Annotated in this window: 46 protein-coding genes, 1 pseudogene and 1 riboswitch; of the genes and pseudogenes, 21 read left to right on the top strand and 26 right to left on the bottom strand. The window is 73.5% G+C overall.

Going from position 1 to position 57,099, the window contains the following annotated elements; all coding sequences use genetic code 11:
* Positions 1 to 99: 99 nt before the first annotated feature.
* The gene (locus tag ACFYYR_RS11515) at positions 100 to 696 is read right to left on the bottom strand and encodes a DUF3017 domain-containing protein (protein WP_388850095.1); all 597 of its coding nucleotides are present in this window, start codon (positions 694 to 696) and stop codon (positions 100 to 102) included.
* Positions 697 to 718: 22 nt separating this feature from the next.
* Entirely contained in the window at positions 719 to 1,582 is an 864-nt protein-coding gene (locus ACFYYR_RS11510; protein ID WP_388850092.1) for a bifunctional methylenetetrahydrofolate dehydrogenase/methenyltetrahydrofolate cyclohydrolase, read from the bottom strand.
* Positions 1,583 to 1,803: 221 nt separating this feature from the next.
* On the opposite strand from ACFYYR_RS11510, the gene ACFYYR_RS11505 reads away from it, so the two are divergent.
* The 3 genes from ACFYYR_RS11505 (at position 1,804) to ACFYYR_RS11495 (ending at position 4,869) form a co-directional block, all read left to right on the top strand.
* Entirely contained in the window at positions 1,804 to 2,379 is a 576-nt protein-coding gene (locus tag ACFYYR_RS11505; protein ID WP_388850089.1) for a hypothetical protein, read from the top strand.
* Between the two features lie 133 nt (positions 2,380 to 2,512).
* On the top strand, positions 2,513 to 3,265 hold the full coding sequence (locus tag ACFYYR_RS11500) for an FHA domain-containing protein (RefSeq protein ID WP_388850086.1): 753 nt from the start codon (positions 2,513 to 2,515) through the stop codon (positions 3,263 to 3,265).
* Positions 3,262 to 4,869 carry a serine/threonine protein kinase gene (locus tag ACFYYR_RS11495; protein ID WP_388850083.1) on the top strand — a complete coding sequence of 536 codons (1,608 nt, stop codon included), beginning with the start codon at positions 3,262 to 3,264 and terminating at the stop codon, positions 4,867 to 4,869. The genes ACFYYR_RS11500 and ACFYYR_RS11495 overlap by 4 nt, the downstream gene beginning before the upstream one ends.
* A 309-nt stretch (positions 4,870 to 5,178) precedes the next feature.
* Here the strand turns inward: ACFYYR_RS11495 and purH are convergent, their stop codons facing one another.
* The gene (purH, locus tag ACFYYR_RS11490) at positions 5,179 to 6,771 is read right to left on the bottom strand and encodes a bifunctional phosphoribosylaminoimidazolecarboxamide formyltransferase/IMP cyclohydrolase (RefSeq protein ID WP_388850080.1); all 1,593 of its coding nucleotides are present in this window, start codon (positions 6,769 to 6,771) and stop codon (positions 5,179 to 5,181) included.
* Positions 6,758 to 7,396: a phosphoribosylglycinamide formyltransferase gene (gene purN / locus ACFYYR_RS11485; RefSeq protein ID WP_388850077.1), complete on the bottom strand. Its 639-nt coding sequence runs from the start codon at positions 7,394 to 7,396 to the stop codon at positions 6,758 to 6,760. The genes purH and purN overlap by 14 nt, the downstream gene beginning before the upstream one ends.
* 288 nt (positions 7,397 to 7,684) lie before the next feature.
* Between purN and ACFYYR_RS11480 the strand changes: the two genes are divergently transcribed.
* Entirely contained in the window at positions 7,685 to 8,656 is a 972-nt protein-coding gene (locus ACFYYR_RS11480) for a hypothetical protein (RefSeq protein WP_388850074.1), read from the top strand.
* A 32-nt stretch (positions 8,657 to 8,688) separates the two neighbouring features.
* Positions 8,689 to 9,228: an SMI1/KNR4 family protein gene (locus ACFYYR_RS11475; RefSeq protein ID WP_388850071.1), complete on the top strand. Its 540-nt coding sequence runs from the start codon at positions 8,689 to 8,691 to the stop codon at positions 9,226 to 9,228.
* A 220-nt stretch (positions 9,229 to 9,448) separates the two neighbouring features.
* Here ACFYYR_RS11475 and ACFYYR_RS11470 read toward each other — a convergent pair whose 3' ends face one another.
* Entirely contained in the window at positions 9,449 to 12,046 is a 2,598-nt protein-coding gene (locus tag ACFYYR_RS11470; protein WP_388850067.1) for a DUF6350 family protein, read from the bottom strand.
* A gap of 146 nt (positions 12,047 to 12,192) precedes the next feature.
* Between ACFYYR_RS11470 and ACFYYR_RS11465 the strand changes: the two genes are divergently transcribed.
* On the top strand, positions 12,193 to 13,284 hold the full coding sequence (locus ACFYYR_RS11465; protein WP_388850064.1) for a sigma factor-like helix-turn-helix DNA-binding protein: 1,092 nt from the start codon (positions 12,193 to 12,195) through the stop codon (positions 13,282 to 13,284).
* 331 nt (positions 13,285 to 13,615) lie between these two features.
* Here ACFYYR_RS11465 and sucD read toward each other — a convergent pair whose 3' ends face one another.
* Together sucD and sucC are read right to left on the bottom strand one after the other, a co-directional pair.
* On the bottom strand, positions 13,616 to 14,500 hold the full coding sequence (gene sucD / locus ACFYYR_RS11460) for a succinate--CoA ligase subunit alpha (RefSeq protein WP_351510625.1): 885 nt from the start codon (positions 14,498 to 14,500) through the stop codon (positions 13,616 to 13,618).
* A gap of 19 nt (positions 14,501 to 14,519) precedes the next feature.
* On the bottom strand, positions 14,520 to 15,692 hold the full coding sequence (gene sucC / locus ACFYYR_RS11455; protein ID WP_388850060.1) for an ADP-forming succinate--CoA ligase subunit beta: 1,173 nt from the start codon (positions 15,690 to 15,692) through the stop codon (positions 14,520 to 14,522).
* Positions 15,693 to 17,440: 1,748 nt separating this feature from the next.
* On the opposite strand from sucC, the gene ACFYYR_RS11450 reads away from it, so the two are divergent.
* Entirely contained in the window at positions 17,441 to 18,304 is an 864-nt protein-coding gene (locus ACFYYR_RS11450) for a peptidoglycan-binding protein (RefSeq protein ID WP_388850058.1), read from the top strand.
* A 332-nt stretch (positions 18,305 to 18,636) separates the two neighbouring features.
* Here the strand turns inward: ACFYYR_RS11450 and ACFYYR_RS11445 are convergent, their stop codons facing one another.
* The 3 genes from ACFYYR_RS11445 to ACFYYR_RS11435 are packed head-to-tail and all read right to left on the bottom strand — an operon-like array spanning position 18,637 to position 24,043.
* Positions 18,637 to 19,815: a VWA domain-containing protein gene (locus ACFYYR_RS11445; RefSeq protein ID WP_388850055.1), complete on the bottom strand. Its 1,179-nt coding sequence runs from the start codon at positions 19,813 to 19,815 to the stop codon at positions 18,637 to 18,639.
* On the bottom strand, positions 19,812 to 22,934 hold the full coding sequence (locus ACFYYR_RS11440; RefSeq protein ID WP_388850052.1) for a DUF5682 family protein: 3,123 nt from the start codon (positions 22,932 to 22,934) through the stop codon (positions 19,812 to 19,814). Before ACFYYR_RS11440 ends, ACFYYR_RS11445 begins: the two co-directional genes overlap by 4 nt.
* Entirely contained in the window at positions 22,931 to 24,043 is a 1,113-nt protein-coding gene (locus ACFYYR_RS11435; RefSeq protein ID WP_388850050.1) for an AAA family ATPase, read from the bottom strand. The genes ACFYYR_RS11440 and ACFYYR_RS11435 overlap by 4 nt, the downstream gene beginning before the upstream one ends.
* 328 nt (positions 24,044 to 24,371) lie before the next feature.
* Between ACFYYR_RS11435 and ACFYYR_RS11430 the strand changes: the two genes are divergently transcribed.
* Together ACFYYR_RS11430 and ACFYYR_RS11425 are read left to right on the top strand one after the other, a co-directional pair.
* On the top strand, positions 24,372 to 25,754 hold the full coding sequence (locus tag ACFYYR_RS11430; RefSeq protein WP_388850047.1) for an SWIM zinc finger family protein: 1,383 nt from the start codon (positions 24,372 to 24,374) through the stop codon (positions 25,752 to 25,754).
* A 118-nt stretch (positions 25,755 to 25,872) separates the two neighbouring features.
* Complete coding sequence (locus tag ACFYYR_RS11425) at positions 25,873 to 27,558, top strand: DUF5691 domain-containing protein (RefSeq protein WP_388850044.1); 1,686 nt, start codon at positions 25,873 to 25,875, stop codon at positions 27,556 to 27,558.
* A gap of 163 nt (positions 27,559 to 27,721) precedes the next feature.
* Here the strand turns inward: ACFYYR_RS11425 and ACFYYR_RS11420 are convergent, their stop codons facing one another.
* The gene (locus ACFYYR_RS11420) at positions 27,722 to 28,132 is read right to left on the bottom strand and encodes a cobalamin B12-binding domain-containing protein (RefSeq protein WP_388850041.1); all 411 of its coding nucleotides are present in this window, start codon (positions 28,130 to 28,132) and stop codon (positions 27,722 to 27,724) included.
* Positions 28,133 to 28,455: 323 nt separating this feature from the next.
* Here ACFYYR_RS11420 and ACFYYR_RS11415 point away from each other — a divergent pair, with 323 nt between their 5' ends.
* A complete protein-coding gene (locus ACFYYR_RS11415; protein WP_388850038.1) occupies positions 28,456 to 29,310 on the top strand; it encodes an esterase/lipase family protein in 855 nt (284 codons plus the stop codon).
* A 218-nt stretch (positions 29,311 to 29,528) separates the two neighbouring features.
* Entirely contained in the window at positions 29,529 to 31,367 is a 1,839-nt protein-coding gene (locus tag ACFYYR_RS11410) for a M23 family metallopeptidase (RefSeq protein WP_388850347.1), read from the top strand.
* A 199-nt stretch (positions 31,368 to 31,566) separates the two neighbouring features.
* On the opposite strand, the gene pcrA is transcribed toward ACFYYR_RS11410, so the two are convergent.
* A complete protein-coding gene (gene pcrA / locus ACFYYR_RS11405; RefSeq protein ID WP_388850034.1) occupies positions 31,567 to 34,014 on the bottom strand; it encodes a DNA helicase PcrA in 2,448 nt (815 codons plus the stop codon).
* A 351-nt stretch (positions 34,015 to 34,365) separates the two neighbouring features.
* Positions 34,366 to 34,545, top strand: a riboswitch (cyclic di-AMP (ydaO/yuaA leader).
* An 8-nt stretch (positions 34,546 to 34,553) separates the two neighbouring features.
* On the opposite strand from pcrA, the gene ACFYYR_RS11400 reads away from it, so the two are divergent.
* Complete coding sequence (locus tag ACFYYR_RS11400) at positions 34,554 to 35,696, top strand: NlpC/P60 family protein (RefSeq protein ID WP_388850031.1); 1,143 nt, start codon at positions 34,554 to 34,556, stop codon at positions 35,694 to 35,696.
* A 136-nt stretch (positions 35,697 to 35,832) separates the two neighbouring features.
* On the opposite strand, the gene ACFYYR_RS11395 is transcribed toward ACFYYR_RS11400, so the two are convergent.
* Entirely contained in the window at positions 35,833 to 36,186 is a 354-nt protein-coding gene (locus tag ACFYYR_RS11395) for a hypothetical protein (protein WP_388850028.1), read from the bottom strand.
* A gap of 242 nt (positions 36,187 to 36,428) precedes the next feature.
* On the opposite strand from ACFYYR_RS11395, the gene ACFYYR_RS11390 reads away from it, so the two are divergent.
* The 5 genes from ACFYYR_RS11390 to ACFYYR_RS11370 all read left to right on the top strand — a co-directional run bounded on the left by ACFYYR_RS11390 (position 36,429) and on the right by ACFYYR_RS11370 (position 40,575).
* Complete coding sequence (locus ACFYYR_RS11390) at positions 36,429 to 37,502, top strand: NlpC/P60 family protein (RefSeq protein ID WP_388850025.1); 1,074 nt, start codon at positions 36,429 to 36,431, stop codon at positions 37,500 to 37,502.
* 710 nt (positions 37,503 to 38,212) lie between these two features.
* Complete coding sequence (locus ACFYYR_RS11385; protein ID WP_388850022.1) at positions 38,213 to 38,689, top strand: hypothetical protein; 477 nt, start codon at positions 38,213 to 38,215, stop codon at positions 38,687 to 38,689.
* The gene (locus ACFYYR_RS11380; protein WP_388850019.1) at positions 38,686 to 39,471 is read left to right on the top strand and encodes a transcriptional regulator; all 786 of its coding nucleotides are present in this window, start codon (positions 38,686 to 38,688) and stop codon (positions 39,469 to 39,471) included. The genes ACFYYR_RS11385 and ACFYYR_RS11380 overlap by 4 nt, the downstream gene beginning before the upstream one ends.
* Positions 39,472 to 39,508: 37 nt before the next feature.
* Entirely contained in the window at positions 39,509 to 39,943 is a 435-nt protein-coding gene (locus tag ACFYYR_RS11375) for a roadblock/LC7 domain-containing protein (RefSeq protein ID WP_388850016.1), read from the top strand.
* A gap of 257 nt (positions 39,944 to 40,200) precedes the next feature.
* Entirely contained in the window at positions 40,201 to 40,575 is a 375-nt protein-coding gene (locus ACFYYR_RS11370) for a hypothetical protein (RefSeq protein WP_388850013.1), read from the top strand.
* A 73-nt stretch (positions 40,576 to 40,648) separates the two neighbouring features.
* On the opposite strand, the gene ACFYYR_RS11365 is transcribed toward ACFYYR_RS11370, so the two are convergent.
* Together ACFYYR_RS11365 and ACFYYR_RS11360 are read right to left on the bottom strand one after the other, a co-directional pair.
* On the bottom strand, positions 40,649 to 40,900 hold the full coding sequence (locus tag ACFYYR_RS11365; protein WP_388850010.1) for a DUF397 domain-containing protein: 252 nt from the start codon (positions 40,898 to 40,900) through the stop codon (positions 40,649 to 40,651).
* Complete coding sequence (locus ACFYYR_RS11360) at positions 40,897 to 41,679, bottom strand: helix-turn-helix transcriptional regulator (protein ID WP_351510755.1); 783 nt, start codon at positions 41,677 to 41,679, stop codon at positions 40,897 to 40,899. Before ACFYYR_RS11360 ends, ACFYYR_RS11365 begins: the two co-directional genes overlap by 4 nt.
* A gap of 202 nt (positions 41,680 to 41,881) precedes the next feature.
* Between ACFYYR_RS11360 and ACFYYR_RS11355 the strand changes: the two genes are divergently transcribed.
* Positions 41,882 to 42,379: an ATP-binding protein gene (locus ACFYYR_RS11355; RefSeq protein WP_388850007.1), complete on the top strand. Its 498-nt coding sequence runs from the start codon at positions 41,882 to 41,884 to the stop codon at positions 42,377 to 42,379.
* A gap of 84 nt (positions 42,380 to 42,463) precedes the next feature.
* Here ACFYYR_RS11355 and ACFYYR_RS11350 read toward each other — a convergent pair whose 3' ends face one another.
* From ACFYYR_RS11350 to ACFYYR_RS11330, 5 genes are all read right to left on the bottom strand, one after another.
* Complete coding sequence (locus ACFYYR_RS11350; RefSeq protein WP_388850004.1) at positions 42,464 to 43,039, bottom strand: dihydrofolate reductase family protein; 576 nt, start codon at positions 43,037 to 43,039, stop codon at positions 42,464 to 42,466.
* A 203-nt stretch (positions 43,040 to 43,242) separates the two neighbouring features.
* Positions 43,243 to 43,419, bottom strand: a complete 177-nt coding sequence (locus tag ACFYYR_RS11345) for a hypothetical protein (RefSeq protein WP_388850001.1) — start codon at positions 43,417 to 43,419, stop codon at positions 43,243 to 43,245.
* Positions 43,420 to 43,678: 259 nt separating this feature from the next.
* Complete coding sequence (locus ACFYYR_RS11340) at positions 43,679 to 44,377, bottom strand: LuxR C-terminal-related transcriptional regulator (protein WP_388850344.1); 699 nt, start codon at positions 44,375 to 44,377, stop codon at positions 43,679 to 43,681.
* 134 nt (positions 44,378 to 44,511) lie between these two features.
* The gene (locus tag ACFYYR_RS11335; RefSeq protein ID WP_388849998.1) at positions 44,512 to 45,819 is read right to left on the bottom strand and encodes a PspC domain-containing protein; all 1,308 of its coding nucleotides are present in this window, start codon (positions 45,817 to 45,819) and stop codon (positions 44,512 to 44,514) included.
* Positions 45,820 to 46,076: 257 nt separating this feature from the next.
* A complete protein-coding gene (locus ACFYYR_RS11330; protein ID WP_388850341.1) occupies positions 46,077 to 47,807 on the bottom strand; it encodes a serine/threonine-protein kinase in 1,731 nt (576 codons plus the stop codon).
* Positions 47,808 to 48,027: 220 nt separating this feature from the next.
* Between ACFYYR_RS11330 and ACFYYR_RS11325 the strand changes: the two genes are divergently transcribed.
* Entirely contained in the window at positions 48,028 to 49,317 is a 1,290-nt protein-coding gene (locus ACFYYR_RS11325) for a PspC domain-containing protein (RefSeq protein ID WP_388849995.1), read from the top strand.
* Positions 49,304 to 49,501, top strand: a complete 198-nt coding sequence (locus ACFYYR_RS11320) for a hypothetical protein (protein ID WP_388849992.1) — start codon at positions 49,304 to 49,306, stop codon at positions 49,499 to 49,501. The genes ACFYYR_RS11325 and ACFYYR_RS11320 overlap by 14 nt, the downstream gene beginning before the upstream one ends.
* A 205-nt stretch (positions 49,502 to 49,706) precedes the next feature.
* On the opposite strand, the gene ACFYYR_RS11315 is transcribed toward ACFYYR_RS11320, so the two are convergent.
* From ACFYYR_RS11315 to guaA, 6 genes and pseudogenes are all read right to left on the bottom strand, one after another.
* On the bottom strand, positions 49,707 to 51,029 hold the full coding sequence (locus ACFYYR_RS11315) for a haloacid dehalogenase-like hydrolase (RefSeq protein WP_388849989.1): 1,323 nt from the start codon (positions 51,027 to 51,029) through the stop codon (positions 49,707 to 49,709).
* A gap of 349 nt (positions 51,030 to 51,378) precedes the next feature.
* Positions 51,379 to 51,912 carry a DoxX family protein gene (locus ACFYYR_RS11310; RefSeq protein WP_388849986.1) on the bottom strand — a complete coding sequence of 178 codons (534 nt, stop codon included), beginning with the start codon at positions 51,910 to 51,912 and terminating at the stop codon, positions 51,379 to 51,381.
* A 252-nt stretch (positions 51,913 to 52,164) separates the two neighbouring features.
* Entirely contained in the window at positions 52,165 to 53,271 is a 1,107-nt protein-coding gene (locus ACFYYR_RS11305; protein ID WP_388849983.1) for a hypothetical protein, read from the bottom strand.
* Between the two features lie 92 nt (positions 53,272 to 53,363).
* Entirely contained in the window at positions 53,364 to 54,149 is a 786-nt protein-coding gene (locus ACFYYR_RS11300) for a class II aldolase/adducin family protein (RefSeq protein WP_388849980.1), read from the bottom strand.
* Between the two features lie 208 nt (positions 54,150 to 54,357).
* Positions 54,358 to 54,637: pseudogene (locus tag ACFYYR_RS11295) on the bottom strand (Uma2 family endonuclease); the annotation flags it as partial.
* A 122-nt stretch (positions 54,638 to 54,759) separates the two neighbouring features.
* The gene (guaA, locus tag ACFYYR_RS11290) at positions 54,760 to 56,469 is read right to left on the bottom strand and encodes a glutamine-hydrolyzing GMP synthase (protein ID WP_388850338.1); all 1,710 of its coding nucleotides are present in this window, start codon (positions 56,467 to 56,469) and stop codon (positions 54,760 to 54,762) included.
* 233 nt (positions 56,470 to 56,702) lie between these two features.
* On the opposite strand from guaA, the gene ACFYYR_RS11285 reads away from it, so the two are divergent.
* Positions 56,703 to 57,026: a chorismate mutase gene (locus ACFYYR_RS11285; protein WP_388849977.1), complete on the top strand. Its 324-nt coding sequence runs from the start codon at positions 56,703 to 56,705 to the stop codon at positions 57,024 to 57,026.
* Positions 57,027 to 57,099: the final 73 nt, after the last annotated feature.

Below are 57,099 nucleotides of genomic sequence, written 5' to 3'. Positions count from 1 at the left end.
CGCTCCGGCACCCGGCCGGCGGCTCGCTCGCGGAGGCCCGGCCACGGGAACCCACCGCGGGGACAGGTCACTCCACGGAGCAGTCACTCCACGGAGAAGTCACTCCACGGAGAAGTGCGCCACGTCCTCCAGCCACGGGACGGGCAGCCAGGGATCGGGCTGAATCATCATCGCCAGCAGCGCGATGACCAGGCCCAGTCCGCCATAGGTGGCCATGTCGGTGAACTTCGACCGCACGGCCAGCATGCCCACCGACGGCAGGACGCGCCGCAGCACCGCGGCCGCGATCAGCGAGAGCCCGATGATGAGCGTGCCCGCCCGGCCCGCGTCGGTCGCGACGACCAGCAGGCCGACCGCGGTCCCGCCGATGACGGCGAGCAGCGGCCACTGGCGCGCGGGGGCCGGCGCCCCGCCGGCCGCGGCCCGTCCGCCGCCCTCCGGCCGGGCGGTGTCCCGGGTCAGCCGGGGGAACCGGCGGCTGCGGGCGGGCCGGACCGCGTCGCGGTCCGTTCCTTCGTCGTCCTCCGGCTCCGCACCGGAACCGGTCTCGGAACCGGAACCGGTCTCGGCGCCGGCGTCGGCCTCTGCATCCGGACCGGTGCGCGCGTCGCCGGAACCGGTGCGCGCGTCGGTCCCGGCCGCCGCGCCGTCGGCGGCGGATCCGGACGTCCGGTCCGGGCCGGTCTCCTCAGCCATGGCTGCCACCGCCCCTTCCCGGTCAGCCTGCGGCGAGCGCATGCCGTTCGGCCGCCTCGACGACGTTCTGCACCAGCAGGGCGCGGGTCATCGGGCCGACCCCGCCGGGGTTCGGGGAGATCCAGGAGGCGACGTCCGCCACGCCGGGGTGCACATCGCCGACGATCTTGCCGTCCTCGTCCCGGCTCACGCCCACGTCCAGCACGGCGGCGCCCGGCTTCACGTCCTCCGGCTTCACGATGTGCGCGGCACCGGCGGCGGCGACCACGATGTCCGCCTGGCGCAGCTGGGCGGAGAGGTCACGGGTGCCGGTGTGGCAGAGGGTGACGGTGGCGTTCTCGGACTTGCGGGTGAGCAGCAGACCGATCGAGCGGCCGACGGTCACACCGCGGCCGACGACCACCACATGGGCGCCGTTGATCTCCACACCGTGCCGGCGCAGCAGCGTGATGATGCCGTTGGGCGTGCAGGGCAGCGGCCCCGGCTCGTTCAGCACCAGCCGGCCGAGGTTGGTGGGGTGCAGCCCGTCGGCGTCCTTGGCCGGGTCCATGAGCTCCAGGACCCGGTTGGTGTCGATGCCCTTGGGGAGCGGCAGTTGCACGATGTAGCCGGTGCAGGCCGGGTCCTCGTTGAGCTCCCGGACCACGGCCTCGATCTCGTCCTGGGTGGCCGTGTCGGGCAGCTCCCGCTGGATGGAGGCGATGCCGATCTGCGCGCAGTCGCGGTGCTTGCCGGCGACGTACCACTTGCTGCCCGGGTCGTCCCCGACCAGCAGGGTCCCGAGACCCGGGGTGATGCCACGGGCCCGGAGGGCCTCCACGCGGGCGGCGAGCTCGGACTTGATCGCGGCTGCGGTGGCCTTGCCGTCGAGAATCTGGGCGGTCATGGGTCCATCCTCCCGGATCGGGGTCCCGTCGATCCAATCAGGGCTTCCGTCTCACGAAGGTTACCGATTCGCCACCTTTGAGGATCTTGGCTGGACAATCTGTTGACACGGGCACGACGATGGTGCGGAATCGCGGCGTTACGGGGGCGGGCCGCTGTTGCACTTGGACGGATCCAACCTCCGTGCGCGCTTGTCATCCGTACCAGCGCTCGGAGGAAGTCATGAGCTATCCCGACCCGAACAACCCGTATGCCCAGCCCCAGCAGGGCCAGAACTACGGCTACCCGCAGCAGCCCCCCGGCCAGCCCGGCTACGGCTACCCGCAGGCCCCGCCGGTCGCCCAGGGGTACGGCGGCTACCCGGGCGGCGCTCCGACGACCATGCCGGGCGGCGTGACCGCCTCCCGCATCCTGCTCTTCGTGATCGCCGCGTTCCAGGTGATCGGCGCCGCGCTCTTCATGTTCACCGCCGTCGCGGTGGGCAAGGCCCAGGACGACCCGCTGTACAAGGACGACGTGCAGTTCCAGCAGCTCGCCGACTTCTCGACGGGCGCCATCTACGGTTTTGCCGTGGTGGTCCTGGCCTGGGGCGTGCTCGCCGTCTTCCTCGGCGCGAAGTTCGGCAAGGGCGGCAACGGCATACGCGTCACCGGCATCGTCTTCGCCTCGATCACCGCGGTGCTCGGCATCTACCCGTTCATCCTGGTGGGCCTGGTCCACACGATCCTCAGCATTCTCGTCATCGTGTTCCTGGCCAAGGCCGACGGTGCCGCCTGGTTCAACCGCCCTCGCTACTGAGGGCATCCACCGGCAGCACACGCACTCCCGAGGGGCGCACCGCAGAAACGGTGCGCCCCTCGCGCCGCGTTGCCAGCGTGATCTGCGCCTCAGTAGCCTGAACGCCGCCGATCCTCGACCGGGAGGAACGTAGGTGTTCAGCGTCATCGTCGTGCCCGACGGATCCCGGGGTCCGGACTCCCAGCTGCGGCTGGAACCCGGGGCCACGCTCCGCTTCGGCCGCACGGACATACGGCCCTCCGGCGACGGTCCGTATCTGACGATCGGCCATGCGGGGGTGTCCCGTTCGGCCGGTGAGATCACCGCGACCGCCACCTTCTGGACGCTGACCAACCGCAGCCGCCGGCAGACCTACGTCGTGGAGAACCCCGAGGGCGCCGGGGAGCACATCAAGATCGGCCCGGGGCGCGTCGACGCGCCCGTCCCCTTCGAGTTCTCCCGTGTCGTCCTGCCCGCCGGGAACGACCTGGTCGGCTTCGACGTCTGGGCCCCGCGCCACGACTACCTGGAGAACAGCGAGGGCACCGGCGGCGAACCGACCGCCCTGCCCTTCCCGCTGGACCGCGGCAAGCGCTACTTCCTCGTCCTCGCCGCGCTGTGCGAGCCGCGGCTGCGCGGGGAACCGCACGCCCCGCTGCCGACGGTCGAACAGGTCGTGGAGCGCCTGAAGCCGGTCTGGCCCGCGGTCAACCGGACCACCGTGCAGTGGAACATCGACTATCTCGCGGTGAAGCTGCGCCTCAAGCCGCCGCCGGAGAGCGCCCCTTCGGCCCCGGGCGGCGGCACCCGGCTGAACGGCAAGAAGGAGTCGCTGGTCTCCCTCGCCCTCCGCTTCGACCTGGTGCGGGAGGACCAGCTCGGCGTCGTCGAGGGGAAGCCCCGGTGAGCGGCGGCCCGTTCGCCGTCCAGGTGCCCAAGGGGTACCGGGTCGGCGGCTGGGAGGTGCGCGAGCCGCTGGCCAGCGGGGCGTTCGGCAGCGTGTACGCGGCCCGGCGCCGCGGCCCGGCCGGCGACGGGCCGCCGGACCTGCCGACGACCGCGGCGCTCAAGTTCCTTCCCACCGGCACCCGGACGCCCCGCCAGCTGCGCCACCTCGCGGAGCTCGCCGGGCGCGAACTGGACCTGCACCGCCGGCTGCGCCGCCCGCGGCTGATCCGGATGTACGAGGCGCTGACCGTCGACGATCCGGAGCACCCGGAGCTCGACGGTGCCACCGTGCTCGTCCTGGAGCGCGCCCGGGAGTCGCTGGACGCCGTCGTCGAGCGGGCCGGCGGCGGGCCGGTGGCGGACGGCCCGGCCCTGCTCGCACAGGTCGCCGAGGGGCTGGCGCAGCTGCACCAGGCGGGCTGGGTGCACGGCGACCTCAAGCCCGGCAACGTCCTGCTGCTGGACCGCCCGGACTCCCGGGGCCCCGAGGTGCGGCTCGGCGACTTCAACCTGGCCGCCGAGCTGGAGGGCACCCACGCGTACACCCCGGCGTTCTCCACCCCGGACTACACGCCTCCGGAGCTGCTCTGGTCGGACATCGGCGAGCGCGGCCAGCAGATCCGGCCGACCGCCGACGTCTGGGCGTTCGGCGTGGTCGCGCATCTGGTGCTGACCGGGACGCTGCCGATGCCCGGCGCCTCCGTCCCCGCCCGGCGCGACGCGACCGTCCGGTACGCCCGCGGCGCCGAGGAGCTGCGGCTCTCCCCCGGCCTGCCGCCGGAGTGGCGCCGGCTCATCGCCGACTGTCTCGCCCGCACCCACGAGGAGCGCGCCGCGCACCCGGCCCGCGCGGTGCTGCGCCGGGTGGAGGAGCTGGCCGGGACGGGCCGCTCCCCGCGGCTGCCGAAGCGGCTCGCCCGGCGGCTTCCCGGACCGGCCGCGCGCCGCTCCCGGGCCCTGATCGGGGCGTCCGCCGCCGCGGCCACGGTCGCGGTGGCGGCCCTCGGCTACGGCCTGGGCGTGCTGGGCGGGGGCGACGGCGGGGCCGCGGCGGACGGGAAGGCGGCCCGCGCCACCTACGGCCGGGAGGAGTTACGGACGGACGCGGGCGTACCGGTGGCGTACCGCAGGCTGATCGTGAACGCCGCGCACCGCTGCACCCAGGAGGAGGTGACCCCGGCGCTCATCGCCGCGCTGCTCAAGGCGGAGAGCAACTTCGACCCGGACCTCTCCGACCCGGCCCGCGACGAGTACGGCATCGCCCGGTGGACCCCCCGGGTCCTCAGGTCCTACCTCCCGCCGGACGAGGTGCCCGCGACGGGCGAGCCGGAGCCGCCGTTCCCGCCCGAGGTGTCCATCCCGGCCGTCGGCCGCTATCTGTGCGTGATCGCGCCGCGCCTGGACCCCGGCCTGCGGGGCGACCGCCGGGTGCTGGTGGCCGCCGCGTACCGGACCTCGTTCGCCCGGGTGAACGCGGCGGGCGGGGTACCGGAACGCAACCGCGGCTACGCGGACCGGGTGGCGCGCCACCTCAAGGAGTACACCCCGCGCGGGGACCGGTGACCCTCGCAGGTCCGAGGTTCCGCACCGCCCGGCACGGGGCGAGGATCGGGTCCGACGGGGAGGGGGTCTCCCGGGGGAGCCCCGGTCTCCGCGCCGGGTGCGCGGAGACCGGGGCACGGAGACCGGGGCGGCCCGTCGGACCGGGACAGGAGAAGCCCCGGCCCGACGGGCCGGGGCTCCCCCACGGACTTCCGGAACGGACTTCCGGAACGGACTTCCGCAGACGGCACTCCTGCCCGGTGCCCGGACGGTGTCCTACTTCCGGACGGTGTCCTGCTTCCGGGCGGTGTCCTGCTTCCGGGCGGTGTCCTAGTGGAAGAAGTGGCGCGTCCCGGTGAAGTACATCGTCACGCCCGCCTTCCGCGCGGCCTCGACGACCTGCTCGTCGCGGACCGAACCGCCGGGCTGGACCACGGCCTTGACGCCGGCCGCCGTCAGCACCTCCAGCCCGTCGGGGAACGGGAAGAAGGCGTCGGAGGCGGCGTACGAACCGGCCGTCCGCTCGGCGCCGGCGCGCTCCACGGCGAGCTTCGCCGAGTCGACCCGGTTCACCTGGCCCATGCCGACGCCGACGGTCGCGCCGTCCTTGGCGAGCAGGATGGCGTTGGATTTGACGGCCCGGCAGGCGCGCCAGGCGAAGGCCAGCTCCCGCAGGCCCGCCGCGTCCAGCGGCTCACCGGTGGCGAGCGTCCAGTTGGCCGGGTCGTCGCCCTCGGCCTGGAAGGCGTCGCTCTGCTGGAGCAGCACACCGCCGGAGACCGGCTTGAGGTCGCCCGGCTGGAGCGGCGCGCCCTCGACCCGCAGCACCCGGATGTTCTTCTTGCGGGCGAGCACCTCGACGGCGCCGTCCTCGTAGCCGGGGGCCGCGATCACCTCGGTGAAGATCTCGGCGACCTGCTCGGCCATCGCCACGCTCACCGGACGGTTGACGGCGATGACGCCGCCGAACGCGGAGAGCGGGTCGCACTCGTGGGCCCGGCGGTGCGCCTCGGCCACGTCCCCGGCGATCGCGATGCCGCACGGGTTGGCGTGCTTGATGATCGCGACGCAGGGCTCGTCGTGGTCGAACGCGGCGCGGCGGGCGGCCTCGGTGTCGATGTAGTTGTTGAAGGACATCTCCTTGCCGTGCAGCTGCTCGGCGTTGGCGATGCCCTCGGGGGTGCCGTCGGTGTAGAGGGCGGCGGCCTGGTGCGGGTTCTCGCCGTAGCGGAGGACGTTCTTGCGCTCCCAGGCGCCGGCGACGAACTCCGGCAGGCCCGCGGAGCCCTCCTCGGGGGCGTAGCTGCCGGTGAACCAGGAGGCCACGGCCACGTCGTAGGCCGCCGTGTGCTGGAACGCCTCGGCGGCCAGCCGCTTGCGCGCCGCGAGGCCGAAACCGCCGTCGCGGACCGCGGCCAGCACGTCGGCGTACCGCTCGGGGCTGGTCACCACGGCCACCGAGGGGTGGTTCTTCGCGGCGGCGCGGACCATGGACGGGCCGCCGATGTCGATCTGCTCGACGCACGCGTCGGGGCTCGCGCCGGAGGCGACGGTCTCCCGGAACGGGTAGAGGTTCACCACGACCAGCTCGAACGGGGCGACGCCCAGCTCGTCGAGCTGCGCGCGGTGCGCGTCCAGCCGCAGGTCGGCGAGGATGCCGGCGTGGACGCGCGGGTGCAGGGTCTTCACCCGGCCGTCCAGGCACTCGGGGAATCCGGTGAGCTCCTCGACCTTGGTGACGGGCACCCCGGCGGCGGCGATCCGCCCGGCCGTGGAACCGGTCGAGACCAGCTCGACGCCCGCCGCGTGCAGACCCTGGGCCAGCTCCTCCAGGCCGGTCTTGTCGTAGACGCTGATCAGCGCGCGACGGATGGGCCGCTGCGTTCCCTCGGCGGTCACAGATCCCTCGTTATTCACCGACATGTACCTTTCGTCCATCAATGCGGTAGCCGTGGCGGGCCAGGCGCCCCACGACATCGACGAGCAGCGCTCGCTCGACTTCCTTGATCCGCTCGTGCAGAGCGGCTTCGTCGTCCTCGTCCCGCACCTCGACCACGCCCTGGGCGATGATCGGGCCGGTGTCGACGCCGTCGTCGACGAAGTGGACGGTGCACCCGGTCACCTTCACGCCGGCCGCGAGCGCGTCGCGGACGCCGTGGGCGCCGGGAAAGCTGGGCAGCAGGGCGGGGTGCGTATTGACGAACCGGCCGCCGAACCGGGCGAGGAATTCCTTCCCCACGATCTTCATGAAGCCCGCCGAGACGACCAGGTCGGGCCCGTGCGCGGCGGTGGCCTCGGCCAGCGCCAGGTCCCACGCGGCACGGGTGGGGTGGTCCTTCACCCGGCACACGAAGGTCGGAATCCCCGCGCGCTCGGCACGTTCGAGGCCCGCGATGCCGTCGCGGTCGGCTCCCACCGCGACGATCTCGGCGCCGTACCCCTCCGGGGCGGCCGCGATCGCGTCGAGCAGGGCTTGGAGGTTCGTACCGGAACCGGAGACGAGCACGACCAGCCGGGCCGGTCCGGAGCGGGGACGGTGCGAGGACACAAGGAGCTCTTTCGTGGCAGCCCTCCCGGCAATCGGGGGAGGGACCCTGCGGTTGGCGGGGTTTCCGGGTCGTAGAGTCGTACAAACGAAGGGATTCCCGCGATACGGAAGACCCTACGAAGCCCTCGAACGTCAGCAACGATACCGGCACACCGAACGGCCCCCACGGGACGGGGGCGCGCGCGGAAGGTAGCGTCTGCGTCACGGACCCGTCCCGCCCGGGGCCGGGCCCCGGACGGCCCGGACCCTCCAGGGGAGACGACGACACAAGGGGAAGACTCACTCCAGATGCCGGACCGACGCCGCCGCGCGGCTCTCCGACTCCCGCTCTCCACGGCACCCTCCCTCGACCCGGCGGGGCTGCCGTGGGCACCGGCGGCTGTGCCGGTGCCGCTGCTGCGCGAGCGCCGGCCCTCGGCGTCCCCGTCCCCGGACGGGGAGGACAACCCCTTCGCCGCCCCGCCGGAGGGCCGCCCGGACCAGCCCTGGCGGCCCCGCGCCGGGCAGGGCGGCGACCACGACGGCCGGCCCGACGGGGACGGCGGCAGCGGCGACGGACAGGGGGACGGCGGCCGGGGGAACGGCGGCGACAACGGACAGGACGGCAACGGGCCCGACGACGACCGCCGGAGCCGGCAGCAGCACTGGGGCAGCCAGTGGAGCAGCCGTCAGCCCGGCCGGCAGAGCGGCGGCTTCGGCACCCGCCCCGGCCCGGGACCGCAGCAGAACAACGATGCCGGCGGCCCCCACGGCGAGGGCGGCCCGAAGGGCCCGGGCGGTCCGGCCGGCCTGCGCTGGGACCCGACCGACCCGCTCCAGCGGCGCGCCCGCTACGCCCTGCTCGCGGGCATGTGGGCCTTCTTCTTCGCGCTGTTCAGCATCCCCGAGGTGGCCCTGCTGCTGGGCGCCCTCGCGCTCTACTGGGGCGTCAGCTCCCTGCGCGGGAAGCCGGTCCGCCCGCGGACGGGCGCGGCGGCCGGCGACGTCGTCCGGACGGGTTCCACGGCGGAGCCGGGGACTCCGGGCGAGGGCGCGGGAAGCGGGCCCGTCGGGAACCCCCGGCAGCAGACGACGGCGGCGGTCAGCGGACTGGTCACCGCGAGTCTCGCCCTGGCGATCGTGGCGGCGACCTTCTCCTTCCAGATCGTCTACCGCGACTACTACACCTGCGTGAACGACGCCCTGACGCAGTCGTCCCGGCACTCCTGCGAGGACCTGCTCCCCGAGCAGCTGCGCCCGCTGCTGAGCACCCGCAACTGACCCGCGGGGCGCTGTCGGTGGCGGCGTACAGAATGATCCGCATGACCGACGCGCACGGCGACGACCGCCGCTTCCCGCCCGCCCTGTCCGATGTCGCCGGGGTCGAGTTCGACTACGGCGAGGACGGCGAGGGCGTCGACTTCGAGCCGTACGGCGCCTTCGACTCCCCGGAGAGGACGACCCGGTGGCTGCGCCAGTGGACCGGGAACCACGAGCTGGACGGCGGCGCCTACCGGATCTTCGGCCAGAACGGCGCCGGCGGACTCGCGGCCCTCTGGTGCATACGGGCCGGCCGTCCCCTCGCCGAGCAGCCGGTGATCTTCATGGGCTCCGAGGGCGAGCGCGGTGTGGTGGCCGGCTGCCTCTCCGACTTCCTGTGGGTCCTGGCCGACGGCTACGGCCCGCTGGAGGCCGCGCTCTACGACGCGTGGGAGGCGACCCCCGACGCGGCCCTGGCCGAGCTCGCCGCGCGGCACGCGACCACGCCGCGCCGGCCCGCCCGGGAGATCATCACCGAGGCCCGGGCCGCTTTCCCGTCCTTTTCCGCGGACCTCGACGCCCTCTGCCGCTGACGGGGCGGCTGGACTCCGGCGGCGGGGCGCGGCAGGGGGCCGGGGCGGTGTGTCCGGGCGGTGCGTCCGGGATCGGTCCGCCGGGTGGGGCGGTGTGTCCCAGGCGGTGGGGTCGAGGGCGGTGCGTCCGGGATCGGTCCGCCGGCTGGGGCGGTCTGTCCCAGACGGTGTGTCCGGGACCGGTCCGCCGGGTGGGGCGTCAGGGCCGGCCGTCGATCCGTCAATCCGGCAGCCCGTCGGCCCCATCGGTCGGTTTGTGCATCGGCTCCTCTGCCGGTCCGTGTGCCTGTGCCGGTCCGTGTGCCTGCCCCTGCGCCGGCTCCCCCGGTGTCGCTTCCTCCGAACCGCCGGAGGACGCCCCGCGGGTGCGGCGCAGTCGGGTCCACAGGGAGCGGGGCCGGCCGTTCGGCGTGCGGTCGGCATCGCGGGGCGTGTCCGGGGCGGGCCGGCGGTCGGGGGTCTCGCCCGAGCCCCCGGAGCCGCCGTCCCCGGCCCGCGTCCCCGCACCCCGCCGGGCCGGGGGGAGCTGCGGGCCCGGTGCGGGTGGCCGCAGATCGTCGGCGGCGCGGCGTCTGCGCGGCAGCGGTGGCCAGAGGGACCGGGAAGCCGTACGGCCGACGGGGGGTGACGGTGGATCGGCGGCCGCTCCGGTCCGGGGCAGGGGGAGCCAGGAGCCGCGTCCGTCGTCGCGCTCGTCCGCCGGGGAGGGGCGGCTGCCGGGCAGCGACGGGCGGTCCGGCCTGCGCCGCAGGGGCCGGGCACCGGCGACCGCGGGGTCGGGGGCGCCGTCCGTGCCGTCCCAGTGGCCGTGACCACTCCCGCGGCCGTGGCGGTCCCGCTGCGCCGGCGGCCCCGGCACCCCTTCCTGCTGTTCCGGCCCCGGTGCGTGCTGCTGCGCCCCGGGGGCGGGCTTCTCGGTGTCTGGCGTTTGCTTCTCCGTGTCTGGCGCTTGCTTCTCGGGGCCTGGCGTGTGCTTCTCCGGGCCTGGTGTGTGCGGCCCGTTCGCCGGTCCCGGTTCTCCCGGCTCCGGGGTGGGCGGCCCTTTCGCCGTCATCGGCTTCCCCGACCCCGGTGCATCCGGCCCGTCCACCGCCCCCGGCTGCCCGGGCTCCTGGGCCACCGTCACCCCGTCGGCCGCCACCCCGTCGGCCGCTGTCCCGTCGGCCGGTGTCCCCTCTGCCGTAGCCCCGCCCGTGATCGCCGCGTCAGCGGTCCTCGCGCCCTCCGTTGCGCCACCCGCCCCCGTGGCCGTTCCTGTCCGGCGGCCCGGTCCCGTCGCGCGCAGCAGGCCGTACAGCCGGGATCCCCGCAGGAGCGTGAGCGCCCGGCCCGTCCAGGCCCGCAGTCGGGCCGGGGGGCGCAGCTGGTGCAGGCGCGAGCGGAGCCATCGCTCGGCGCCGGGCGCCCGGCGCCGTTCGCGGATCCACCACCAGCGCAGGATCAGGGCGGTGGGGGTGCCGACCAGCAGGGTCCAGGCCAGGGCGGCCGGGCCGGTCAGCCACCAGCTCGGGCCGAAGGCGGCGAGCTCCCGCCGGCCGAGCGGTCCGTCCGCGAGTCCGGTGAGCAGCACGGTGGCCAGCAGGCAGCCGACGCTCGACAGCGCGGCCGTCAGAGCCGTCTCCCGGACGCTCCGGAAGGGCTGTTCCCGCCCCTCGTCCGGGGCGGCAACCCTGCCGCCCGGGGCGGCCGTCCTCCTGTCCGGGGCTGCGGCCCGGCCGGCGGGTCCCGGGGTGTCCGCGTCCGCCGGTGGCACCGCGGCCCGCGCGGTGCACCAGCCGACGCCCAGCCCGGCCGCGACGGGCACCGCCGCGACCCACCAGGTGCCGGGCCCGCCCGGGCCCTGCTCGGGCAGCGCGGCGAGGAGCGGGAAGGCCGGCAGGGACGGGTACCCGGACGCGCCGAGCGGCCCCACGACGCTGCCCGCGCCCAGCGTGAAGCCCGGGCCGAGCCCGTAGGCGGCTCCCCACACCACGGCGTTCGGGACGAGGACGAGGGCCAGCAGCAGCATTCCGCAGCGGCCGGACCAGGCCTCGGGGAACCGCGGGAACGGCTGCTCCCCCACGAACGCGTGCCCGATCAGGGACAGCAGCAGGAGCAGGGCGCCCCCGGCCAGCAGCAGCGCGGTGCCGGCCGCCGCGCCCCGCAGCGCGGTGTCCCGCCGGGCCGGGGTGAGGAAGATCCGCACCCGTTCCGGAACGCGGTCGGCCGCCTCCCGGACGGCCTCGGGCAGCGGTCCGCGCGGGCGCCCGCTCGCCACCCACACGCCGTACCCCAGCGCGCCCCCGGCCACGAGCGGCAGGTGCAGCAGCGCACTGAGCAGGTCGGGGTGCAGCGGACCGCCCGACGTGTAGACGAGGGCCGCCGCGCCGACGGAGAGGTAGCCGGCGGCCAGCCACCCGATCGTGGGGCCGGCGTACGGCGGTTCCACCTCCTCCGAGTGGTACCGGCCGAGGCGTTCGGCCCGCGCCTCGACGGTGTACCGGGCCGAGCGGTACATCAGCCAGACCGGCACCACCGCGAGCAGCAGGGGCGTCAGCCCGATGGGGGCGCCGGCCCCTGACAGGGTGTCGGGCCGGACGAGGCCGACCCCGTGCGCCGCCAGCCACAGCGCGGCGGCCACATGGAGCGCGTCGCTGGGCCCGTTGTCCGGGTACGGCGCGGCGATCCAGATCAGCAGGACCGGGACCGTCATGGCACCCAGTCCGAGGGCGGCCGCCACCACCCCGCCGAGCGCGGTTTCACCGGCATCCGGCGTGCGCCGGGCGCGCGCCGGGAGACGCGAGGACAACGGGGTGCTGCGGTCGGTCAATTGCGTCACGCGGACATGCTGCCAACAACACACCATTCATCCACGGAGCGGACCAATAGCCGTCGTGTCGCCCAATATATGGGTATGCACCATTTCGCACTTCGGGGCCGCAGGACGTTCGTCCGGCCGGCCCACCGGCACGGGGGACGCGCGGCATGACCCGGGGACGACACCACCGGAAGCCGCGCCCGGCGGCACGGCGCACACCGGACCCGGCCGCCGCCCGCCCCGACACCGCCCACCTCCACAGCGTCGGTCTCGACAGCGGTCGCCTCGGCAGCGCCCGCCTCGGCCGAGACTGCCTCGACCGAGGCTGCCCGGACTCCGCTCGTCCGGCCGCCGAGGAGCTGCCCACCAGGCCGACCCCGACCGCGCCGCCCTCCGGCGCCGCCGCGCGGGCCACGGTGCGGGGCGGGACCGCCCCAGGCGCGCCCGGCTTCCGGCGGACATCACCACCGGGGCGCACTCCGTACGCCGCCGTGAGCGCCCCCGCGCAGGCCTTCGAGACCCTCTGCGCCGCGCACACCGCCGCGCTGGTCCGGCAGGTCACGGTGCTGACCGGGCGCCGGCGGCTGGCGCGCCGCGCCGTGGACCGCGCCTTCCATCAGGCCTGGCAGCACTGGCCCGAGGTGGCCGCGGACCGCGACCCGGCCGGCTGGGTGCGGGCCGCCGCGTACGAGTACGCGCTCTCGCCCTGGCATCAGCCCTGGCTGCGCCGCAGGCCGCCGGCCGGCACCGCGTCCGGACCGGACCGTGCGCTGTTCGCCGCCGTGCTCGCCCTCCCCCGCTGCTACCGCCGGGTGCTGCTGCTCCACGACGGGGTGGGACTGGGGCTTCCGGAGACCGCCGCCGAGGTGGAGGCGACGCTGCCGGCCGCTGCGAGCCGGCTGGCCCGCGCGCGGGCGGCCGTGGTGGCCCGGCTTCCGGAGATCGGCGAGGCACCGCCCGCGCTGTACGGCGGGATCCTGGGGCGGCGGCTCGACGGCCTGACGTCGGCGCAGCCGGTACGGGCCGTCTCGGCGCGCGCCGTGCGCCTCGGCAGTGAGCGGCGCACCCGGCGCTGGACCGCCGCGGCGTACTCCATCAGCGGCGTGTTCGTGGTGACGACGGCCGTCTTCGCGGTGCTCTCCCCGGGCCGGTACGTGGCCGAGTTCCGTGAGCGGCCCGCCGTGACGGCCTCGGATCCGTCGGCGGCGGATCCCTCGGCCCCGGATCCGTCGGCCGCCGATCCCGCCGCGGGCCCGTGAGGCCGGATGGCGGGGCCTCGGCTCCGGCACTTCCGGGCGCCGGGGAGGCATTCGCGGGTCGCTGGGCACGGTCGTAGCGAAGTCCCGGCACTTCCGGGCGCCGGGGAGGCATCCTCCCCCGCCTCTCCGAGCACCGGAGGCGGTGCGGGGAACCGGGGCTCGCGGTCCGGGCCCCGGCGCCGCCCCGCCGCGCGTTCGCCGGACGGGGGCGCACACCGGGGCGGCGCGCACCGTCGCGGCGGGCACCGTCGTGGAAGGGCGGGCACGCGCAAGGGCGGGGCCCGTACGTCGTCCGTACGGGCCCCGCCCCTGGTGCAGCTGGGACCGGAGGTCAGCCGCCGAGCGCGGCGCGCGCCAGGCGGGCCGTCTCGGACGGGGTCTTGCCGACCTTCACGCCCGCGGCCTCGAGGGCCTCCTTCTTCGCCTGCGCGGTGCCGGACGAACCGGACACGATCGCACCGGCGTGACCCATGGTCTTGCCCTCGGGCGCGGTGAAGCCGGCCACGTAGCCGACGACCGGCTTGGTGACGTTGGCCTTGATGAAGTCCGCGGCCCGCTCCTCGGCGTCGCCACCGATCTCACCGATCATGACGATCAGGTCGGTGTCGGGGTCGGCCTCGAAGGCGGCGAGGGCGTCGATGTGGGTGGTCCCGATGATCGGGTCGCCACCGATGCCCACGGCCGACGAGAAGCCGAGGTCACGCAGCTCGTACATCATCTGGTACGTGAGCGTGCCGGACTTCGACACCAGGCCGATGCGGCCGGAGGTGGTGATGTCGGCCGGGATGATGCCGGCGTTCGACTGGCCCGGGGTGATGAGGCCGGGGCAGTTCGGGCCGATGATCCGGGTCTTGTTGCCCTTGGCCTGGGCGTGCGCCCAGAAGGCGGCGGTGTCGTGCACCGCGATGCCCTCGGTGATGACGACCGCGAGGCCGATCTCGGCGTCGATCGCCTCGAGGACCGCGTCCTTGGCGAACTTCGGCGGCACGAAGATGACGGTGACGTCGGCGCCGGTGGCGTCGATGGACTCCTTCACGGAGCCGAACACCGGTACCTCGGTGCCGTCGAAGTCAACGGTCGTGCCGGCCTTGCGCGGGTTCACGCCGCCGACGATGTTGGTGCCGGAGGCGAGCATCCGGCGGGTGTGCTTCTGGCCCTCGGAGCCGGTCATCCCCTGGACGATGACCTTGCTTTCCTTGGTGAGGAAAATAGCCATGGTTTGGTGACCCGTTCCTTTACTTCGCTGCCAGCTCGGCGGCGCGGTCGGCCGCACCGTCCATGGTGTCCACCTGCGTCACGAGCGGGTGGTTCGCGTCGGTCAGGATCTGCCGACCCAGCTCCGCGTTGTTGCCGTCGAGGCGGACGACGAGCGGCTTGGTGACGTCCTCGCCCTTGGACTTGAGGAGGTCCAGGGCCTGGACGATGCCGTTGGCGACCGCGTCACAGGCGGTGATGCCGCCGAAGACGTTGACGAAGACGGACTTGACGTCCGGGTCGCCGAGGATGATCTCGAGACCGTTCGCCATGACCTCGGCGGAGGCGCCGCCGCCGATGTCGAGGAAGTTGGCGGGCTTCACATTGCTGTGCTTCTCACCCGCGTAGGCCACGACGTCGAGGGTGCTCATGACGAGACCCGCGCCGTTGCCGATGATGCCGACCTCGCCGTCGAGCTTGACGTAGTTGAGGCCCTTGGCCTTGGCCGCGGCCTCGAGCGGGTTGGCCGCCGCCTTGTCCTCGAGCTCGGCGTGGTGGGCCTGGCGGAACTCGGCGTTCTCGTCCAGGGAGACCTTGCCGTCGAGCGCGATGATCTTGCCGTCACCGGTCTTGACCAGCGGGTTGACCTCGACGAGGAGCGCGTCCTCGGCGATGAAGGCCTTCCACAGGGTCTGCAGGGTCTCGGCGATCTGGCCGGCGACCTCGGCCGGGAACTTGGCGGCGGCGACGATCTCCGCGGCCTTCTCCGGGGTCACACCCTCGTTGGCGTCGACCGGGATCTTGGCCAGCGCCTCGGGCTTGGTGGCCGCGACCTCCTCGATGTCCATGCCGCCCTCGACGGAGGCCATGGCCAGGAAGGTGCGGTTGGTGCGGTCCAGCAGGAAGGAGACGTAGTACTCCTCCGCGATGTCCGCGGTCGGGGCGAGCATGACCTTGTGGACCGTGTGGCCCTTGATGTCCATGCCCAGGATCTGGTCGGCCTTCGCCACGGCGTCCGCCGCGTCGGAGGCCAGCTTCACGCCGCCGGCCTTGCCGCGGCCGCCGACCTTCACCTGCGCCTTGACGACGGCTCGGCCGCCAAGACGCTCGGTCGCCTCGCGCGCCGCCTCAGGCGTATCGATGACTTCACCGGCCAGCACCGGTACACCGTGCTTGGCGAAGAGGTCCCTCGCCTGGTACTCGAACAGGTCCACGCGCGTCCGTCCCTTTGCGTCTCAATACCGCTGTCGTGGTGTGATCGCGGTTCGTTGTCTGCCTGGGCGTGCCGCGAAGGGCAGCGTGACGACGCGGTCACAAGGGAGGCGCACACGTTGTCCGGGTACGCGGCATGTCCGCCTCGCAGGTTATCCCCGTCGGACCGGGCGCCCTAAATCGCAGGTCACATGTGAGCGGTGATTACAGTCACAGAGCGGCCGCGCCGGGCCGGGGTACCCGGCGCGCGGGCGACGGCGTCCGCGGCTGCCACCGAAGCGCGGCCAATCGGTCATTTCTCGCCTTTCGCTGTGCAATCTCCGCAGCAAGAGCTGCACCCGTTCGGTTTTCTTCCGCGGAGGGCTTGATCGCGATCATGAGCCCTTCTGCGAGAAATCGCTTTCCGTCGGAGCTCCTCTCTTATTCATCATGCTCATGACGATCTCGGGAATTCCGGGACCCGAAGTGACCGGATCGATACCTCGGCTTCTTGTCACGGCCGGCTCCAGGGCCCCAGAGCACCACTCACGCATCAGGAAGAACACGTACTGGTGCCTGGTTCCGCGCAACCCGTTTACCGGGTCCTCGACACGGCGGGTGCGGTCCAGGAGTCCCGCCCGGGCCGTCCCTGCGCGAGGACGACGCCCGTCGCTGTTCGAAGGCCGCGCCCGTCCGCGCGAAGACCACAGCCGAGGTCCGCGAAGAACCACAGCCCTCCGCGCCGGGCCACACCGGCTTCGCCGGGACAGCCGTCAAACGCCTGTCGGCCGCCGGCCCGTGGAGCGGAATTCGTGATCGCCAGGAATCGGGCCGCCGGCCGGCCGGGGGCGCGATTCAGGGATCTCCATGCCCGAATTCGTGGAGGACGCACAGCGATTCGATCCGTGCACGCGGGATGCGGGGCACGGGGCGCGGTTCGAGGCGTGCAGCGCGCGACGTGCGGTGAGGTGCAGTGGAGCCGAATGGCCCCGCGAGAACGGCTCCGTCGTGCTCTGTCGGCCGAACTCGGCGGCACCCGGGCGGAGATCGCCGCCCACGGTCCCGGCGAAAACCTGGATCTGCTGGTCGGAGACGGGGTCGAGCTGGTCGACAGCGGGTATACCGATCGCGGGGAGCCGGCGCCACTGCTGTGTGTGGAGGAGGTCGACCTGCCGGGGCGCCGGGTCCGGCTGTCCGGTGAACCGCTGGACGGAGTCGGACGGCGTGCCGACCCCCACCCCTTTCCGTTTTCCGCGCCGCTGGGACCAGCGGCCGCCCGCCCGGTCCGGAGGACGACAGCCGCCCCACGGCTCGCTCCGCATCCAGGAGGGCGCCTGGACCGATCCGGAGTACGGCGTCCAGGTCCGGTTCGCCCCGGGGGCTCCCACCGCCCCGGAGACCACTGGCTGATCCCGGCCCGTACCGCGAGGGCTCCGTGGAGTGGCCGGTCGACGCCGCCCGCCGGCCGCTGCTCCGGAATCCGGCGGTGTCCTGCTGCACTTCGCTCCGTCGGCCCGGTTCGGGACAGGTGCGGGACAGGTGCGGGACAACGGTGAGAACGACGTAGTGGATCTGCGCAACGCCTTCGCCCCACGGGCCGTCCCGGTCCCCACCGACGGCGGCCGACGTGCCGTAACCCCTGTCCGGACCACCCCCTGACCACGACCGCTCGTCCCCGTCCCCGCTCCCCGCCGCGTCATGGCGCACGCGTTGAGAAACCCGAGGCCCTATCGACGCACCGCTTCCCATCCCCCACTGAAGGAGCATCACGATGGCAACTCCGTTGTCCGCCGACCGGCTGCTCAGGGCCCTCCGTGACGAGGGACTGCATGTCGTCGAGGTCAGGAGCTGGCGCACGCACAACCGGAACCACAAGGGACCCTGGGGTCCGACGCACGGTGTGATGATCCACCACACCGTCACCTCGGGCACCCAGAGCTCGGTGGACCTCTGCTACGACGGGCACTCCAGCCTGCCGGGCCCGCTGTGCCACGGGGTCATCGCCAAGGACGGCACGGTCTACCTGGTCGGCAACGGCCGGGCGAACCACGCCGGCCTCGGCGACGACGACGTGCTCCGCGCCGTGATCAACGAGACGGCGCTGCCCGCCGACAACGAGGCCAACACCGACGGCAACCGGCACTTCTACGGCTTCGAGTGCATCAATCTCGGGAACGGCAACGACCCGTGGCCGGCGGCCCAGCTCACCGCGATCGAGAAGGCGGCGGCCGCGATCTGCCGGGCGCACGGCTGGACGCAGAGATCCGTGATCGGGCATCTGGAGTGGCAGCCCGGGAAGGTCGATCCCAAGGGCTTCACCATGAACAGCATGCGCACCCGGATCCAGAACCGGCTCAGGTCGGCGCCCGAAGGGCCCGTCGAGCCCACGTACGAGCCGTACCCGGGCGCCTCCTTCTTCCGCTCCGGCCGCAGCAGCAAGGTCATCACCGCGATGGGCAGGCGCCTGGTGGCCGAGGGCTGCGGTCGCTACGAGGTCGGCCCCGGCCCCGAGTGGACCGAGGCGGACCGCAAGTCCTACGCGGCCTGGCAGCGCAAGCTGGGCTACTCCGGAAGCGACGCGGACGGCATTCCCGGCAAGGCGAGTTGGGACCGGCTGCACGTGCCCAACGTGTAGCGACTGCGGCTGCGGCTGCGGCTGTGGCCGTGTCGGGTCCGGGGCGGGGCCCTCCTGCTGAGTGGTCCCGTCCGGCCCGGCCCGCACGGTCCGTCGCGCACGGTCCGCCCCGGCCGATCCATCTCGCACGGACCGTCCCGCACGGCCCGTCCGGCACAGTCGGTGCGGCACGGTCAGTGCGGCACGGTCCGTCCAACAGTCCGTCCAACAGTCCGTCCGGCACCGCCTGTCCGGCCAATCCCTGCCCGACAGGCGGTGCCGTACGGGCTCGGCCGGACGGGCTCGGCCGGGACGACCGCGGGATGGGGCACGGATGCGGTCACAGCCTGCCGTCACGGTGTCGCCGGGTCCGGTACCGGCAGCGGTCGCTTCTCGATCGCCGCCGCCATCACCTCGGGGAACAGGTCCGGCGTGCACGCGAACGCCGGCGCCCCGAGGGCCGCGAGCGCCGCCGCGTGCTCCCGGTCGTAGGCCGGCGCGCCCTCGTCGGAGAGCGCGAGCAGCGTCACGAACTGGACCCCGGACGCCTTCATCGCCGCCACCCGCTTCAGCATCTCGTCCCGTATGCCGCCCTCGTAGAGGTCGCTGATGAGCACCACGACGGTGTCGGCGGGCCGGGTGATCTGCGACTGGCAGTACGCCAGTGCCCGGTTGATGTCGGTGCCGCCGCCGAGCTGGGTTCCGAAGAGCACGTCCACCGGGTCGTCGAGCTGGTCGGTGAGATCGACGACGGCGGTGTCGAACACGACCAGCCGGGTCGCGATGGACCGCATCGAGGCGAGCACCGCGCCGAAGACCGAGGCGTAGACGACCGACGCGGCCATCGACCCGGACTGGTCGATGCACAGCACGACGTCCTTCTTCACGGCCTGGGCCGCCCGCCCGTACCCGATCAGCCGCTCCGGAACGACGGTGCGGTACTCGGGCAGATAGTTCTTGAGGTTGGCCCGTATGGTGCGGTCCCAGTCGATGTCCCGGTGCCGGGGACGGCTGATCCGCGCGGACCGGTCGAGCGCACCCGTGAGGGTGGCCCGGGTGCGGGTCGCCAGCCGCTTCTCCAGCTCCTGGACCACCTTGCGCACGACGGCCCGCGCGGTCTCCTTCGTGGCCTCGGGCATCGCCTTGTTCAGGGACAGCAGCGTGCCCACGAGATGGACGTCGGCCTCGACGGCCTCCAGCATCTCCGGTTCGAGGAGCAGGGAGGACAGCCCGAGCCGGTCGATGGCGTCCCGCTGCATCACCTGTACGACGGACGACGGGAAGTAGGTGCGGATGTCGCCGAGCCAGCGGGCGACCCGGGGCGCGGATCCGCCGAGCCCGGCCGACCGGCCGCCGCCCTCCCCCTTGTCGCCGCTGCCGTAGAGCGCGGCGAGCGTCCGGTCCATGGCGGCGTCCCGCCCCGTCGGCACGTAGCCGGTGCCGTCCGCCGCCTCCCCGCCCAGGACCATCCGCCACCGCCGCAGTCGCTCGGCCGGCTCGCTGCCCGGCCCCGGTGCCGTTGCGCTGCTCATCGCGCCACCCCCGCAGGCTCGTTGTCGTTGCGTTCACGGTCGTTGCGTTCACGGTCGTGGTGGCCGAACCCGGCGCCGGCGTGGCCGGTCCCGGGACCGTTGCGGTCGTGCACGGGACCTGTCGGGTCGGCCCCGGGACCGTTGCCGCCGCGCACCACCCCGTCCCTGTCCGGCCCGTCCTGCTCCGGCCCGTGTCCGTGGTGATCCGGCCTCGAACCGCTGTCGTGGGGCCCGGAACCGCTGTTGTGCGGTCCGGCACCGCCGGTGTCCGCGCCGGAACAGCCGTCCAGCCCCAGGAGCAGACCCAGTGTGGGCAGCACGGCCGCCGAACGTCCGGGGTCGAGTCCAGCCCCGAAGCCGGCACCGCTGCCGTCGTCCGGCTCCGTGCCTGCCGCACCGGGTGCCGCCGGGCCCCGGCGTACGAGCTCCCCGAGTGTGCGCCGCACACCCGACTCGTAGGCCGCGAAGGTCCGTCGCAGCAGCGGCAGTACGTCGGTGAAGGCATCCACCGGAACAGCGGTGAGCCAGGCGTCCACCAGCCCGAGCAGCCGCTCGTCGTGGACCAGCAGCAGTCCGCCCCCGGATCCGCCGCCGACGAACCCCTCGATCCAGGCCGCCGCCTGCACGGGCGCGGTGCCGGGCGACAGGGCGTGCCCCATCAGCCGGGCGGCCTCGTCCTCCGCCAGCCGTCCGTCGTCGAGCAGCAGGCGTGCCGCCCGCCCGCGGATCAGCCCCGGCACGGTGTCCCGTCCGGCGAGCGTCCGCAGCACCGCGGCCCAGCGGTCCCGCAGCCCGGTACCGGGCTTGGCCCGCTCGGCGGGTTCGGCCGGCTCGGCGGGTTCGGCCCGCTCGGTGGGTTCGGCCCGCTCGGTGGGTTCGGCCCGCTCGGTGGGTTCGGCCGGGTCGGCGGGTTCGGCCCGCTCGGTGGGTTCGGCCCGCTCGGTGGGTTCGGCCGGGTCGGCGGGTTCGGCCGACACGGCCGGCGAACGACCCACCGGCCCGTCCCCGGCCTCGACTGCGCCGGCACCGCCGAGGGCCCCGGTGCCGGTCCCGGCGCCGACAGCGGCCGTCTCCGCGGACACCATCTCCACCGGCACCGCCTCCGCGGGCGCCGGCTCCACAGACGCCATCTCGGCAGACGCCGTCTCCGCGGGCGCGGCCTCCGCCAGCAGGCCCACGGCCGTGTGGACGGAGTCCAGATGTCCCCGCATCTCCGCTGCGCCGTCCGCGTCGAGCCCCGCACACGCGGGCGGGAGTCCGACGAAGACCCGCTCGGCCAGACCGGCGGCCACCTCGGCGAGCGCGGCGGCATCGGTGCCGCGCACATCCCCGTAGCGCGCCGAACGGACGAGCGCGGGAAGCGCCTCTGCCAACTGGCCCACGTCCGCGTCGAGCGCGGCCCGGTCGGCGAGCACCCGCATCACCACCGGAAGCGCGTCGGGGAGGCCGGCGAGCAGACAGCGCTCGGCGAGTGAGGTGACACCGGCCAGCGAGCCGGCCGAAGCCGCGTCGGCTCCGGCCTTGGCCGTGGCGGCGGCGAGCACCGTGGTGCCCCACACTCCGGCCTCGGCGACGCGCACCGACAGCTCCGGTTCCCAGCGGAGCCACCACGTCTCCCGGAACGTCCCGTGCCCGCTCCGCGACCGCACCGGCTCCCCCCAGTCGATGCCGAGCAGCCGCAGCCGGTGCAGGAGCCGGCTGCGCCGGGCGTCGGTGTCCTTGCGCAGGTCGAACTCGCACTCCCGGTCCCGGGCTTCGGGCTTGAGCCGCAGCGTGCGCTGGGTTCGGGTCAGATCCCGCTGCAGGGGCACGGCCGGGGCCGAGTCGGGAACCCTGCCGAGCACATCCCCCACGATCAGCCGGTCCTCGACGAGCGCGAGCGGCACGTCCGACCCCTCGCACATCACCGCCCTGATCGCGTCCGTGGTCTCCACGAGCCCGGCGAGCGGCCGGCCGCGCATGGCGGCGAGCGTGTCGGCGAGCCGGACCGCCTCGATCACATGGGCGGAGGAGACCGGATGGTCCTCGGCGCGGAGGAGCCCGGCGACCTTGGTCATCCAGCGCTCGACCGGACGGTCCGGGGCATCGAACAGGTGCCCGTACCAGCCGGGTGAGGTGATCCCCGCGCCGTAGCCGCTGTCCCGGGACAGCCGGCGGTGGGTCCACGGCACCCAGCTGAGCTCCACCTTGGACTTCGGCAGTCCCTTGAGCAGCTTCCGGTCCGCGGTCGCCGTGGTCCGCCGGGTCAGCGCGGGGACGTGCCAGGCACCGCAGACGACGGCGTACGCGTCGCCGAACTCGCGCCCGGCCTCCCGCATCCGCAGCCGCATGTGCGCCTCGCGCACCAGGTCCCGGTCGTGGTCCCCGTCCTCGTAGGTCTCCCGCAGCGCCCCCATGGCCTCGGCCAGCGCCTCGAAGGCGGCGCAGGCGGCGGCCCCTTCGACGGCCGGTCCGTCCCCGGGCTCCCCTTCTCCGGCGGGCGGCCGGACGGCGGCGGTCCGGTGTTCGACCACGTCCTCCCACCAGCGCTCGGGGTCGTCGTACCCGGCCGCCTCGGCGAGGACGGCGAGCGGATCGACCCGCAACCGGCCTTCCGCGCCGCGACCGGCTTCCGCACCGGTACCGTCCGGCACGCCGCAACCGTCGTCCGCACCGGTACCGTCCGGCTCGCCGTGCCCGTCCCCGTCATGGACCGGGCCACCGTCGGCGACGGGGAGCCCACCGGGACCGGAGCCGCCGGCCGCGGGCTCCGGCCCGGTCCGGTCCCCGGAGTCCGGCCGGGTGTCGCCGTCCCCCATCGCGAGGGTGTGGGACGCCGGCAGGTCGATGAACCGGACCGGCACGTCATGCGCCAGCGCCCACCGGATCGCCACCCACTCCGGCGAGAACTCGGCCAGCGGCCAGAACGCCGCCCTCGCCGGGTCGTCGGCCACATGGGCGAGCAGCGCGACGGGCGGCCGCATCTCCGGATCGGCGGCGAGCGCGACGAGACCGTCCGCCTCGGGCGGCCCCTCGATGAGCACGGCACGCGGCCGGTGCCGGTCGAGCGCGGCCCGCACCGCCCGCGCCGATCCGGGCCCGTGGTGCCGGACACCGAGCAGCAGCGGTCCGGTGCTCATCCGGTCACCTCACGGCACGCGCGGTAGAAGTCCTTCCAGCCGTCGCGCTCGCGCACCACCGCTTCCAGATACTCCTGCCAGACGACCCGGTCGGCGGCCGGATCCCGGACCACCGCGCCGAGGATGCCCGCGGCCACGTCGTCCGGGCGCAGCACCCCGTCGCCGAAGTGGGCGGCGAGGGCCAGGCCGTTGGTGACCACGGAGATGGCCTCCGCCGTCGACAGCGTGCCGGACGGGGACTTGAGCTTCGTCCGGCCGTCCGTCGTGACCCCGTCCCGGAGTTCGCGGAAGACCGTGACGACGCGGCGGATCTCCTCGACGCCCTCCGGCGCCGGGGGCAGATCCAGGGACCGGCCCATCCCGTCGACCCGGCGCGCCACGATGTCGACCTCCGCCTCGGGTGTGGCGGGCAGCGGCAGCACGACCGTGTTGAAGCGGCGGCGCAGCGCGCTGGACAGCTCGTTGACCCCGCGGTCGCGGTCGTTGGCCGTGGCGATCAGATTGAAGCCGCGGACGGCCTGCACCTCCTGGCCGAGCTCCGGGATGGGGAGGGTCTTCTCCGACAGCACGGTGATCAGCGTGTCCTGGACGTCCGCCGGGATCCTGGTCAGCTCCTCGACCCGGGCCGTCATCCCGTCCGCCATGGCGCGCATCACCGGGCTGGGCACCAGCGCCTCCCGGCTCGGGCCGTGGGCGAGCAGCCGGGCGTAGTTCCAGCCGTAGCGGATCGCCTCCTCCGGCGTGCCCGCCGTGCCCTGGACCAGCAGCGTCGAATCGCCGCTGACGGCCGCCGCGAGATGTTCCGACACCCAGGTCTTCGCGGTGCCGGGGACGCCGAGCAGCAGCAGCGCTCGGTCCGTGGCGAGCGTGGTGACGGCCACCTCCACGATGCGGCGCGGACCCACGTACTTGGGAGTGATCACCGTGCCGTCCGGCAGCGTGCCGCCGAGCAGGTAGGTGGCTACGGCCCAGGGCGACAGCCGCCAACGGGCGGGACGCGGGCGGTCGTCCGCCGCCGCGAGCGCCTTCAGCTCGTCGGCGAAGGCGTCCTCCGCGTGCGGCCGCAGTACCTCGTCGCTGGTGGTCCGGCTGGTTGTCGCGGTGCTCATGGCTCCCCCTCCTCACGGATGTGCGCACGCAGGCGCCATCACGTACGGCCCACCCCCGATGTGCCGTGGGCCGCTTGCGTCACCAACTCTGCACGGCACCACTGACAGTCGGCCGGACACGGCCTCTCCCCGCCCCGCGTCACGCACCGTCACATCGTGCCGCGCCGCACGGACGGCCGATGTCACTCCGCACAACGCCGGAACGCGTTCTCCTGAGGCTCCGACCAGGGACGATCACACCGTCGTCACCGCGCTGCCGCCCCCACGACCGGGGCCGGCGGGACAGCGGCCGACGGGATTGTCAGTGGCGGACCGTAGCGTCGTCGGCATGACTCAGCAGGGGGTGCGCTGGGCGGCGGAACAGGTGCTGGCACTGGCTCCTGACGCCGCCTCGCAGAAGGCGGGCAGCAGACTGGGCGTGGCCGGACCGTGGTCCGCCACCGGGGCGAACGAGGGGGCGGTATGGGGCGCGTGCAAGGGCAGCGGCAGCAAGCCGTACCGGACGGTCGTGGCGCTGCACGGCGCCGACGCGGGTTCCGGACCGGGATATTCCTGCAGTTGTCCGAGCCGTAAGTTCCCGTGCAAGCACGCGCTGGGGCTGCTGCTCCTGTGGTCCTCCTCCGCGGACGGGGACCCGGCGGCCGTGCCGGACACCGAGGCGCCGCCGGAGTGGGCCGAGGAGTGGCTGGCGGGCCGCCGCCGGCGGGCCGAGCGGAAGGCCGGTGCCCCGGAGCGCACGCGGAGCGCGGATCCGGCCGCGGCCGAACGGCGCGGCCGGCAACGGGCGGAGCAGATGGCGGCCGGAGCCACGGAGCTGGAGCAGCGGCTCACCGATCTGCTGCGGAGCGGGCTGGCGGGGGCGGACCGCGCGGGATACGCCGCCTGGGACGAGACGGCGGCCCGCATGGTGGACGCCAAGGCCCCCGGGCTGGCAGCCCGGGTACGGGAGTTGGGGGCGACGGCGGCGTCCGGAGCGGGCTGGCCGGCCCGGCTGCTGGAGGAGTGCGGCCTGCTGCACCTGCTGAACCGCAGTTACCTGGGCATCGCCCGGCTGCCGGATCCGCTCGCCGCGACGGTCCGCGCCCGGGTCGGCCTCACCACGGAAGCGGCGGAGCTGCTGGCCACGAAGGGTGCGGCGGTCCGGGACCGCTGGCTGGTGCTCGGCCGCCAGGACAGCGGGGACAGCCGGCTCACCACCCGCCGGATATGGCTGCGCGGCGAGGAGTCCGGGCGGTCGGCGCTGCTGCTGGCGTTCGGTGCGGCCGGGCGGGCACCGGACCTCACGCTGCCCACCGGCCTCGCGTTGACCGCCGAGCTCGCCTACTACCCGGGCGCGCGGCCGTTGCGGGCGGCGCTGGGCGAGCAACTCACCCCACCGGGGCCGGGTTCCGTGCCGCCGGGCCGGGCGGTCGGTGCGGCGCTGGCGGAGTACGGGGACGCCCTGCGCGACGACCCCTGGCTGGAGGCATGGCCGGTGGTGCTGTCCGCCGTGGTGCCGGTCCCGGGCCCGGACGGCTGGCAGGTGGCCGACGCGGACGGTGACGCCGCGCTCCCGGTGGACCCGCGCTGCCTCGGCCGTACGGGACTCTGGCGGCTCGCGTCGATATCCGGCGGACGGCCGGTGACGGTCTTCGGGGAAGTCGGCCACCGCGGCTTCACTCCGTTCACCGCCTGGTCCGGGTCCGCCGGCGCCGAGGCGGTCCCTCTGTGACGCGCCGCAGCGCAGGTCCGCGTACGCCCGAGCGGCACCACTCCCACGATCACGCCCACACCCACACCCACACTCGACACGCCGCCGCACGCCCGCGGCACCACCGCAGGAGGGACTCATGAGCACCGTCGCCGAACTCCACGCTCCCGCCTGGGAAGAGCTGGTCACCGCCGCTCTCCTGGGCACGGAGCGCCGCACGCCGCCCGTACGGACACCCGGGCGGGAGCCGGCGGTGACCCTGCTGGACGCGGCGGCCGTCGTCACGGTCCGCCGGCGGGCCGGGCTGCGCCCGGCCACCGCCCTGCCGCGCCCCGGCCCCGCGCCGGAGGACCAGCGGCCTCCGCTGCCTCCCGCGGCCCGGCACCGGCTCGCGACCCTGCTTGCGGACCGCGCCGCCGGTGCGGGCACCGGCAGGGGCCGCCGCGGCACGGCACCCGACCTCACGGAGTTGCTCCCCCAGTGGCTGACGGCTGCCCACCGGCACGGCTACCGGGCACCCGACGAACTGCTCCCCGCCCTGCTCGACACCGCCAGGGCCCGCAGCGACCTGCGGCCCCAGGCGCTGGCCCTGGCGGGCCCGCGGGCCCTGTGGCTGGCCCGGCTGAATCCGGACTGGAAGTTCGCGCTGCGCGGCGCCGCCGGCAGCTCAGCGCTGCCGGACACCGCCGGGCCCGATGCGGTCCGACAGCTCTGGGAGGAAGGCCTGTTCGCCGAGCGGGTCGCGCTCCTCACCGCCGTGCGCCGCCGCGCCCCGTCCGACGGGCTCGCGCTGCTGGGCTCGACCTGGGCCACCGAGCGGGCCGAGGACCGGCTGATGTTCCTCGACTCGCTCCGCGGGGAACTGTCCGACGCCGACGAGCCGTTCCTGGAGGCCGCGCTGTCGGACCGCAGCCGCAACGTCCGCGCGACCGCCGCCGAACTCCTGTCGGCTCTCCCCGGCTCGGCGCTCGCGCTGCGGATGGCGGAGCGGGCGTCCCGCTGTGTCGGTCCGGCCACCCGGGGCGGCGAGCCGGTCATCACGGTCGAGCCGCCCCAGGTGTGCGACGCCGCCATGGAGCACGACGGCGTCGTACCGAAGCCGCCGTCCGGACGGGGCGCCCGCGCCTGGTGGCTGAGCCAGCTGATCGAGGCGACCCCGCTGTCCTCCTGGACGGGACCGTTCGGGGGCCGTTCCCCGGAGGAGATCGTGGCGCTGCCGGCCGTCGACGACTGGCGGGCGGAGCTGCACTCCGCCTGGTGCCGGGCAGCGGTGCGGCAGCGGAACGGCGCATGGGCGCGGGCCCTGCTCGGCTCCCCCTCGGCGCCGTCCGCCGCCGCGGCGGCGAGCACCACCTCGCTGGGCGAGCTGGCGAAGCTGCTCTCCACCCTGCCCTCGGCCGAACGCGCCGCCTGGGTCGCGGAGTTCATCGCGGCGCACGGCCTCTCGGAGGCCTTCCAGCTGCTGGGGGTGTGCGCGGTTCCCTGGGACGAGACCTTGGGCCGGGCCGTGGTGGACGCCCTCGACATCGCCCGCGACGCCGGCAGCTACCCGTGGAGCTTCAGCGGGGTGATGGGCCTGGCCGAGCGCTGCCTGGATCCGGCGCACGCCGAGCGCCTGGAGGCGCTCACCGCGATACCGGACGAACCGGAGGGCTCCTCCCCCGGAGCGGGCAGCTACTGGTCCGAGGCGTTCCAGCGCCTCGTCGGCACGCTGCGGCTCCGCGCCACGATGCGGGCCGAGCTGCAAGGGGAACGGCCCGAGCCGGACGGGACCGGGGACGGGGGCGACGGCGGAGAGGGGATCACGACACCGCGCACGGCGTGAGGCGCCCGCCCGGGCCCCGGGGCAAGCCCGTCCCGGCCTCGGAGAGGGACAAGCCCGCCCCGGCCTCGGAGCAAAGGTGACCCGGGCATATGCCATACCGGGCCGGTTCCTGCGGGCGCGCGCCCGCCCCCGGCACCCCGGGGCCCGAGCCCCGGGAAACCCCTCAGGCAGCCAGCTCGCGGACGTGGTCCCGCACCCAGGCGACGACCTCGGTCGTCGTCGTGCCGGGAGTGAAGATCGCGGCGACGCCCAGCTCCTTGAGCGGCGCGATGTCGTCCTCGGGGATGATGCCGCCGCCGAAGACCTTGATGTCCTCGGCGTCCCGCTCCTTCAGGAGCTCGATCACCTTCGCGAACAGCGTGTTGTGTGCACCGGAGAGGATCGACAGACCGATGGCGTCCGCGTCCTCCTGGATCGCCGTATCGACAATCTGTTCGGGCGTCTGATGCAGACCGGTGTAGATGACCTCCATACCGGCGTCCCGCAGCGCCCGGGCGATGACCTTGGCCCCGCGATCGTGGCCGTCGAGCCCCGGCTTCGCCACCACGACGCGGATCGGACCCGACACACCCATCACTGCCTCCATGCACGTCTGCCGGGACGTCGCTGTCACCGGCCGCTGGGGTCCCCCACAGCCTCAGGACCAGGGGGAGTGAACGAACGTTATCCCCCAGCATCCCGCACCGGGCTGTTTCGCGGAGGCCACCGAGGGGGAAATCACACGATGGGACATATGGAAGGGGAGCCGCAGCGGGCTTCCGTACCCACAGGCGCCGAAGGCCGGCGCGACGGGACGGTACGGGAGGCCCGAGCCGCACCACCGGGCATCGTGGCGGCTACCCGTGAGGGCACACGGGGGACGCAGGCGTCCCTGCTGTGCCATTCGGGAGGTCGGCCATGGGGGCACTGCCATTTCTTCCCAGTCTTCTCCGCCCGTCCGCCGCGCTGATCAAGGCCACAGCCCTGGACCTGGCGATCCTCGCCGGGCACGCGGTGCTGTACCCGACCGGCGTGATCGCCGAGCGGCCGCCCGAGCGGCAGGCGGTCCCTCCACCGGCGGTGCCCCTGGACGACCCCGAGACCACCCTCCTGCCCACCCCGGAGGAGCCCGGCGCCGGACACCCGCCGGTGCTGCTGCTGCACGGCTTCATCGACAACCGCTCGGTCTTCGTCCTGCTGCGCCGCTCACTGCGCCAGCACGGCTGGACCCAGGTCGAAGCGCTCAACTACTCGCCGCTGTGCTGCGACATCCGTGAGGCCGCGACCCTGCTGGGGCGGCACATCGAGGAGGTCTGCGCGCGCACCGGCCACGACCGGGTGGACGTGGTGGGACACAGCCTGGGCGGCCTGATCGCCCGCTACTACGCGCAGCGGCTGGGCGGCGACACCCGTATTCGCACCCTGGTCACGCTGGGCACGCCGCACTCCGGCACCCGCGCCATCCCGCTGCTTTCCGCGCATCCCATCGTCCGGCAGATGCGTCCGGATTCCGATGTGATCGAGGAATTGGCGAGCCCCGCCCCCGATTGCGCCACGCATTTCGTCAGCTTCTGGAGCGACCTGGACCAGGTGATGGTCCCGCTGGAGACGGCCCGCCTCGAACATCCGGATCTGGTCACTCATAACGTGCAGGTGAGCGGTATCGGACATCTGGCGCTTCCGGTCCACGCGGCCGTCGCGGCGGGCATCCGCCAGGCGCTGGACGACGAGGCGTCGGCCAGCGGTTCGTCCGACGCGGCCTCCGTGGCGTGATGCACGGCGGGCGCATGGCTTGATTCCATCGCCCCAACACGAACCCGGGTCGAAATGTATTCGAACGCCGAGCCAAGCCATGGTCCGCAGTTCGCCGAAAGGCGGCCAAATGCCCGTTCCCGGGCCACCGGAAACCTGTTGAAGATTGTCGCCGCCGCATACCGCCGGGTACAGTCGCCGCTAATTCTCCTGCTGCCGAGGCGAAAGAGAAGTTGGTGGTGAACAACCGTCACCCGTCGGAGGACTCGTCCCTGACCGGTCACGTCCCCGACGCCTCGTACGGACTCCACGCGCCGTACGAGCAGCAGGGAATTCCGAGTGCTCACGCCGCGTACGACGGCTACGCCACGGGAACCTTCGACAACCTCGGCGCGGCCTACGGGCACGGCGACCCGCTCTTCGGGGAGATGCCCGGCAGCTACGGCACCGGTGCGTTCGCCTACCCCGCAGACCAGGTACCGGACGCCGGGCAGTGGCACAACGGCGCCCAGGGCACCGACGGTTACGGCATCGCGTACTCCGCGCAGCCGACGACCTACGACACCGGGATGTACGACAGCGGCCAGTACGACGCCTCGCAGTGGGCCGGTGCGGATCACGGCCTGGCGCAGGGCATCCCCGCCCCGTCGGCACCCCATCCGCTGGAGACGACCTACGGGACCGGGGACTGGAGCCCCGCCGGGTGGACCGACCCGGCCGGCAGCGGCCCGTACGACGCCGGCCTGTACGACACCGGTCAGCACCCGACCGGTTCGTACACCATGGACCAGCACAACCCCATGGACCAGCACACCCCCGTGGACCAGCACAACTCCGGCCAGTGGAACACCGGTCAGTGGGCCGAGGCCGCCGGGCCGGAGAGCTGGGACGGCGCCGACGCGACACAGCTGTGGGACGCCGAGCAGACCCAGGCCTGGAACGCCGCCGACGCCGCACAGGCGTGGGAGAGCGGTCAGCCCCAGCCGTGGGACGCGACGGGGCCGACGGCCGACGGGACCCCCGCGGGCGCGGAGGCGTACGACGCCTACGGCCGGCCCGCCGGGACGGACACCGAGCACAGCACGGCGTTCGACGCCACGGCGGCGTTCGAAGCCGTGGATCCCGCCGCGTTCGAGGCGGTGGACGCCGCGGAGTTCGCCGCCATGGAGACCGCGGTCTTCGAGGCCGTGGAGGAACCGCACGGCGCGGAGCCCGCCCCGGGTCACGACGCGACCGCCGTCCACGGCATGACGGCAGGCACCGCGGCCGACGGCCGGGCGGGAGACGAGGACGAGCCCGCGGTGGCCCTCCTGCCCGGCCCGCGCCGGGGCGGCGGCGGTTCCGCGCGCGCCCGCCGCCGGATGCCCGCCCGCCGGTCCGCCCTGCTCACCGTCGCCGTTCCGTCCGTCGCCGTGATGGGCGTGGCCGGGATCGCGGCGGCGTCCGTCAGCAACAGCACCCCGGACGAGTCCAGGACCACCCAGGCCGCGCCCGATCCGGCGGCCGTCAAACCGTCCGCGGCCAACAACAAGATGGACACCCAGCTGGCGACGCTCTCCGCCGACGCCGACGACTTCGCCGACCGCGCCAGCCGCACCCAGGAGCGCATCGACCTCAAGCAGCGCCAGCTCGAGGAGAAGAAGCGCAAGGAGGCGGAGGCCGCGCGCCGGGAGGCGCTGCGTCCGAAGTTCGCGATCCCGGTCGAACAGCACGGGCTCAGCGCGACGTTCGGGCAGGCGGGCGTCAACTGGATGTCGCTGCACTCCGGCATCGACTTCCCGGTCAGCTACGGCACGCCCGTGATGGCGGCGACCGACGGCACCGTCCGCACGCAGTACAACCTCGCCTACGGCAACATGGCCATAGTCACCGCCCCCGACGGCACGGAGACCTGGTACTGCCACCTGAGCAGCACCAAGATCCGTTCCGGCTCGGTCAAGGCGGGGGACGTCATCGCCTTCTCCGGCAACTCCGGCAACTCCACCGGTCCGCACCTGCACTTCGAGGTGCATCCCGGCGGCGACGACGCCGTCGACCCGCTGCCCTGGCTGCGCAGCAAGGGCCTCGACCCGAACTAGGGCCGCGCCAGGCACTGGAGCAGCTGTCGGTCACGAACCGAGCGATCGTCGACCGACGGCCGGCCCCCTGATCCGTCGGGAGGCGAGGCCGCCCGCCCCCGGCTCTCCCAACCCCGGGAGGCCGGGTCCCAGCCTCACCCCGCCCGGGTCGGGCCCCCGGCCCCGGCTCCCGCAGCTGCCGCTCCCGCTCCCGCTCCCGTCAGAGCTTCTGCACCGGGGCGTACCGCAGCAGCAGGACCTTCGGCTTCTCGTCGCCGAAGTCGATCGTCGCCTTGGCGTCGTGCCCGCTGCCCGCGACCGACATGACGGTGCCCAGCCCGAACTGGTCGTGCGTGACCCGGTCGCCGACGGCGAGGGCGATCACCGGCCGGTCGGTGGTGCGGCGTGTGGCGAAGCCGCTCGGGCCCGCCTTGGTCCGCGAGGACGAGAGCGAGGAGCCCCCGGCCATGGCACCCGCCGACGCCGACGGCATCGCGGGGCCGGTGCGCCGCCACTCCAGGTACTGGGCCGGGATCTCCTCCAGGAACCGCGACGGCGGGTTGTAGGAGGGCTGGCCCCAGGCGCTGCGCATGGTGGAACGGGTCAGGAAGAGCCGCTCCCGGGCGCGGGTGATGCCCACGTACGCGAGCCGCCGCTCCTCCTCCAGCTCCTTGGTCTGGCCGAGCGAGCGCATGTGCGGGAAGACGCCGTCCTCCAGGCCGGTCAGGAAGACGACCGGGAACTCCAGGCCCTTGGCGGTGTGCAGGGTCATCAGCGTGACGACGCCGGCCCCCTCCTCGTCCTCGTCGGGGATCTGGTCGGAGTCCGCCACCAGCGCGACCCGCTCCAGGAACTCGGCCAGGGTGCCCGGGTCCTCCTCGGTCCGCTCCTGCTCGAACTCCAGCGCCACGGCGGCGAGTTCCTGGAGGTTCTCGATCCGGGTCTCGTCCTGCGGGTCGGTCGACGCCTGGAGCTCCGCCAGGTAGCCGGTGCGCTCCAGCACCGCTTCGAGCACGGTGGCCGGACCGGCGCCCGACTCGGCGATGGTGCGCAGCTCCTCCAGCAGGGTGTTGAACCGCTTCACCGCGTTCGTGGAGCGGGCCGCCATGCCGTACGCCTCGTCGACCCGGCGCAGCGCCTGGGCGAAGGAGACCTTCTCCCGGGCGGCCAGCGCCTCGATCATCGCCTCGGCGCGGTCGCCGATGCCGCGCTTGGGCACGTTGAGGATCCGGCGCAGCGGCACGGTGTCCTCGGGGTTGGCGAGCACCCGCAGGTACGCGAGGACGTCGCGGACCTCCTTGCGCTCGTAGAAGCGGACGCCGCCGACGACCTTGTAGGGCAGCCCGACCCGGATGAAGATCTCTTCGAAGACACGGGACTGGGCGTTGGTCCGGTAGAACACCGCGACGTCGCCGGCGCGGGCGTCGCCCGCGTCGGTCAGCCGGTCGATCTCGTCGGCGACGAACTGCGCCTCGTCGTGTTCGGTGTCGGCGACGTAGCCGGTGATCGTCGCGCCGGCGCCGGCCTCGGTCCAGAGGTTCTTGGGGCGGCGGTTCTCGTTCCGCTCGATGACGGCGTTGGCGGCGCTGAGGATGGTCTGCGAGGAGCGGTAGTTCTGCTCCAGCAGGATCGTGGTGGCGTCCGGGTAGTCCTCCTCGAACTGGAGGATGTTGCGGATGGTGGCGCCGCGGAAGGCGTAGATCGACTGGTCGGCGTCGCCCACCACGCACAGCTCGGCCACGTCCTGGCCCGGCACGGTCTCCCCGGTGCCGACCAGCTCGCGCACCAGCGTGTACTGGGCGTGGTTGGTGTCCTGGTACTCGTCGACGAGGACGTGCCGGAAGCGCCGCCGGTAGTGCTCGGCGACGTCCGGGAAGGCCTGGAGCAGGTGGACCGTGGTCATGATGATGTCGTCGAAGTCGAGGGCGTTGGCCTCGCGCAGCCTCGACTGGTACATCGCGTAGGCCTCGGCGAGGGTCTTCTCGAAGGGGTCCGAGGCCTGCCCGGCGAAGGTCTCCTCGTCGATGAGCTCGTTCTTGAGGTTGGAGATCTTCGCGCTGAACGACTTGGGCGGATACCGCTTCGGGTCCAGGTCCAGATCCCGGCAGACCAGCGACATCAGGCGCTTGGAGTCCGCGGCGTCGTAGATCGAGAAGCTGGAGGTGAAGCCGAGCTTCTTGCTCTCCCGGCGCAGGATGCGGACGCAGGCGCTGTGGAAGGTGGACACCCACATGGCGTTCGCCCGGGGGCCGACGAGCTCCTCGACGCGCTCCTTCATCTCCCCGGCGGCCTTGTTGGTGAAGGTGATCGCGAGGATCTGGCCGGGGTGGACGTGGCGCGCGCCCAGGAGGTGGGCGATGCGGTGGGTGAGCACCCGGGTCTTGCCCGAGCCGGCGCCGGCGACGATGAGCAGCGGCGATCCGGTGTGGACGACGGCGGCGCGCTGCTGCTCGTTCAGCCCCTCGAGCAGCGCGGCCGGGTCGATGGCAGGCCTCGGCGCGCCGTCGCGGTAGTACGCGTCCCGCTCGACGGGGTGGTCGAAGCGCCCCTCGAAGAGGTCGTGGGGGACCTCTTCCCGCGGGTGCGCGGACTCCTCGGGCGGCGGCGGGGGCTCCTCGCCCGAGTGCTCGAGGTCCGCCAGGAAGCTGTCGTCAAAGAGGCTGCTCATCGCCCACCGAGTCTAGGGCCTGTCTGACAAATCCCGCCTGCCCCGCGGCCCTACGGGCGACGGCGCTATTTGTCAGACAGACCCTGGGCCGCCGGACCGACAGCCCACACCGGTTCCCGCGTCCCGGCGGCGGCGACCGCCCCGTTCCGGCCGCCGCCGGTCCGCCGGCGGGCAAGGTACAGGCCGTGGGGCCCGGCCGGCAGGAGACCGGGGACGGCATGATCGAGCTCACACCTCAGGTCACGAAAAGGTTTCGGGCATATCGAACACCAGCCTTCACAGCACTCCCACACATTGGCTACCGTGCTCGCTCAGGCGGCTCGCACCACCCGCCGACGACCGCGTCGGCACGGGCGGCCTCCGCCGAGTCCGGCCCTGCCTCAGGCACCCGGAGCCGGGGACCCACAGAGCAACAATGGGGTGAATCGGCCCTCCGCACGCAGTTCGAACGCACCGTGCACGGGCCGTAGGGCAGCCTTCCGATCCGCCCGAACCCGACAGCTAACCCGGTAGGCGGTCCACGGAAGGAGACGCGCGCCTTGGCGTCGCACCGCAAACCGCGGACCAGCATTCTCGCCTCCACCGGCTCCAGCCGCGCGGCCGTCGGCCTCACCACCGCGGCCGTGGCGTCCGCGACGCTGCTGTCGCAGAGCGCGCAGGCCGCGCCGGACGAGCCGCAGCAGAGCATCGAAGAGGTCCAGAAGAAGGTCGACGACCTGTACCGCCAGGCCGAGTCGTCCACCCAGGAGTACAACGAGGCCAAGGAACGCACCGACACCCAGCGTTCCCGCACCGACCGGATGATCGACGACGTCGCGAAGCGGACGGAGCGGCTGAACGAGGCCCGCCGCAAGCTCGGCGGCCTCGCCGCGGCCCAGTACCGCGAGGGCGGGATGGCGCCGACCGCCACCCTGATGCTCTCGGAGCAGCCGCAGGACTACTTCGACCAGAACCACCTGATGGACCGGATGACCCAGCGGCAGCAGCGGGCCGTCTCGGACTTCCAGGAGGAGCAGGAGAAGGCGTCCGAGCAGCGGGGCAGGGCCACCCGGAGCCTGGAGTCGCTCACCGAATCGCAGGACCGGCTGCGGGCCAGCAAGCGGACCGTGCAGCGCAAGCTCGCCGAGGCCCGCGAACTGCTGTCGGACCTGACCGCCGAGGAGAAGGCCCGACTGGCGGCGATCGAGCGCCGGAAGCAGGAGGAGGCCCAGCGCAAGGCGGAGGAGCTGGCCCGGGAGCAGGCCGAGAAGCAGCGCCGGGAGGAGGCCGCGCAGGGCGACAGCGCGAGCGGTTCCACCGGCACCGGCCAGGACTCGGACTCCGGCACCGCCTCGGCCAAGGCCGCCCAGGCGCTGGCCTTCGCGAAGGCGCAGATAGGCAAGCCGTACGTCTGGGGCGCCAGCGGCCCGAACTCCTTCGACTGCTCGGGGCTCACCCAGGCCGCGTGGAAGAGCGCCGGGGTCTCCCTGCCGCGCACCACGTGGGACCAGGTGAAGGTCGGCACCCGGGTCGCGACCGAGGACCTCAAGCCGGGTGACCTGGTGTTCTTCTACGACGACATCAGCCACGTCGGGATCTACGCGGGCAACGGCCAGATGGTGCACGCCCCGAAGCCGGGCGCCAACGTCCGCACCGAGGCGATCACCTACATGCCGATCTACGGCAGCGTCCGCCCTTCGTAACCGGCCGACGACGCGGAGTGCGCCCCACCGGAACGCCGGTGGGGCGCACTGCGTTCGGGGGCGGGTGGCCGTTGCGGGGGCGCCTCGGGCCGTGCCCCGCCCCGGCCGGCCGGGGACCGGTTCCGGACTCCGGAAATCAGGTCCAGAGCACCGCGATGAACACATTGGCGACCGTCAGCAGGCCGACCGCGGCGAAGGCGCCCTTCTCGACCTTCTCCTCGTCCCGCTTCACGTAGACCAGGGCGAGGATGACGACCAGCAGGGCGAGCTTCACGCCGAGCTTGACGGTGTTCAGGGTCTGGCCGTCGGCCTGGTTCAGGCCGGCCAGCGCGACGCCGGTGACGAGCATGGTCAGGGCGCCGTGCAGCATCGCGGGGACGAACCGCGCCGTGCCCTGGCCCATCACCTTCATCTGGGTGAGGAATCCGCCGAGCAGCGAGGCGATGCCGATGATGTGCAGGCCGACGAAGACATTGATCAATATGTCCATGCGGCGGAGCGTAACCGGGCCCATAGCACCCTCTCGCAGCCGGGTCCGGCTCAATCGCCATTTCGATCATGCGCGCACCGGGAAGCGCCAGAGCGGCGAGAAATCACCCGGGGCTTCCGTTCAGACCTGCGCGTAATGGACCCAGTCCCGTTCATCCTCGTACTTGCTCCCGCCCGGCGGGCTTAGCGTCCTCCTCCAGACGGCCGAACCCCCCGCGGCTGTCGGACCGTTGGAAGGATGTGATGGCGGCCGTGGCCTCGCACCGGAAGCCCAGGCGGCGATCGCTGACCGGTACCACCGCCCGTACGGCGGTGACCCTCGCCCTCGCCTCCGCCGCGGGCGGAGGCGCCCTGGAGGGCACCGCGCTGGCCGACCCCGGCCCCGCCACCGCCCGGGTGAGGACCGAGGTGGACCGGCTCCACCGGGAGGCCGAGGAGGCCACCGAGAAGTACAACGGCGCACGGGAGAAGGCCGTGAAGGCGCAGCAGGCCCTGGACGGACTCCGGGACGAGGCGGCCCGCCGGACCCAGCGGCTGAACGCCTCCCGCAACGCTCTGGGTTCGCTGGCCACCGCCCAGTACCGGTCGGGCGGCATCGACCCGGCGCTCCAGCTGGCGCTCTCCTCCGCGCCGGACCAGTACCTGGAGCGCGCCTCGCTCATGGACCGGGCGGGCAGCCGGCAGGCGACCGCCGTCGCCGGGATCCGCCACCAGCTCCGCGGCCTCGACCAGGTCCGTGACCAGGCGGGTGAACGGCTGGCGGAACTCCGCGGCCACCAGGCCGAGCTGCGGACACAGAAGAAGGCCGCGCACCGGAAGCTCGCCGCGGCGGAACGGCTGCTGGACCGGCTCACGGCGAAGCAACGCGCCACCGTTCTGCGGCAGGACGACCACGCCGCCGAGAGTGCGGACAGCGCGGACCGCGCGGACCGCGGCGCCCCGCGCGCCGCCCGCCTCAAGGCACCGAACGCCCGCGCCGCCCAGGCCGTCTCCTTCGCCTACGGGGCGCTGGGCAAGCCGTACGTGTGGGGCGCGACCGGGCCGGACGGGTTCGACTGCTCCGGGCTCACCCAGGCGTCCTGGCGGGCCGCCGGGGTCGCCCTCCCCCGCACCAGCTACACCCAGATCAACGCGGGGCAGCGCGTCCCCCGCTCCGAGCTCGCCCCGGGTGACCTGGTGTTCTTCTACTCGGGCATCAGCCATGTGGGGCTCTACATCGGCAACGGGCAGATGATCCACGCGCCGCGGCCGGGCGCCCCGGTGCGGCTGGCGCCGATCGACCAGATGCCGTTCGCGGGGGCGAGCCGGCCGGCGTAGCCGGAGCGGGACGCGGCCGGCGTAGCCGGAGCGGGACGCGGCCGGCGTAGCCGGAGCGGGACGCGGCCGGAGCTCGGCGACCGGCAGCCCTCCGCCCTCGTCATCGACTTCAGGGTGGCCGTCCCCTTCGTCGGCCCCTCTCGGCGGTCGGGCCCGGCGGGTGGCCGAGATCGGGCGCCGGGGACGAGCGCCGGGGACGAGCACCGGGAGCCGGCTTGCGGGGCACCGGTTGCCGAGTACGGGCCCGGTGCGAGGCGCCCGCCACGGGGTGGTGCCGGAGATCACACGCGCTCCGCGCTCCGGACCACGCCGCGCGCCACCTCCCGCACCAGGCGCCGCCGATCGCAGCGCACGTCCCGGCCGCCGCTGCCGGACGGGGCGACTCCGCTCTCGGGGCCGGAGCTCCGGTACGCCACTCCTGATGCCCGGACCTGCGAAGACGCAGCGAGAGGGCCGGATTTCGAACCGGTGGGGTGACCCTCCGCGGGTCTCCGAACGGCTCCTCTGCCGCCGACGGACGAGACGCGCGCCGCCATCCGGGAGCGGAACCGGAGGCTCACCGAGCCGGCGGGGGGCGGAGTCTAGCGATCCAAGGGCATATTCCGCGGGGTAATGCCATAACTCCCCACCTTCGATGCCACGGTACGTAATCTCTTCGTCACTGACGCGCTCCCACAGCGTCAGCACGCTGCACAGGGAGGGGAGTCGGCGTGCCCGGAATCGACGAGTGCCTGCTCAAAGCCATGACGCTGCCCGGCGCCCGCGGGGCCGCGGTCGTCGACTGGACGAGCGGCCTGGCCCTCGGCACCGTCGGCGACTCGCCCAACGGCGACCACGAGGCCACCGCGGCGGAGACCGCCGAACTGGCCCGTATGGCCGCCGAGCAGACCGCGTTCGCGCTCACCGAATCGCGCCGGCCGGCCGAACCCTGGGGGCCGCCCGGACCGCCGCGGCCCGCGCTGGACCGGGCAGCGTTCGGGCCGCCGGACCTCACCGACCCCGGCAAGGGCGCCCCCGTGGAGGACGTGATCGTCACCACCCGCACCGGCTACCACCTGCTGCATTTCGTGGAGACCACCTTCGACAGCAGCGTCTTCGTCCACGTGTGGCTCGACCGCGACGAGGGGAACCTCGCCCTCGCCCGAATATGCCTGAAGGACCTCGCCGAGCGGCTGGTGCTGGGATGAGAACCACCGAACTGACGCGGCCCACCGAACTCCCGCTGCTGGAGCGTCTCGCCGCCGACCGGGCCACCGGCGCACTCCTCCGCGACGGCGGCACCCTCTTCCTCTCCGACGGCGCCGTGGTGCACGCGGAGAGCGACGCCGCCCCCGGCCTCGACGTCCTCCTGACCACGACCGGACGCCTCCCCGCCGAACGCTGGCAGGAGGCCGTCGACCGGGCCGGTGCGCACTGCCGGGTCGGCCGCCATCTCGTCGACAGCGGCAGCCTCGGCGACGGCGAGCTGGAGATCTGCCATCTGAACGCGCTGTTCGACGCCGCGTACTTCGCGCTGGCCCCCAGCGACGGCCCCACCCGCTTCCGTCAGGGCGCCGTGCACTGGCTCGGCCCGATCCGCCCGGTCCGGGCCGAGCACGTGGCCCGGGAGTCGCGGCGCCGACGGGACCTGCTGGACGGCCTGTGGCCGTGGCCGGCCGTCGACACCTCCCCCGTCACCCGCCACCCGTCGGCCCGCGCCCCCGCGGTGCCGCACCGGCAACGGGCCGTACTGGAGCTGGCGGACGGCCTCCGCACGCCCGACCGGATCGCCCGGCTGCTCGGCCGCCCGGCCTTCCACACCCTGATCGACGTGCGCCGGCTGGCAGCGGCCGGGCACATCCGGACACCCCACGCGTCCGAACCGCCCCCCGCACCCCACCCCGTTCCCGACTGGGTCGCGGACCTCTCCGCCGACCCGGACATCGCCCTGCTGCGCCGGCTTCGTGATGCTTTGGAGGCACGCCTTTGAGTCCCCGGTCCGTCCACCAGGCCCTCTCCACGCCGTCATGAGGCGGGCCTTGAGACTGCGCGCCGAGAGGAGACAGCTGTTGGCCGCCGAAGCCGAAGTCCTCGACGAGCTGCGGCGGTTACGGGCCCGTGTCCCCCATCTGACCGGCGCCCTGGCGGCCAGCATCGACGGCCTGGTGCTGGCCCAGGACGCGGCGCCCGTGGAGGCCGAGGGCGTCGCCGCGCTCACCGCCGCCGCGCTCGGCGTCGCCCTGCGGATGACGGACGCCACCGGCCAGGGCGAGTTCCGCGAACTGCTGCTCCGCGGCGACCACGGCTACGTCGCGACCTACGCGGCGGGCACGTCGGCCGTCGTGACGGTCCTGGCGGGCTCGCGGACCAATGTGGGGCGGCTGCACCTGGAGGGACGACGGGCCGGCGCCCGCATCGGTGACCTCGTCGACGGCGCCCTCGACCGCCCGGAGCTGCCGTGACCCGTCCCGCCCGGCACCGTCAGCCGCCCGACCCCGAACCGCCGTCCTGGCCACCGGCACCGCCGCTGCCACCACCGGCACCGCCACCGCCCCTGGCGCCACCGGCTCCGCCGCCCGCGCCTCCGCCACCGCCTCCACCTCCGACCGCCGGACCCTCCAGGCCTGATCCGAACCCCCCGAAATCCGCCGACCGGCGCGGGCCGACCCGCACCGTGACCAAGCGGAGAACACCCCAACGGAAAGGAAGTGCATCAACCATGGCCAATACCGAGACCGCCCTCAAGGAAGCGATGACCTCGATAGAGGGCACGCTCGGCGTCGCCCTCGTCGACTACACCAGCGGCATGGCGCTGGGAACCCTGGGCGGGGGCAAGGAACTCGACCTGTCGGTGGCCGCCGCGGGCAACACCGATGTGGTCCGCGCCAAGGTCCGCACCATGGAAATGCTCGGCATCAAGGAGGAGATCGAGGACATCCTGATCACGCTCGGGTCGCAGTACCACCTGATCCGGCTGCTGAAGTCCCGTGGAAGCAACGGCCTGTTCCTCTACCTGGCCCTGGACAAGGACCGGGCGAACCTCGCGATGGCCCGTCACCAGCTCCGGAAGGTCGAGTCCGAGCTGGAGGTCTGACACCGGCCCGGCACAACGGCCGCGCGCGGGGAGCCCGACAAGGGGTCCCGGCTCCCCGCGCGCCGCGGCCGCTTCACCGCAATGGCTGCCGAGCGGCGTAGGCGACGAAGTCCGCCCAGGCGCCGGGGCTGAACGCCAACTGCGGGCCGCTCTTGTCCTTGGAGTCACGGACGTGGACGGTGCCGGGGCAGGTGGCGACCTCGACGCAGGCGCCGCCCTCGGAGTTGCTATGGCTGGACTTGACCCAGGAGACGGCGACCTCGACACACTCACCGCCGCCGCTACTGCTGTGACTGGACGTGAACCACACGAGCTCGTCCCTCATAGCTCCTCCGCCAAGGACGTGATGAAGCGTGCCGATTCCTCGGGGCTCAGGGCACGCTGAAGGATCAGTGCATGTCGCTGCATGATGATGCTGACCTTAGCGGGGTCTGCGTACAGGATGCCTGTCATCTGCCCTTCCTCGAAGGCAAGGTGCTCGTGCTCAGGCGTTTCCAGGAGGACGAACGATCCTTCGAGACCAGGGTGCACTCCACCAAAGGGCATGATCTGCACGGTGATGTTGCGCCGCATCAGCATGTGTGACAGGTGATCCAGCTGCCGCTTGTGCGCATCCGCACTGTCGATGGGAAAGCGCACGGCGCCTTCCCCGACGGCGAAGCTGAAGGCCCTGGTCTGCTTCTCCAGGAGAGCTTGCCGTTCCAGACGCGCCGCCACCCGCACATCGATCGTCTCGTCGTCCAAGGGCGGCCAGTGCGCGCCAATGAGCTTCCGCGCATATTCCTCGGTCTGAAGTAGCCCCGGGATCACTTGGGGCTGATAGGAACTGTGCGCAATGGCATCGGCCTCGTACCGTACGAAGTCTTGGACATAGGAGAGGAAGCGCTCCGGCTTCAGATAGTCCTGCGCCGCGAGCAGCATCCCCCGCGCCCCGCACATCTCGTCCGCCACTTCGAGAAGCCGGAGGGTCGGCTTGCGGCGGCCCTGCTCCATGGACTTGACGTACTCGTAGTCGTAGTTGGCTTCCTTGCCCAGGCCCTCGCGGGTCACCCCGGCCTGAGTACGCCACAGCTTGATCTGGTTCCCGCAGTACCGCCACGCCATCGGCGGCTGGGCATTCTCGGTGGTCACCGCACCTCGCCTTCCTCGGTGCGCGCGGGGTACAGCCACGTTCCGTACCCGGGTCGCTACTGCCGAGGCTAGGCGGTCGTCAGCACCGTAGGTGCCGGAAACGGGACAACTTCCCCTGTCCATGTGACAGCCCACCGACCCTGCCGCGCCTGCGACTTCAGCACCGAGGATTCCGATGGCCGCCCACCCTCACCCCTCCCCTCCTCACGACGCCGCGTCCGAACCGTCGGACTCCGCCTCGCTCCCACCCGAGCCGTACGCCAACGGCCTGCCGCAGGACATCGAATGGCGACTGCCACGCCACGCCCGCAGTGTCGGGAGATCGAGAGTTCTGCTGCGCGAGCAGGCGCGCTCGTGGCGCATTCCGGAGAACACCCGGGACACCGCTGTCCTCCTGCTGAGCGAGCTGATGACCAATGCCTGCCGGCATGCGCGGGTCTCCCCGGGCCGTGAGATCAGTGCGCGGTGCGTCGTACGGGACGAACGGCTCCGGATCGAGGTCTCGGACGCCTGCGACGACCTGCCGGAACCCCGGGAGGCCTCGGCGGACGACGAGTCGGGCCGCGGCCTGGCCCTGGTCTCCGCGCTGGCGGACGAGTGGGGCGCCCACCCGCGGAGCTGCGGCATCGGCAAGACCGTGTGGTTCGAACTCAAGCTCCCGGCGACCGTGTGACCTGCGCGCGTCAGCCGGGCAGGCGCGGGACTGTGGGGTGCCCGTCATCCACAGCCCCCGGCAGCGCCCACCCCACCGGACACGTCACCCCACAGCCGCTCCGGGCCGTTCGTAGCGGAGGAGGACCACCCCGTTGCCGAAGGCCCGGGTTTCCACGAGACGGAGAGAAGTCCGGGCGTCCGTGTCCGGGAAGAGGGGCTTGCCGCGGCCGATCAGGACCGGGTGGACGTAGACGCGGTACTCGTCGATCAGGTCCTGCCGCATGAAGGTCGCCGCCAGGTCGGCGCCGCCGAGCACCAGGTCCCCGCCCGGCTGCTCCTTGAGCTCCCGGATCTCCTCCGGGACCACGTCGCGCATGACGACGGTGTTCCAGTCCGCCCGCTTCAGGGTGCGGGAGAACACCATCTTGGGCTTCTCCCGCCAGATCTCGGCGAACTCCACCATGACGGGAGGGGCGTCCGGATCGGCGTCCGCGGTCGGCCAGAAGTCCGCCATGAGCTCATGGGTGACCCGGCCGCTCAGAAAGGCACCCATGCCGCGCAGCTCATCGTTGAAGTATTGGTGCAGCTCGTCGTCGACGACGTGCCAGTCGATTTCCCGGTGCGGTCCCTCGATGTAGCCGTCGAGGGACATCCCCATCATCAGGACGATCTTTCGCATGACAGTCCTCGCCGCGGTCGTCGGGCCTTGCCCACCGCCGGACCGGCCGGGCGCCCAGGGGCGCCGGAGGGTGGTCGACGGTCGGCACGAGCAGCCGGCGCGGGGAAACGCGCCGGTCACGGCCGAGACGATACGCCCGATCCGGCGGGAGACGACGCACCGCGGCGAGGCGGTGTCGTCGCGTCCCCGGTCCGGAGGGGCCGTCAGGCAGCCGTCTCCCGGGCAGCGGTCCCGCGGCGGTCGACATACGACATCACGTAGGCCCACAGACCGCCGGAGACCGCCGTGAAGGCGAGCTCCGCCCACTCGTCGTCGAGCAGGAACTTGTTGACCACGACCAGAACGACGACCCAGAGAACCCAGATTCCGACCTTCACCACGGTGCACCTCACATGTGGGGGGGAGGAGACGGACAGCGGAACGCGGTGGCAGCCGCCACACACCGTTCGGCATGCGGCGGCGTCCGCACGCGTGGGGTCGAGGCTAGGTTCCCCCGGCCGCACCCGGCCAGAGAGTTGATCAAGATCTGAGAGACCGGGGGTCCGAGACGGACCGGTACCGCCCGCCCCACCCGCGATGTCCCCGTCCCGTGCCGTACCGCCGCGGCCCGCCCGACGGCCCGGACGGGCCCCCGACGGCTCAGACCAGCCGTCGGGCCGTCGCCCACCGGGTCAGTTCGTGGCGGTTGGATAGCTGCAACTTCCGCAGCACCGCCGAGACATGGCTCTCCACGGTCTTCACCGAGATGAAGAGCTGCTTGGCGACCTCCTTGTACGCGTACCCGCGCGCGATCAGCCGCAGCACCTCCCGCTCGCGCTGGGTGAGCCGGTCCAGGTCCTCGTCCACCGGCGGCGCGTCGGTCGAGGCGAAGGCGTCCAGGACGAAGCCCGCCAGCCGCGGGGAGAAGACGGCGTCCCCGTCCGCCACCCGGAAGACGCCGTTGACCAGGTCCGATCCGGTGATGGTCTTGGTGACGTAGCCGCGTGCGCCGCCGCGGATGACGCCGATGACGTCCTCGGCCGCGTCCGACACGGACAGGGCGAGGAAGCGGACCGGCCGCTCCGGGTCGGCCATCAGGGCGGCGCAGCGCTTGAGCACCTCCACACCGCCGCCGCCGGGCAGGTGGACGTCGAGCAGGACGACCTCCGGGCGGGTCGCGGTGATGACGGTGACCGCCTGGTCGACGTCGGCGGCCTCCCCCACGACCTCGACGCCCGTGCTCTCCGTCCGCCCGATCTCGGCCTGTACGCCGGTCCGGAACATCCGGTGGTCGTCGACCAGGACGACCCGTACCGTCCGGCCGTCCGCCGGCGTGCCGTCCTGTGTGCCCTCGGTCATCGTCCGTCCCTCGTCTTCCGCTCCGCCGCGTCCGCGGCTGCCGTGGTTGCCGGGGCCCGGACCGCTGCCGCTGCCCCGGTCGCTGCCGCTGCCCTGGTCGCCGCCGCTGCCCTTGCCGCTGCTGCCGCCGCCGTTCACGGCGAACGCTCCATCTCCAGCTCCACTTCCGTCCCCCCGTCCGGTGCGGACCGCAGCCGCGCCGTGCCGCCGTTGCGCTGCATCCTGCCGATGATCGACTCCCGGACCCCCATCCGGTCCTGCGGCACCGCGTCCAGGTCGAAGCCCGGGCCCCGGTCCCGTACCGACACGAACACCGTGCGGCCCTCGACCTCGGCGTAGACCTGGACCGGCCCGCTCTCGCCACCGTACTTGGCGGCGTTGACCATCGCCTCCCGCGCGGCCTGGAGCTGGGCGCCCAGCGGATCCTCCAGCGGGCAGTCCCCCACGCAGACCACCTCGACGGGCACCCCGTGGTGGTCCTCGACCTCGGCGGCGGCGCGCCGCACCGCGGCGGCGAAGGTCCGCGGCTCGTCGGAGGCGTCCCGGCCGGTGCCCTCGGGCCGGTGGAGCCAGGCGCGCAGCTCCCGCTCCTGGGCGCGGGCGAGCCGCGCGACCTCCCGGGGGTCGTCGGCGTTCCGCTGGATCAGGGTGAGGGTGTGCAGGACGGAGTCGTGGACGTGCGCCGCGACCTCGGCGCGCTCCTGGGCGCGGATGCGCATCAGCCGCTCCTGGGACAGGTCCTGAGTCATCCGGACGACATACGGCCCGGCGAGCAGCGCGATGCCGACGAGGACGGCGAGGGCGGCCTGGAGCACGGAGCCGAGGTGTTTGGCCGAGCTCTGCATCACCACGATGCCGGTCACCCCGAGGCAGACCAGCAGCACCCCGGCCGCGCCGCGGGCCACCGCCAGGACGCGTCTGCTGCGGCCGACCTCCATCCAGTGCGCCCGGCGGGCGTTGTCGGCCTGGCGCCAGAAGAGGGCCGCACCGGCGCCGATCAGCAGCGCCGGCCAGACGTAGGCGTCGACGGCACGGCCGAAGCGGAGCGTGTCCAGGAGGATCGCCAGTCCGGCGACCAGGGCGAGCAGGGCGAACAGCTGGCCCTTGTCCGGCTTGCGGGCCAAGCGGCGGCGGCCGTCGGGGCCGGTCGCGAGGTGCGGACGGTCCGTGTGGGAGCTGTCGACGCCCCCGACGCCGAGCGGGACGACGAACCAGAACCCGGCGTACAGCAGCGCCCCCAGGCCCTCGACCAGGAAGAGCACCACGAAGACGAGGCGCACCCAGGAGACCGGCAGTCCGAGGTGCCCGGCCAGCCCGCGGGCCACGCCGCCCAGCATCCGGCCCTCGGCGCTGCGGTAGAGCTTGCGCACGCCGGGCTCGTCGTCGGCGGGCTCGGACGCCGGAGGGTACGGCCCTCCGGTACGGGCTGAGGCGGCGGTCATGGTCCCGATCGTCACACGGGGGACGGGGCGGGTGCATCAGGGTCGACCCTGAGGGTTCCCGGGCATGGCGCCGCTCACGGGCCCGACGGCCGCCGGACACGTGGGTCCCCAGGGTGCGGGAGCCAGATCCCCACGGTCCGGGAGCGCGGGCCCCCAAGGGGGCGGGAGCGCAGGTCCCCAGGGTCCGGGAGCGCGGGTCCCCGGGGCTCCGGAAGCCGGTCCCGGGCGCCGTCGGGGTCAGCGGCCCGCCGACGCTCCTACAGCGCGTCCTTCGGCAGCCGCAGGCCGTTCCGGACGTGGTCGAAGATGGGCCGGTGCTTCGCCCACTCCAGATCCGGGGCGGACAGGTAGACCGCGTACTCCTTGCCGCCCACCCGGCCGAAGCCGAGGTCGATGGCCCGGAACTTGCGCTCCTTGCCCTGGAGCGTGAACTCCCAGACGGCGGCGGGCGCATTGCGGAACTTCGTCCGGTCCATGCGGAGCTGCTTGTAACTGGGGTCGTCGGACTTCAGGTTGGACTCGACGTTCCGGAAGTGCGCCAGGGGGTCGGTGCTGGCGAAGTCGATGACATTGATCCGCACCCCCACCAGGCCGGTCGGGTCGACGTAGGTGAGCTGTTCGGGGGTGGACTTGCGATCCCGCTTCCAGCCGTCGGGCACCGGGAAGGAGACGCCGGTCTCCTTCTCCGTGACCAGGTGGTAGCCCGGCGGGACGGGGGACGGCTCGGGCGCCGGCTCGGCGCTCTTCGACGACCCGGAACCGGCCGGACGGGAGTTCCCCGGGGACACCTCCACACCGGAGTCCGCGTCGTTCATCGCCGTCAGCGTGCCGCCCACCGCCGCCGCGGCGGCCACCACGACGGCCACCGCCCACAGCCAGGTGCGGCGCCGGCCGGAGGGGGTGGCGCCGGAGGGGGTGGTTCCGGAAGGGCCGGTGCCGGAAGGGGTGGGACCGGAAGGGCCGGTGCCGAGAGGGGTGGTGCCGGAAGGGGTGGTTCCGGTGGGTGTCTGCGCGGCGGGTGCGGGCGTGGCCGCCGCAGGCGCCGGGGCCTCCTGGCGCGGGCCGGGGATCGCGGCCCCGAAGCTCCCGGAGGGCCGCGCGGACCCGGGCGCCGTATCCGTAGCCGTTCCCGTGCCTGTTCCCGTTCCCGTTCCGGGCTCGGCGCCGTGACCGGCCGCCGTCCCCGGCATGGCGTCCGTGTCGAGCACCCGGGTGCGGTCGACCGTCGCCGTCTCCGCCTCGGCCGCCGGTTCCCGCAGCCGCCGCTCCACGGCGGCCGCGTCCGGCCTGCCCTCGGGGGTCTTCGCCAGCAACTCCTCGATGAGCGGAGCCAGCACACCGGCCGAACGGGGCGGCTCCAGCGGGTCGATGGCGATGGAGTACGCGGTCTCGATCGCCGTGGCCTTGCGGAACGGGGGCTTGCCCTCCAGCGCCTGATAGAGCGTCGCGCCCAGGGCCCACAGGTCGGAGGAGGGGCCCGGGCTCCCGCCGCGGACCCGCTCCGGCGCCACGTAGTCCACCGACCCGACGAGCTCGCCGGTCTTGGTGAGCGTGGAGGTGCCGGACGCCATGGCGATGCCGAAGTCGGTCAGGACGACCCGTCCGCCCTCGCTCAGCAGCACGTTGCCCGGCTTGACGTCCCGGTGGAGCACCCCGGCGTCGTGTGCCGCCCGCAGCGCGGCGATCATGCCGCGGCCGATCCGGGCCACCTCGTCCGGGGCCAGCGGGCCGTCCTCCTTGAGGACTTCGGAGAGCGTCCGGGACGGCACGTACTCCATGACGATGCACGGAAGGCCGCCGTCGTCGACGACGTCGTGCACGACCACGACGTTGGGATGGGTGATACGGGCGGCGCTGCGGGCCTCGCGGCGGGTGCGCTCGTAGAGCGTGGCGCGCTCCTCGTCGGTCTGGTGCGGCGCCACATGCAGCTTCTTCAGCGCGACATGCCGGCCGAGCATCTCGTCCTCGGCCCGCCACACCGTGCCCATGCCACCGCGGCCGATCCGTTCGAGCAGCCGGTACCGCGCGGCGACCAGCCGTCCTTCGTCAGACTCCGCGCCGTACACGATGCGCCCCTCTGTTTCCCCCACCGGTCATGACCCGGACACGATATCGGCGAGGCGTCCCCCCGTCCCCAGGGGGGATATCAGGGTTCGGCCAGGGTCGCTCCCGGTGCACCGCGCCTCCCCGCACCGTCACCATAGAGCCATGAACGACCAGCAGACCGACGCCGGTACGCCGCCCGCGCCCGGCCACCGCCCGAGTCCGCCGCTGCGGCGCAGCCGTGGCGGCAAGGTGGTGGCCGGGGTGTGCGGGGGCCTCGGGCGCCACTACGACGTCGACCCGGTCGTCTTCCGGGTGGTCCTGGCCGTGCTGTCCGTCGCGGGCGGATTCGGGCTGCTCGCGTACGGATTCGCCTGGCTGATGATCCCGCTCGACGGGGAGGACGAGAACGAGCTCCGCCGGATGCTGTCCGGCCGGGTCGAAGGGCCGGCGCTGACGGCCCTGCTGTGCGCCCTCGTCGGCTGCGGGCTGCTGCTGTCGATGCTGGACAACGGCCCGGTCCTGGTGTTCGCGGCGATGCTGTCGGCCGCGGTGCTCGGGGCGGCGCACCGGTCGCAGGACCGGCGCCGGACCGAGCGGGAGAGCCCGGCGGACGGGTCCACCGCCCGTACGCCGGCCGGGAGTCCACCGCACGCCCCGGCGCACGGGGTCGCGCCGCCCGAGACCACCGCGCCGCCCGCGCCGGGCGCTCCGTCCTGGTGGCGCGATCCCCTCACCAAGGACGGCACCAGCGGGCCCACCGGCACCGGGTATCTGTGGGGCCCGGCCGAGGTCCCGCGGGAGACGAAGGACCCCGTGCCCGGCCGGAACGGCATCGGTGGCCGGATCTTCCTGCTGGCGGCGGCCACCTGCACCGTGGTGATCGCCCTCTCCTGGGACGCCCGGCCGCTCGGCACCACGCTGCAGCTGGGTCTGGCCGCCGCGCTCGGGGTGTTCGGCCTCGGGACGGCGCTGAGCTCCCGGTTCGGCCGCACCGGCGCCGGAACGGTCGTCATGGCGCTGCTGACCTGCGCGTTGATGGCGAGCGTGGCGGCCCTGCCGAGGAGCGTGACGACCGACTGGAGGGAGCGGTCCTGGACGCCGGCGACGGCCGCGGCGGTCGAGCCCGGCTACGAACTCGGCACCGGCTCGGGGACCCTCGATCTGTCCGGGGTGGAGCTGCGGAAGGGCCAGCGGATCGCCACCGGGGTGAGTCTGGGCTTCGGCCGCCTGACGGTCGTCGTCCCGGACGGCGCCACGGTGCGGCTGCACGCGGAAGTCGGCCTGGGCGAGCTCAGGTTGCCGGGGGACGGCCCGGGGGACGCCGACTCCGCACCCGACATCGAGAAGAGCGTCACCCTGCAGCCGGCGAAGGACAGCACGGCGCGGGGGACGGTCGAACTGGACGTGGAGGCCGGAGTCGGCCAGGTGGAGGTGGTCCGTGCGACGTCATGACTTCGAACCCGGGAAGCTGATCGCGGGCCTGGTCCTGCTGACGGCGGGTCTGCTCCGGGTCCTGGACACGACGGACGTCTGGGAGACCCCGCTGTGGGTGCTGATCCCGGTCGTCGTGGGCGGTCTGTCCCTCGCGGCCCTGGCCTCGGTGTACACGGGCACCGGCCGCGGCGAACGCGGCTGAGGAGCCCCACGGCCCGGACACCGGCGCCCCTGCCCCGGGCCGCCGGGCGGCCGCGCACGAACGCCGGGCTCCCGCCCGTGAACGGAGCCCGGCGCGGCGGGGGCCGGACCGACGCACCGGCCGGCCCCCGGCGCCGTCTCCGTGGCGGCGTCCGGCCCCGTCACGAGCCGGCGGGCCGTGGGAGCGGCCCGTTACGAGCAGACCGCTAGGAGCGGGCCGTCCCCTTCGGGAACACCCGGTCCTTCTGGTCGGGGACGACCGAGCCGTCGGGGCGCCGCACCGGACCCTCGACGCCGTCGGTGTTCATGTAGCCCTCGGTCGCGCAGCGGTAGGGCGCCGACTGCCGCTTCTTCGGCTCGATGAACATGGGGTTGACGATCCACCGCCGGTCGGCGTTGTCGTAGGCCCGGCACATCAGCTCGGTCTTGTTCCGGTTGATGACCAGGTGCCCGGCCGTGGCGTCGTCGACGAAGGTGACGTCGGTCTCCGCGTCCCCCGCGCCGAAGGCGATGCGGTGCGCCGGGTCCTGCTGCCGCCAGGCCTCGGCCCCCTTGATGCCGTAGATCCCCTTGTTGATCCAGCAGCGCTTGCCGTCCATGTAGGTCAGCGCCTCGCCGCGGGTGTCGTCCTTGACGTCGCCGCACCCCTGGACGCCGGTGGTGAGACGGCCGTCCCGCACGACGTTGCGGATGCCGATGACACGGTTCTTCGTGAAGCCGGCGCCGGGAGCCCAGGCGCGGACGATCGGCTCGGCGGAGGCGGACACCACCCAGACGTCGAACCCGGCCTTGCGGAGCGTGCGGATGAGGTCCACCTGCTGCTCGTAGTAGCGCACGTAGCCCGCCCAGTCGTGGGTGCCGACCTTCTGCACGGAGCCGACGGGCGCGGCGAGGTTCTCGGCGCGCGCCTTCCGGGCGAACTCGGTGAGCCGGGCGGGGCTGTGCCCGGCGAACAGCTGGGTGATCCAGACGTACTCGGGCACGGTCCGCCGGTGGTTCCACACCCCGCTGAAGGCGGTGTCCCCGGCCGAGGTCTTCGCGCCCTCGTAGATGTCGAGGATCTCGTCGGTGCAGCCGGTGTCCGTCGAGGTCGGCAGCGGACGGCCGACCGGGACGGAGGTGCCGCAGGCCCGGGTGAGCGCGCGGTGGGCGTCCGCGGTCATCCACTTGTTGGTGGCGCGCCAGCTCGTCGGCTGGAGGATCTTGTCGTGCTTGAGCATCCAGGCGAGCGTGGCGTCGGAGATGTCGTTCTTGACGACGGTGTTGTCCCAGTCGAACGCGGCGACCGGCTTCCCGGCGCCGCTGCGGGACTTCGCGGAACACGAGCCGCGCTCGTCGATCATCCGCTGGAGTTTCGCGCGGTTGCCGCCGTACCAGGGCAGATCCTTGCGGAGCTGCGGGCACTCGGCCCGGGAGGTGCGCGGTGACGAGGCGTCATGCGCCGCTGCCGTCCACGGAGTGCCGACGGTGGCGGCGAGAGCGAGTGCGAGACCCGTCGTGACCGGCCTCAGTACCTGCTTGCGGAGCATGGGACCTCCTGGGCGTGGGGGCGCGTCGAGAGCGCGGAACCCGCGAAGAAAGGTTTCGGCGTCGATCACGGACCTTATCCGGCAGGACGGCCTCCGCGTAGCCCCCGAAGCCGGGCATGCGGGGAGTGGTGCGGCATGTCCCCCTTGCGGCTGCGCCCCCGGCCACGGCTCCACCGGCTCGGGCGGGCCCGGGCGGGTACGCCCTCGGGGCCGGGGGCGTCTCGCGGCCCCGAGGTGCCTCCTCCGGCGCCGGGGCGCGTCGTCCGGCGCCGGGGTGCGTCGTCCGGCGCCGGGGTGCGTCGTCCGGCGCCCTGGGGCCGTACCCGCCCCCTGCTGCTACCGCCTGCCGCTACCGCCAGGGCGACCGTCGTCGGCGGCGGGCCAGCAGCGCGTCGACGGAGAGCACCGACGCCCCCGCGAGCAGCAGCGGGAGCCACGCCATCAGGTAGATCAGGTCGTTGCCGTAGTAGTACGGCTGGGTCTGCCAGCTGACCGTGAGCCAGAGGCTCAGCGAGATCAGCGCGCCGCCCAGGGCGGCGAGGCGGGCGAGGACACCGAGCAGGGTGCCGATGCCGACCGCCAGCTCACCGGCCGCGATCGCGTACCCGAAGCCGGCCGGGCTCTTGAGGGCGAGATCGACCATGGCCGGAATCGCGGCGTTGTCCCGGGCCGAGCGCATCATCTCGCCGATCGAGCCGGACCCGCCGGCCGCGAAGAAGCCCGGGTCGGTCAGCTTGTCCAGACCCGCATAGATGAAGGTGACGCCCAGGAAGACCCGCAGCGGCAGCAGTGCGTAACGAGAGGCCACCGCCCGCAGTGTCTCCGGGCCGCGCCGCCCGTCCGGCCCCCGCGCGATCACGCGGTCCAGATCCGTATGAGCCATACCGTCCGCCTCCTCGGTGCCGTGCAGGCACGATTCTCCCCACGCCTCAGGGCTTCTGCGAGAGGTACGAACGGGGCTCTGCGAGGGTTCAGTCCGGGCGGCATCATGGCTGCTCGCGCGGGTACCGGGCCGGGATCGGGCGGGGTGTGGCGGGGCGGGGCCGGACGGGCCACGACGGTGCGACGGCGCGCCCGACTCCCGGCTCCCGCCGGTCCGCCGGCGCGGCTGCCGCCCGCCCCGGAGACGGCCGGCTCAGCCGTCGGCCACGTCGATGGTGCAGCGGTTGGTCTCGGCCCCCGCGGCGGTGATCACCTGGACGTCCACCCGCCCCGGTTCGACCTCCGCCGGGACCGGCACCGTCAGCACCGTGTCCGTGGGGTTGCCGAAGCCACCGGCCACGGGGACCAGTGGCACGTTCACATGCACGGCGCCGATCCGTACGACCACCCGGGCCAGCGCCTCCGGGGTCCCCGCGCCCGGCGGCACGAAGCCGCTGCCCCGGATCTCGACGTCCTCTCCCGGCCGGATCGGCCCGTCCAGGTCGCCGGCCTCCCGGGACCGGACGACCGACAGCACGACCGGCCGTCCGCCCTCCGACCAGACCGCGGCCAGATACGTCGCGGCGGAGACGGCGACCAGGACCGCGACCGCCCACGGCAGCGCGGGCAGCCGCTGCGGCTCGCGCACCAGCAGCACCGCGGCGACCACCGCCGCGGCGCCCGTCACCAGCAGATACTGCACATCGGCGAAGCTTCCGCGGCCTCCGTCGTCGGTCACCAGGTCCCTGATCCGCGGCCGGGCGGCGGCGACCTTCTGCAGCCGCTTCGCCCGCACCCGCTGCCGGACCACGGCCGTCACGGCGACGGACAGCAGACAGCTCAGGGCCACCACGGTCAGCAGTGCTGCGCCGTGGCCGATGCGCAGTCCGTCGAGCGGCCGGGACCGGCCGCCGGAGACGGCCAGCCGACCGGCCGGTACGAGCACGGCGGCCACCGCGACCAGGATCCAGAGCGCCGCGACCGCCCGGGACGTCGACAGCCGGTTGTCGTCGCCGACCAGCGGCCCCAGGAACCCGCTCCGGCCGCGGCGCTGCCACATGCGGCCCTCCGCCCGGCCGAACTCGGCGACGGTGCGGGCGGACCGCGTCAGTTCGTCCGCGACCCACTGCCGGGAGGCGCCGGCCGAGTGGACGAGCGCGCCGGGCACCCCCTGTCCGGCCGCCAGCTCCTCCCGCCGGCGGATGAACGCGGCCACCGCGCGCCGGTGCCCCTCACGGGCGCCGTACGGGCAGGCGCCGCAGGAACAGCTGCCGCCGTGGCCGCCCTCCGGCAATCCGTCTCTCGCCGTCTCCACGGCCATGGGACAACCCTGCCTCTCTCGCCGCACACGCGCGGCAACGCCCGGTCACCGAGAGGGGATTGTGCCGCAATCGGCACGCTTCGGACGCAGGATCAGCCCAGCAGATCGGGCTCGCTGCGGGTGATCTGCTGCCACAGGGGCTGGTAGTTGATCCATGCGACGAGATCGTTCCCGAGCTGCTCCCGGGTGTGCAGAGCGCTCTCGTGGTCGATCCGGACGGGCTTCCCCGCCGCCTTCGCGGTCAGCTGCACCTGGCAGGACCGCTCCATGGTGATGAACCACCACGCGGCGGCGTCGACCGAGTCGCCGACCGTCAACAGGCCGTGATTGCGCAGGATGACGGCCTTGTGCGGGCCGAGCGCGCTCGCGATCCGGCGCCCTTCCTCCTCGTCCACGACGACGCCCGTGTAGTCGTCGAACAGGGCGTGGTCCTCGTAGAAGGCGCAGACGTCCTGGGTGATCGGCTCCAGCAGCTCGCCGAGCGAGGAGAGGGCGCGGCCGTAGGTGGAGTGGCTGTGCGCGGCGGCGACGACGTCCGGCCGGGCCCGGTGCACTTGCGAGTGAATCGCGAACGCGGCCTGGTTGACGTGGAAGCGTCCCTCGACGACCTGGCCCTCGTGGTTGACGAGAATCAGATCGTTCACGGTGATGTGCTTGAAGGACATCCCGAAGGGGTTGACCCAGAAGTGGTCGGTGAACTCCGGGTCCCGGGCGGTGATGTGCCCGGCCACCCCCTCCTCGAAGCCGAACCGCCCGAAGAGCCGGAGGGCGGCGGTGAGCCGTTCCTTGCGGTAGCGCCGCTCGTCCTCCAGCGACGCGTGGGTCGGCGGCATCGCGAACTGCAGCTGGTCGGTGGGTATCGGCGTCGGCTCCGGCATCGCGGCTGAACCTCCTCGTCCATGGCCTGTGCCAGGGAAGCTACCGCCCGGTACCGCAGGAGGCCAGGGCCCGGACGGGCTCTCACCGGATCCGCACCTCGGCGGGGGCCCGGCCGGGGCGCGCAGGGCGGGGCCACGGACACGCCGGCGCCCGGCGCCGTGAGCGGCGCCGGGCCCCGACAGCGGGGACCTCTCTCGGTGACCCGCCCTACAGGGTGTCGAATCCGGCGAGGTCGATGTCGATGTCGAAGGGCACGGTCAGCTTGAGGCGGTCGTGGTGGATGCCCGCGAGACCGTAGGCCTTGGTGCCGCCGTCCAGCTCGTAGACGTAGACCACCGGCCGGCCGTCCTCGCCCTTCTCCACCCGCCAGAAGTGCCGGATGCCGGCCTGCGCATAGAGCTGCGGCTTGCGCTCCCGGTCGCGCTTCCTCGGAGTCGGGCAACACGACCTCGACGGCCAGCACCACATCGGCGGCCTGATAGGCGGTGAGATGGTTCCTCCCATGGACGGGATTCTCGGCCGTACGGCCAGACCACCCAGGCCGAACGACGACGCCGCCACTCAAACGAATGAGCGACGGCGTCGGCGTTGTCGGCTAGCGGGAGGTGGTCACTCCCACTCGATGGTGCCCGGGGGCTTGCTCGTCACGTCGAGGACGACGCGGTTGACCTCGTCGACCTCGTTGGTGATCCGCGTGGAGATCTTCGCCAGCACCTCGTACGGCAGGCGCGACCAGTCGGCCGTCATGGCGTCCTCGGAGGAGACCGGGCGCAGCACGATCGGGTGGCCGTAGGTGCGGCCGTCGCCCTGGACGCCGACCGAGCGCACGTCGGCCAGCAGCACCACGGGGCACTGCCAGATGTCGCGGTCGAGGCCGGCCGCCGTCAGCTCCTCGCGGGCGATGGCGTCGGCCTCGCGCAGCAGGTCCAGGCGCTCCTTGGTGACCTCGCCGACGATCCGGATGCCCAGGCCCGGGCCGGGGAACGGCTGCCGCTGGACGATCTCCTCCGGCAGGCCCAGCTCCTGGCCGACCATCCGGACCTCGTCCTTGAAGAGCTTCCGCAGCGGCTCGGTGAGCTGGAACTGCAGGTCCTCGGGGAGGCCGCCCACGTTGTGGTGGGACTTGATGTTGGCGGTGCCGGTGCCGCCGCCGGACTCGACCACATCCGGGTACAGGGTGCCCTGGACCAGGAACTCCATGGTCTCGCCGTGCGCGCCCGCCTCGGCGACGACCTCCGAGGCCGCCTTCTCGAAGACCCGGATGAACTCCCGGCCGATGATCTTGCGCTTCTCCTCGGGGTCGGAGACGCCCTTGAGCGCGTCGAGGAACTGCTGCTCCGCGTCGACGACCTTGAGCTGCACGCCGGTCGCGGCCACGAAGTCCTTCTCGACCTGCTCGGACTCGCCCTTGCGCATCAGCCCGTGGTCGACGTAGACGCAGGTCAGCTGGGAGCCGATGGCCTTCTGGACGAGGGCGGCGGCGACGGCGGAGTCCACACCGCCGGACAGCGCGCAGAGGGCGCGCTTGGTGCCGATCTGCTCGCGGATCGCCGCGACCGACTCCTCGACCACGTTCTGCGTGGTCCAGTTCGGCTCCAGGCCGGCGCCGCGGTAGAGGAAGTGCTCCAGCAGCTGCTGGCCGTGGGTGGAGTGCAGCACCTCGGGGTGGTACTGGACGCCGTAGAGCTTCCGCTCGTCGTTCTCGATGGCGGCGACCGGCGCACCGTCCGTGGTCGCGGTGACCGTGAAGCCCTCCGGGGCGGCCGAGCAGGCGTCGCCGTGCGACATCCACACCGGCTGCTCGCTCGGGGTGCCCTCGAAGAGGGTGGAGCCGTTGCGGGTGACGTTCAGCGGGGTGCGGCCGTACTCGCGGCCGCCGGTGTTGTCGACCGTGCCGCCCAGGGCCAGCGCCATGGCCTGGAAGCCGTAGCAGATGCCGAAGACGGGGACGCCGGCGTCGAAGATCTCCCGGCCCAGGTGCGGCGCACCCTCGGCGTAGACCGAGGACGGGCCACCGGAGAGGATGATCGCCTTCGGGTTCTTGGCGAGGATCTCCGCCACCGGCATGGTGTGCGGGACGATCTCGCTGTAGACCCGGGCCTCACGCACCCGGCGGGCGATGAGCTGGGCGTACTGCGCGCCGAAGTCGACGACCAGGACCGTGTCCGGTGCGCGGTCGGCGTCGGGGGCGGCGGGAGTTCCCTCCGGCGAAGACGAGGGGCGGGACGCTGATGGCACTTCGGCGGCCTTCCGGCGGTGTCGTACAGGGGTGGTGCCCCCGAGTCTAACGGGGGCGGGAGGCGCGCCCTCCCGTCTCATCATCCGGGCCCTCCCGGGGGCAGCGGCCGCGGTCGGGCATACTGGCTTCCATGCATCAGCACACGACGTTCGTCTTTACCTATGGCACCGGCCCGTCCGGCTGCCATGGTCGTGCTGCTTGAGCCACTGACAAGCGACTTCCCAGGCGCCCCGGGCCGATTCAGGCCCGGGGCGTTCTGTCTTTTCCGGGGCCTGACGGCTCGGGGCGGCGAGCACCCCGAGGAGACACCGATATGAGCACTGTCACCACCACCCCCGCACCGGCTCCCGCGCACGGCCCGGCACCGGCGGACACCGGAGCCCGGACCGACGAGGCCGCCGCCCTGATCGGCGGGGCCCGGGAGCGGATCGACGATCTCGACGGGCGGATCATCGGCCTCGTCCAGGAGCGGATCGCCGTCTCGGAGGCGATCCAGCAGGCCCGGACGGCCTCCGGCGGCCGGCGGGTGAACCTCTCCCGCGAGATGGAGATCCTGAACCACTACAGCGGTCAGCTGGGGAAGCCGGGCACCGCGCTGGCGATGACGCTGCTGGAGCTGTGCCGCGGCCGGGTCTGAGGCCGCGCGCCCGCCCCGGCGGCCCCGGCGGCTCGCCGGGGCCCGCGGCCGGTTCTCCCGACCCGGGCCCCCG

It is taken from the genome of Streptomyces sp. NPDC001922 (genome assembly GCF_042891165.1).
In the GTDB taxonomy this organism is placed as follows: domain Bacteria; phylum Actinomycetota; class Actinomycetes; order Streptomycetales; family Streptomycetaceae; genus Streptomyces.
This window is presented reverse-complemented; position numbering and strand designations above follow the sequence as displayed.

Coding starts and splice junctions, on each gene's coding strand:
- ACFYYR_RS11480 (WP_388850074.1), top strand. CDS start 7,685: ATGCCGGACCGACGCCGCCGCGCGGCTCTCCGACTCCCGCTCTCCACG.
- ACFYYR_RS11325 (WP_388849995.1), top strand. CDS start 48,028: ATGAACGACCAGCAGACCGACGCCGGTACGCCGCCCGCGCCCGGCCAC.
- ACFYYR_RS11340 (WP_388850344.1), bottom strand. CDS start 44,377: ATGACCGAGGGCACACAGGACGGCACGCCGGCGGACGGCCGGACGGTA.
- sucD (WP_351510625.1), bottom strand. CDS start 14,500: ATGGCTATTTTCCTCACCAAGGAAAGCAAGGTCATCGTCCAGGGGATG.
- ACFYYR_RS11330 (WP_388850341.1), bottom strand. CDS start 47,807: ATGGGCACGGTGTGGCGGGCCGAGGACGAGATGCTCGGCCGGCATGTC.
- ACFYYR_RS11420 (WP_388850041.1), bottom strand. CDS start 28,132: ATGGGTGTGTCGGGTCCGATCCGCGTCGTGGTGGCGAAGCCGGGGCTC.
- guaA (WP_388850338.1), bottom strand. CDS start 56,469: ATGAGACGGGAGGGCGCGCCTCCCGCCCCCGTTAGACTCGGGGGCACC.
- ACFYYR_RS11310 (WP_388849986.1), bottom strand. CDS start 51,912: ATGGCTCATACGGATCTGGACCGCGTGATCGCGCGGGGGCCGGACGGG.
- ACFYYR_RS11375 (WP_388850016.1), top strand. CDS start 39,509: ATGAGGCGGGCCTTGAGACTGCGCGCCGAGAGGAGACAGCTGTTGGCC.
- ACFYYR_RS11445 (WP_388850055.1), bottom strand. CDS start 19,815: ATGAGCAGCGCAACGGCACCGGGGCCGGGCAGCGAGCCGGCCGAGCGA.
- ACFYYR_RS11305 (WP_388849983.1), bottom strand. CDS start 53,271: ATGGCCGTGGAGACGGCGAGAGACGGATTGCCGGAGGGCGGCCACGGC.
- ACFYYR_RS11440 (WP_388850052.1), bottom strand. CDS start 22,934: ATGAGCACCGGACCGCTGCTGCTCGGTGTCCGGCACCACGGGCCCGGA.
- ACFYYR_RS11515 (WP_388850095.1), bottom strand. CDS start 696: ATGGCTGAGGAGACCGGCCCGGACCGGACGTCCGGATCCGCCGCCGAC.
- ACFYYR_RS11465 (WP_388850064.1), top strand. CDS start 12,193: ATGACCCGGGGACGACACCACCGGAAGCCGCGCCCGGCGGCACGGCGC.
- ACFYYR_RS11415 (WP_388850038.1), top strand. CDS start 28,456: ATGGGGGCACTGCCATTTCTTCCCAGTCTTCTCCGCCCGTCCGCCGCG.
- ACFYYR_RS11360 (WP_351510755.1), bottom strand. CDS start 41,679: ATGGCGTGGCGGTACTGCGGGAACCAGATCAAGCTGTGGCGTACTCAG.
- ACFYYR_RS11365 (WP_388850010.1), bottom strand. CDS start 40,900: ATGAGGGACGAGCTCGTGTGGTTCACGTCCAGTCACAGCAGTAGCGGC.
- ACFYYR_RS11380 (WP_388850019.1), top strand. CDS start 38,686: ATGAGAACCACCGAACTGACGCGGCCCACCGAACTCCCGCTGCTGGAG.
- ACFYYR_RS11450 (WP_388850058.1), top strand. CDS start 17,441: ATGGCAACTCCGTTGTCCGCCGACCGGCTGCTCAGGGCCCTCCGTGAC.
- ACFYYR_RS11510 (WP_388850092.1), bottom strand. CDS start 1,582: ATGACCGCCCAGATTCTCGACGGCAAGGCCACCGCAGCCGCGATCAAG.
- ACFYYR_RS11300 (WP_388849980.1), bottom strand. CDS start 54,149: ATGCCGGAGCCGACGCCGATACCCACCGACCAGCTGCAGTTCGCGATG.
- ACFYYR_RS11285 (WP_388849977.1), top strand. CDS start 56,703: ATGAGCACTGTCACCACCACCCCCGCACCGGCTCCCGCGCACGGCCCG.
- ACFYYR_RS11315 (WP_388849989.1), bottom strand. CDS start 51,029: ATGCTCCGCAAGCAGGTACTGAGGCCGGTCACGACGGGTCTCGCACTC.
- ACFYYR_RS11430 (WP_388850047.1), top strand. CDS start 24,372: ATGACTCAGCAGGGGGTGCGCTGGGCGGCGGAACAGGTGCTGGCACTG.
- ACFYYR_RS11395 (WP_388850028.1), bottom strand. CDS start 36,186: ATGGACATATTGATCAATGTCTTCGTCGGCCTGCACATCATCGGCATC.
- ACFYYR_RS11390 (WP_388850025.1), top strand. CDS start 36,429: ATGGCGGCCGTGGCCTCGCACCGGAAGCCCAGGCGGCGATCGCTGACC.
- ACFYYR_RS11355 (WP_388850007.1), top strand. CDS start 41,882: ATGGCCGCCCACCCTCACCCCTCCCCTCCTCACGACGCCGCGTCCGAA.
- ACFYYR_RS11350 (WP_388850004.1), bottom strand. CDS start 43,039: ATGCGAAAGATCGTCCTGATGATGGGGATGTCCCTCGACGGCTACATC.
- ACFYYR_RS11435 (WP_388850050.1), bottom strand. CDS start 24,043: ATGAGCACCGCGACAACCAGCCGGACCACCAGCGACGAGGTACTGCGG.
- purH (WP_388850080.1), bottom strand. CDS start 6,771: ATGTCGGTGAATAACGAGGGATCTGTGACCGCCGAGGGAACGCAGCGG.
- pcrA (WP_388850034.1), bottom strand. CDS start 34,014: ATGAGCAGCCTCTTTGACGACAGCTTCCTGGCGGACCTCGAGCACTCG.
- ACFYYR_RS11505 (WP_388850089.1), top strand. CDS start 1,804: ATGAGCTATCCCGACCCGAACAACCCGTATGCCCAGCCCCAGCAGGGC.
- ACFYYR_RS11335 (WP_388849998.1), bottom strand. CDS start 45,819: ATGACCGCCGCCTCAGCCCGTACCGGAGGGCCGTACCCTCCGGCGTCC.
- ACFYYR_RS11475 (WP_388850071.1), top strand. CDS start 8,689: ATGATCCGCATGACCGACGCGCACGGCGACGACCGCCGCTTCCCGCCC.
- ACFYYR_RS11425 (WP_388850044.1), top strand. CDS start 25,873: ATGAGCACCGTCGCCGAACTCCACGCTCCCGCCTGGGAAGAGCTGGTC.
- ACFYYR_RS11370 (WP_388850013.1), top strand. CDS start 40,201: ATGGCCAATACCGAGACCGCCCTCAAGGAAGCGATGACCTCGATAGAG.